The 56,481-nt window shown below is 71.3% G+C and carries 50 protein-coding genes, 2 tRNA genes and 3 pseudogenes; 28 read left to right on the top strand and 27 right to left on the bottom strand.

Annotated features, from left to right (window positions below):
* The 7 genes from Asi02nite_RS03730 to Asi02nite_RS03700 form a co-directional block, all read right to left on the bottom strand.
* On the bottom strand, positions 1-819 hold an 819-nt coding region (locus Asi02nite_RS03730; RefSeq protein ID WP_203710681.1), incomplete at its 3' end, for a chaplin family protein.
* Between the two features lie 303 nt (positions 820-1,122).
* Positions 1,123-2,262: a hypothetical protein gene (locus Asi02nite_RS03725; RefSeq protein ID WP_203710680.1), complete on the bottom strand. Its 1,140-nt coding sequence runs from the start codon at positions 2,260-2,262 to the stop codon at positions 1,123-1,125.
* A 130-nt stretch (positions 2,263-2,392) separates the two neighbouring features.
* A complete protein-coding gene (locus Asi02nite_RS03720; RefSeq protein ID WP_203710679.1) occupies positions 2,393-3,730 on the bottom strand; it encodes an acetyl-CoA carboxylase biotin carboxylase subunit in 1,338 nt (445 codons plus the stop codon).
* Positions 3,731-3,794: 64 nt separating this feature from the next.
* A complete protein-coding gene (locus Asi02nite_RS03715) occupies positions 3,795-4,424 on the bottom strand; it encodes a TetR/AcrR family transcriptional regulator (protein ID WP_203710678.1) in 630 nt (209 codons plus the stop codon).
* 111 nt (positions 4,425-4,535) lie between these two features.
* Positions 4,536-5,444 (bottom strand): sulfurtransferase, encoded by a 909-nt coding sequence (locus tag Asi02nite_RS03710; RefSeq protein WP_203710677.1) that lies wholly within the window; start codon positions 5,442-5,444, stop codon positions 4,536-4,538.
* 25 nt (positions 5,445-5,469) lie between these two features.
* A complete protein-coding gene (locus Asi02nite_RS03705; RefSeq protein WP_203710676.1) occupies positions 5,470-6,741 on the bottom strand; it encodes an aminotransferase class V-fold PLP-dependent enzyme in 1,272 nt (423 codons plus the stop codon).
* Between the two features lie 35 nt (positions 6,742-6,776).
* Positions 6,777-7,562, bottom strand: a complete 786-nt coding sequence (locus tag Asi02nite_RS03700) for an SGNH/GDSL hydrolase family protein (RefSeq protein WP_203710675.1) — start codon at positions 7,560-7,562, stop codon at positions 6,777-6,779.
* Positions 7,563-7,625: 63 nt separating this feature from the next.
* Here Asi02nite_RS03700 and Asi02nite_RS03695 point away from each other — a divergent pair, with 63 nt between their 5' ends.
* Genes Asi02nite_RS03695 through Asi02nite_RS03680 form a run of 4 tightly spaced genes read left to right on the top strand, consistent with a single transcriptional unit; the run spans position 7,626 to position 10,916 of the window.
* Positions 7,626-9,392 (top strand): proline--tRNA ligase, encoded by a 1,767-nt coding sequence (locus Asi02nite_RS03695; RefSeq protein WP_203710674.1) that lies wholly within the window; start codon positions 7,626-7,628, stop codon positions 9,390-9,392.
* 34 nt (positions 9,393-9,426) lie between these two features.
* Positions 9,427-9,831: a CBS domain-containing protein gene (locus Asi02nite_RS03690; RefSeq protein ID WP_203710673.1), complete on the top strand. Its 405-nt coding sequence runs from the start codon at positions 9,427-9,429 to the stop codon at positions 9,829-9,831.
* Between the two features lie 10 nt (positions 9,832-9,841).
* Positions 9,842-10,261: a SufE family protein gene (locus Asi02nite_RS03685; protein WP_203710672.1), complete on the top strand. Its 420-nt coding sequence runs from the start codon at positions 9,842-9,844 to the stop codon at positions 10,259-10,261.
* Between the two features lie 19 nt (positions 10,262-10,280).
* Positions 10,281-10,916: a DsbA family oxidoreductase gene (locus tag Asi02nite_RS03680; RefSeq protein WP_203710671.1), complete on the top strand. Its 636-nt coding sequence runs from the start codon at positions 10,281-10,283 to the stop codon at positions 10,914-10,916.
* Between the two features lie 22 nt (positions 10,917-10,938).
* On the opposite strand, the gene Asi02nite_RS03675 is transcribed toward Asi02nite_RS03680, so the two are convergent.
* Positions 10,939-11,481 (bottom strand): YbaK/EbsC family protein, encoded by a 543-nt coding sequence (locus tag Asi02nite_RS03675; RefSeq protein ID WP_203710700.1) that lies wholly within the window; start codon positions 11,479-11,481, stop codon positions 10,939-10,941.
* Positions 11,482-12,267: 786 nt separating this feature from the next.
* On the opposite strand from Asi02nite_RS03675, the gene Asi02nite_RS03670 reads away from it, so the two are divergent.
* A complete protein-coding gene (locus tag Asi02nite_RS03670; protein WP_203710670.1) occupies positions 12,268-12,435 on the top strand; it encodes a hypothetical protein in 168 nt (55 codons plus the stop codon).
* Positions 12,436-12,768: 333 nt separating this feature from the next.
* Here Asi02nite_RS03670 and Asi02nite_RS03665 read toward each other — a convergent pair whose 3' ends face one another.
* Positions 12,769-13,617, bottom strand: coding sequence for an SDR family NAD(P)-dependent oxidoreductase (locus Asi02nite_RS03665; RefSeq protein WP_239126439.1), 849 nt, complete (start codon positions 13,615-13,617; stop codon positions 12,769-12,771).
* Positions 13,614-13,940, bottom strand: coding sequence for a nuclear transport factor 2 family protein (locus Asi02nite_RS03660; protein WP_203710669.1), 327 nt, complete (start codon positions 13,938-13,940; stop codon positions 13,614-13,616). The genes Asi02nite_RS03665 and Asi02nite_RS03660 overlap by 4 nt, the downstream gene beginning before the upstream one ends.
* 48 nt (positions 13,941-13,988) lie before the next feature.
* Between Asi02nite_RS03660 and Asi02nite_RS03655 the strand changes: the two genes are divergently transcribed.
* Positions 13,989-14,795: a MerR family transcriptional regulator gene (locus Asi02nite_RS03655; RefSeq protein ID WP_203710668.1), complete on the top strand. Its 807-nt coding sequence runs from the start codon at positions 13,989-13,991 to the stop codon at positions 14,793-14,795.
* Here the strand turns inward: Asi02nite_RS03655 and Asi02nite_RS03650 are convergent.
* Positions 14,782-16,032 (bottom strand): sensor histidine kinase, encoded by a 1,251-nt coding sequence (locus tag Asi02nite_RS03650; protein ID WP_203710667.1) that lies wholly within the window; start codon positions 16,030-16,032, stop codon positions 14,782-14,784. The two genes, Asi02nite_RS03655 and Asi02nite_RS03650, sit on opposite strands and share 14 nt — an antisense overlap.
* Complete coding sequence (locus Asi02nite_RS03645; RefSeq protein WP_203710666.1) at positions 16,029-16,685, bottom strand: response regulator transcription factor; 657 nt, start codon at positions 16,683-16,685, stop codon at positions 16,029-16,031. Before Asi02nite_RS03645 ends, Asi02nite_RS03650 begins: the two co-directional genes overlap by 4 nt.
* 115 nt (positions 16,686-16,800) lie before the next feature.
* Here Asi02nite_RS03645 and Asi02nite_RS03640 point away from each other — a divergent pair, with 115 nt between their 5' ends.
* From Asi02nite_RS03640 to Asi02nite_RS03595, 10 genes are all read left to right on the top strand, one after another.
* Positions 16,801-17,331 carry a hypothetical protein gene (locus tag Asi02nite_RS03640; protein WP_203710665.1) on the top strand — a complete coding sequence of 177 codons (531 nt, stop codon included), beginning with the start codon at positions 16,801-16,803 and terminating at the stop codon, positions 17,329-17,331.
* A complete protein-coding gene (locus Asi02nite_RS03635) occupies positions 17,328-18,356 on the top strand; it encodes a peptidoglycan-binding domain-containing protein (protein WP_239126438.1) in 1,029 nt (342 codons plus the stop codon). The genes Asi02nite_RS03640 and Asi02nite_RS03635 overlap by 4 nt, the downstream gene beginning before the upstream one ends.
* Positions 18,357-18,358: 2 nt before the next feature.
* Entirely contained in the window at positions 18,359-19,021 is a 663-nt protein-coding gene (locus Asi02nite_RS03630; protein WP_203710698.1) for an ABC transporter ATP-binding protein, read from the top strand.
* On the top strand, positions 19,018-20,217 hold the full coding sequence (locus tag Asi02nite_RS03625; protein ID WP_239126437.1) for an ABC transporter permease: 1,200 nt from the start codon (positions 19,018-19,020) through the stop codon (positions 20,215-20,217). The genes Asi02nite_RS03630 and Asi02nite_RS03625 overlap by 4 nt, the downstream gene beginning before the upstream one ends.
* 45 nt (positions 20,218-20,262) lie before the next feature.
* The gene (locus Asi02nite_RS03620; RefSeq protein ID WP_203710663.1) at positions 20,263-20,601 is read left to right on the top strand and encodes a PadR family transcriptional regulator; all 339 of its coding nucleotides are present in this window, start codon (positions 20,263-20,265) and stop codon (positions 20,599-20,601) included.
* The gene (locus Asi02nite_RS03615) at positions 20,598-21,422 is read left to right on the top strand and encodes an ATP-binding cassette domain-containing protein (protein ID WP_203710662.1); all 825 of its coding nucleotides are present in this window, start codon (positions 20,598-20,600) and stop codon (positions 21,420-21,422) included. Before Asi02nite_RS03620 ends, Asi02nite_RS03615 begins: the two co-directional genes overlap by 4 nt.
* Positions 21,419-22,114, top strand: a complete 696-nt coding sequence (locus Asi02nite_RS03610; RefSeq protein ID WP_203710661.1) for an ABC transporter permease — start codon at positions 21,419-21,421, stop codon at positions 22,112-22,114. The genes Asi02nite_RS03615 and Asi02nite_RS03610 overlap by 4 nt, the downstream gene beginning before the upstream one ends.
* A gap of 11 nt (positions 22,115-22,125) precedes the next feature.
* Positions 22,126-22,833: an alpha/beta fold hydrolase gene (locus Asi02nite_RS03605; RefSeq protein ID WP_203710660.1), complete on the top strand. Its 708-nt coding sequence runs from the start codon at positions 22,126-22,128 to the stop codon at positions 22,831-22,833.
* 65 nt (positions 22,834-22,898) lie between these two features.
* Positions 22,899-23,768, top strand: a complete 870-nt coding sequence (locus tag Asi02nite_RS03600; RefSeq protein ID WP_203710659.1) for a mechanosensitive ion channel family protein — start codon at positions 22,899-22,901, stop codon at positions 23,766-23,768.
* Positions 23,765-24,130 (top strand): Rv3103c transmembrane domain-containing protein, encoded by a 366-nt coding sequence (locus tag Asi02nite_RS03595; RefSeq protein WP_203710658.1) that lies wholly within the window; start codon positions 23,765-23,767, stop codon positions 24,128-24,130. The genes Asi02nite_RS03600 and Asi02nite_RS03595 overlap by 4 nt, the downstream gene beginning before the upstream one ends.
* A 455-nt stretch (positions 24,131-24,585) precedes the next feature.
* On the opposite strand, the gene Asi02nite_RS03590 is transcribed toward Asi02nite_RS03595, so the two are convergent.
* Positions 24,586-25,029, bottom strand: coding sequence for a hypothetical protein (locus Asi02nite_RS03590; protein WP_203710657.1), 444 nt, complete (start codon positions 25,027-25,029; stop codon positions 24,586-24,588).
* 64 nt (positions 25,030-25,093) lie between these two features.
* On the opposite strand from Asi02nite_RS03590, the gene Asi02nite_RS03585 reads away from it, so the two are divergent.
* Entirely contained in the window at positions 25,094-25,786 is a 693-nt protein-coding gene (locus tag Asi02nite_RS03585; RefSeq protein ID WP_203710656.1) for an ArsR/SmtB family transcription factor, read from the top strand.
* Positions 25,787-25,792: 6 nt separating this feature from the next.
* Here Asi02nite_RS03585 and Asi02nite_RS03580 read toward each other — a convergent pair whose 3' ends face one another.
* Positions 25,793-26,233 carry a hypothetical protein gene (locus tag Asi02nite_RS03580; RefSeq protein WP_203710655.1) on the bottom strand — a complete coding sequence of 147 codons (441 nt, stop codon included), beginning with the start codon at positions 26,231-26,233 and terminating at the stop codon, positions 25,793-25,795.
* A gap of 34 nt (positions 26,234-26,267) precedes the next feature.
* On the opposite strand from Asi02nite_RS03580, the gene Asi02nite_RS03575 reads away from it, so the two are divergent.
* Complete coding sequence (locus Asi02nite_RS03575) at positions 26,268-26,765, top strand: hypothetical protein (protein ID WP_203710654.1); 498 nt, start codon at positions 26,268-26,270, stop codon at positions 26,763-26,765.
* Here the strand turns inward: Asi02nite_RS03575 and Asi02nite_RS03570 are convergent.
* The 6 genes from Asi02nite_RS03570 to gyrB all read right to left on the bottom strand — a co-directional run bounded on the left by Asi02nite_RS03570 (position 26,744) and on the right by gyrB (position 32,799).
* A tRNA-Ala gene (locus Asi02nite_RS03570) sits at positions 26,744-26,819 on the bottom strand. The genes Asi02nite_RS03575 and Asi02nite_RS03570 overlap by 22 nt on opposite strands.
* A 33-nt stretch (positions 26,820-26,852) precedes the next feature.
* Positions 26,853-26,981 (bottom strand): DLW-39 family protein, encoded by a 129-nt coding sequence (locus tag Asi02nite_RS41395; RefSeq protein ID WP_211333954.1) that lies wholly within the window; start codon positions 26,979-26,981, stop codon positions 26,853-26,855.
* A gap of 46 nt (positions 26,982-27,027) precedes the next feature.
* Positions 27,028-27,101 (bottom strand) — tRNA-Ile (locus Asi02nite_RS03565).
* Between the two features lie 149 nt (positions 27,102-27,250).
* Complete coding sequence (locus Asi02nite_RS03560; protein WP_203710653.1) at positions 27,251-28,186, bottom strand: DUF3566 domain-containing protein; 936 nt, start codon at positions 28,184-28,186, stop codon at positions 27,251-27,253.
* 3 nt (positions 28,187-28,189) lie between these two features.
* Entirely contained in the window at positions 28,190-30,712 is a 2,523-nt protein-coding gene (gyrA, locus tag Asi02nite_RS03555; protein WP_203710652.1) for a DNA gyrase subunit A, read from the bottom strand.
* 140 nt (positions 30,713-30,852) lie between these two features.
* Complete coding sequence (gene gyrB, locus Asi02nite_RS03550; RefSeq protein WP_203710651.1) at positions 30,853-32,799, bottom strand: DNA topoisomerase (ATP-hydrolyzing) subunit B; 1,947 nt, start codon at positions 32,797-32,799, stop codon at positions 30,853-30,855.
* A 605-nt stretch (positions 32,800-33,404) separates the two neighbouring features.
* Here gyrB and Asi02nite_RS03545 point away from each other — a divergent pair.
* The gene (locus Asi02nite_RS03545; protein ID WP_203710650.1) at positions 33,405-33,959 is read left to right on the top strand and encodes a hypothetical protein; all 555 of its coding nucleotides are present in this window, start codon (positions 33,405-33,407) and stop codon (positions 33,957-33,959) included.
* Between the two features lie 867 nt (positions 33,960-34,826).
* Here the strand turns inward: Asi02nite_RS03545 and Asi02nite_RS03540 are convergent.
* From Asi02nite_RS03540 to Asi02nite_RS43055, 6 genes and pseudogenes are all read right to left on the bottom strand, one after another.
* A complete protein-coding gene (locus Asi02nite_RS03540; RefSeq protein WP_203710649.1) occupies positions 34,827-35,351 on the bottom strand; it encodes a DciA family protein in 525 nt (174 codons plus the stop codon).
* A gap of 313 nt (positions 35,352-35,664) precedes the next feature.
* Positions 35,665-36,792 (bottom strand): DNA replication/repair protein RecF, encoded by a 1,128-nt coding sequence (gene recF / locus Asi02nite_RS03535; RefSeq protein WP_203710648.1) that lies wholly within the window; start codon positions 36,790-36,792, stop codon positions 35,665-35,667.
* A 3-nt stretch (positions 36,793-36,795) separates the two neighbouring features.
* A complete protein-coding gene (gene gnd, locus Asi02nite_RS03530) occupies positions 36,796-37,668 on the bottom strand; it encodes a phosphogluconate dehydrogenase (NAD(+)-dependent, decarboxylating) (protein WP_203710647.1) in 873 nt (290 codons plus the stop codon).
* 55 nt (positions 37,669-37,723) lie between these two features.
* The gene (gene dnaN, locus Asi02nite_RS03525; protein WP_203710646.1) at positions 37,724-38,857 is read right to left on the bottom strand and encodes a DNA polymerase III subunit beta; all 1,134 of its coding nucleotides are present in this window, start codon (positions 38,855-38,857) and stop codon (positions 37,724-37,726) included.
* An 845-nt stretch (positions 38,858-39,702) separates the two neighbouring features.
* Positions 39,703-41,118 (bottom strand): annotated as a pseudogene (gene dnaA, locus Asi02nite_RS03520) (chromosomal replication initiator protein DnaA); the annotation flags it as partial.
* Positions 41,119-41,514: 396 nt separating this feature from the next.
* Positions 41,515-41,799 (bottom strand): annotated as a pseudogene (locus tag Asi02nite_RS43055) (chromosomal replication initiator protein DnaA); the annotation flags it as partial.
* A gap of 638 nt (positions 41,800-42,437) precedes the next feature.
* On the opposite strand from Asi02nite_RS43055, the gene rpmH reads away from it, so the two are divergent.
* From rpmH to Asi02nite_RS03475, 9 genes are all read left to right on the top strand, one after another.
* Entirely contained in the window at positions 42,438-42,575 is a 138-nt protein-coding gene (rpmH, locus tag Asi02nite_RS03515; RefSeq protein WP_203702036.1) for a 50S ribosomal protein L34, read from the top strand.
* Between the two features lie 35 nt (positions 42,576-42,610).
* Positions 42,611-43,012 carry a ribonuclease P protein component gene (rnpA, locus tag Asi02nite_RS03510; protein WP_203710644.1) on the top strand — a complete coding sequence of 134 codons (402 nt, stop codon included), beginning with the start codon at positions 42,611-42,613 and terminating at the stop codon, positions 43,010-43,012.
* On the top strand, positions 43,012-43,320 hold the full coding sequence (gene yidD, locus Asi02nite_RS03505; RefSeq protein WP_203710643.1) for a membrane protein insertion efficiency factor YidD: 309 nt from the start codon (positions 43,012-43,014) through the stop codon (positions 43,318-43,320). The genes rnpA and yidD overlap by 1 nt, the downstream gene beginning before the upstream one ends.
* 18 nt (positions 43,321-43,338) lie before the next feature.
* Positions 43,339-44,493 carry a membrane protein insertase YidC gene (yidC, locus tag Asi02nite_RS03500; protein ID WP_239126448.1) on the top strand — a complete coding sequence of 385 codons (1,155 nt, stop codon included), beginning with the start codon at positions 43,339-43,341 and terminating at the stop codon, positions 44,491-44,493.
* A 134-nt stretch (positions 44,494-44,627) separates the two neighbouring features.
* Positions 44,628-45,266 (top strand): Jag family protein, encoded by a 639-nt coding sequence (locus Asi02nite_RS03495; RefSeq protein ID WP_203710642.1) that lies wholly within the window; start codon positions 44,628-44,630, stop codon positions 45,264-45,266.
* 80 nt (positions 45,267-45,346) lie between these two features.
* Positions 45,347-46,060: a 16S rRNA (guanine(527)-N(7))-methyltransferase RsmG gene (gene rsmG, locus Asi02nite_RS03490; protein ID WP_373312128.1), complete on the top strand. Its 714-nt coding sequence runs from the start codon at positions 45,347-45,349 to the stop codon at positions 46,058-46,060.
* Between the two features lie 2,841 nt (positions 46,061-48,901).
* Positions 48,902-50,212, top strand: a complete 1,311-nt coding sequence (locus tag Asi02nite_RS03485) for a ParA family protein (RefSeq protein ID WP_373312136.1) — start codon at positions 48,902-48,904, stop codon at positions 50,210-50,212.
* The gene (locus Asi02nite_RS03480) at positions 50,209-51,315 is read left to right on the top strand and encodes a ParB/RepB/Spo0J family partition protein (protein ID WP_203710640.1); all 1,107 of its coding nucleotides are present in this window, start codon (positions 50,209-50,211) and stop codon (positions 51,313-51,315) included. The genes Asi02nite_RS03485 and Asi02nite_RS03480 overlap by 4 nt, the downstream gene beginning before the upstream one ends.
* 237 nt (positions 51,316-51,552) lie before the next feature.
* The gene (locus tag Asi02nite_RS03475) at positions 51,553-52,512 is read left to right on the top strand and encodes a hypothetical protein (RefSeq protein ID WP_203710639.1); all 960 of its coding nucleotides are present in this window, start codon (positions 51,553-51,555) and stop codon (positions 52,510-52,512) included.
* Between the two features lie 1,739 nt (positions 52,513-54,251).
* Here Asi02nite_RS03475 and Asi02nite_RS41390 read toward each other — a convergent pair.
* Positions 54,252-54,323: pseudogene (locus tag Asi02nite_RS41390) on the bottom strand (50S ribosomal protein L34); the annotation flags it as partial.
* Positions 54,324-56,481 lie beyond the last annotated feature (2,158 nt).

The raw sequence follows: 56,481 nt of genomic DNA, 5'->3' as shown, positions 1-56,481 counted from the left end.
GCCGCCGCCGCAGGAGGCGAACGCCCCACCGATCAGAGCGATCGCGTTGCCGCAAACGTTGATCGGGATCTGGATCGGGGCGTACAGCTGGGTGCCGTTGAGGGCACCGAAGTTGTTGGTGCTGATGAGGTTGGCTTCCTCGCGGGCGCTCTCGTTGACGGCGACCGCGCCGCCGCCGCAGGAGGCGAACGCCCCACCGATCAGAGCGATCGCGTTGCCGCAAACGTTGATCGGGACCTGGATCGGCGCGTACACCTGGGTGCCGTTGAGGGCACCGAAGTTGTTGGCGCTGATCAGGTTGGCCTCGGTCTGCCGACCGCGGCTGTCGTAGCCCTCGGCCCGCGCGCTCTCGTTGACCGCGACGGCGCCGCCGGTCGCCTGGGCGAACGCCCCGCCGATGACACCGATCGCGTTGCCGGCCACGTTGATCGGGACCTGGATCGGAACGACGACCTGGGTGCCGTTGAGCAGCCCGTAGTTGCCCGAGGAGACGATGTTCGAGCCGCCGCCGAGCGCGTCCTTGCCGTGCTTCTTGCCGGCCTTGTACTTGCCCTCGGCCTTGGCGAACTCGTCGTCGTGGTGCTTGCGGTAGCCGTTGTCCTGCGGGGCCTCCTGGCCGCCACCGCCGTTGACCGCGACAGCGCCACCGTCACACGAGGCGAACGCCCCGCCGATCAGGGCGATGCTGTTGCCGCACAGGTTGATGGGAGCCTGGATCGGCACCACGACCTGCGTGCCGTTGGCCAGGCCGTAGTTGCCGGTGGTGACGATGTCGGCCTGCGCCGCCGCCTGCGTCGCGAGCAGACCACCAGCCGCCATGACGCCGACGCTGATGGACTTACGAACCCAAGTCTTCATTGGGTGAAGTGACCTTTCAAGAAATGTCAGTAAGAGGGTGTTGCGGGTATTGCCGTGTGTCGCTGTCCGGGCGCGACGGTGCCGTGTGCCTGACTCCGCCTGTCGACTTGCGCCCAGGTGTGGTTCGTGATGTCCGGCCAGGGTCTCGCCGCTAGTCAGAGCGGTCGCTGTGATTCCCTGGCTGTGCCGCGCAACCGCGGGCCGGAGGGCCCGGGTGGGGCTGGTCGGCTCCTGCCCGTCCGGGACGGTGCAGGTCCTGCATCACTAGTCAGGTGAGACGGTCGGTTCCTTGGCGTCGTGCCGCGGCACCGCGACGTCGGCCGGCTTGGGCAGGAGCTGGAAGGCCACCATGCTGTCCGCGACCGACGAGGGAACGGTGGCGAACGCCCCACCGCCCACCGGGGCTCCCGACGCGCTGGCCGGGACACCCGACGCGCTGCCCTCACCCCGTGCTGGCACGGAGTACGGCAGGCGTGGCTCCTCGCCGGAGTTCCGGGACGTCGCGACCGCAGCCACGGGTTCCGGCCGGCCGGCAGGGTGCCGGGTGGTTCTCGTCTCGGAGTGAGCGGCCCGAAGTGCGGCGGTCCCCGCCGCACCGGGAGCGGTCGTGCCGGATGCGGTGCGTCCGTGCACGCCGACGTTGCCGACGGGCGTGACAGCCGAGGTTGGCCGGCCACGTGGGCCGGGCAGGTTGCCGGTCACCACCTTGGTCACCACGCCGACCGCGCCGGACACCGGTGCCACGAGGAACCGCAGCATCGAGGTCATCGGACGGAGGAGCGTGGAGACCGGTGTGATCACCGGCAGGGCGACCTGAGCCACCGGGGTAAGCAGGGCGCCCGGGACGGTCAGCGCACGGGTGACCCCGAGCGGAGCGACCAGTCCTGCAGTGCCGGCCAACCCGCGCAGGCGGGCCGCGGGCCGGTCAACCGAACGGCGCGGCGTCCCCGTGGGGGCGTCGACGCGGTCGGCCGTACGGGCGGCGGTGGTGCCCGGCTGGTGCGCCGGGGCCGCGCCCGCGATGGTGATCGAGCGTTTTGCCGTCGCGCTCGGCACGACGACGGCGGCGGGATCCGAAATCGTCCCCCGCATGGAGGTCCGGCCGGTCGGCACCGGTCGCTCGACCGCGTCGCGCGCCGTCGCCGGCGTCAACGCTTCGCCGAGCAGGCCGGTCGCCGTGCTCAACACCGGCTTCGCTGCGCCCGAGACTGGCTCAGCGACCACGCCGGCCAGCGGGGCGAGGACGGGCCCCGCTCCCTGGTCGGCGATCGACTCCGCCGCAGCGTGTGCTGCGGCCGCGGAGAGCAGGCACGCCGCTCCCGCGAGACCACCGACGACGAGCGTGCGCACCAGGATCCGTCGAGAAGCCTGGCGCGTGTTGCGCGCGACTCCCGACCGATTCATGGCCCGCCTTCCCGCTCGCCGGTTCGTTAGCGGTGGCGGTCCGGCCTGATTTGACCGGTTATGACCGCCACTGCCTTAGGTAACGAACTGGCCTGAACGGGGTCACGCGGATGAATGGGAAAAATGGTGCCTATCGCATGCGGGCCACGATGCCCGTGTCGTAGTCGCCGGAGATGAACTCGGCGTTGTCCAGGAGCTCCGCGAAGAACGGCAGGTTCTGCTTGGGTCCGACGATCTCGAAGCCCGCGACCGCCGTCCGGGCCCGGTCGAGCGCCTGCGCGCGGTCGTCGCCATGGACAACGAGCTTGGCGAGCAGGGAGTCGTAGAAAGGCGTCACTGTCGTCCCCGCGGCGTACCCCGCGTCGACCCGCACCCCGTCGCCGGCCGGCTCGACCCAGGTCGTGACCGCGCCCGGCCCGGGCAGGAACCGCTTCGGGTCCTCGGCGTTGACGCGCAGCTCGATCGCGTGCCCGCGGGCCGTCAGGGCCGCCGGGTCGAACACCGGCGGCAGGCCGCTGGCCACCCGCAGCTGCTCCTCGACCAGGTCGACGCCGTAGACCAGCTCGGTGACCGGGTGTTCGACCTGCAGCCGGGTGTTCATCTCCAGGAAGAAGAACTCGCCGGTCGCCGGCTCCAGCAGGCACTCGACGGTGCCGGCGTTGCGGTAGCCGACTGCCTCGCCGGCCCGCACCGCCGCGGCCAGCAGCCGCTCCCGCAGCTCGGGCGTGACCGCGGGCGACGGCGATTCCTCCGCGAGCTTCTGGTTGCGCCGCTGCACCGAGCACTCCCGCTCGCCGAGCGCGACGACGGTGCCGTCGGCCAGGCCCAGGATCTGCACCTCGACATGGCGTACGCGGGGGAAGAACCGCTCGATCAGCACGGCGCCGTCGCCGAACATCCGCTCGGCGAACGCACGGACCTTCGCGTACTCGGTGCGCAGCGTGTCCTCGTCGGCCGCCACCGCCATGCCCATCCCGCCGCCGCCGGCCGCGGCCTTGACCATCACCGGGAAGCCGATCGCGGTGGCCGCCTCGAGCGCGGCCTCCACCGACTCCGCGGGGTCCGTAGTGCCCGGCGCGACCGGGACGCCCGCCGCGGCCATCAGGTTGCGCGCGTTGATCTTGTCGCCCATCGCGGCGATCGCCTCGGGGCTCGGGCCGACCCAGATCAGCCCGGCGCTCTCGACGGCCCGCGCGAACTCGGCGTTCTCGGAGAGGAACCCATAACCAGGGTGTACGGCCTGTGCGCCGGTGCTCTTCGCGGCCTGCAGGATCGCCTCGGCGTTCCGGTAGCTCTGCGCGACGTTGGCCGGGCCGATCAGCACCGCCTCGTCGGCCTCGGCCACGAACGGAAGGTCCGCGTCGGCCTCCGAGTAGACGGCGATCGTCCGTACGCCGAGCCGGCGCGCGGTGCGGATCACCCGGCGGGCGATCTCCCCGCGGTTGGCGACCAGCAGAGACTCGATCATCAGGACTCCCCTCTCGGCGGGCAGCACTGCCCGTCTCGGAGGATATGTGTCCTGACCGGCCGGATCAGGCCGCGGGACCCGCCGGTGTGGGACGCAACGCCGCCATCGTCGCCGCGCGCAGCAACTCGGCGAGCCGGTCGCGGTTGACCTCGCCGCCCAGGAACGGCGTGGAGTTCATCAGGCCGAACGCGGCGTGGGCGAGCGCGCGGGCCTCGGGCGCGGTCAGCTCGGGGCGGATCCGCAGCAGGACCTTGACCCACTCCTCGACGTAGAGGCGCTGGAGCCGGCGGATCTGGCGCCGGGGCTCTTCCGGCAGCCGGTCGAGCTCGTGCAGGTGCAGCGCGATCACCGCGGGGTTGGCCAGCGCGAAGTCGACGTGGAACTCCACCAGCTCCGCCAGGGCGGCCTCGCCCGGGTGCTGTGCGACCCGCTCCCGGCCGCCGACCAGCAGCCCCTCGCTGACCGGGATCAGCGCGGCCACCAGCATCGCCTCCTTGCCGGCGAAGTGGTGGTAGAGCGCGGGGCCGGTGACCCCGGCCGCCGACCCGATGTCGTCCATCGAGACGCCGTGGTAGCCGCGGGCGGCGAACAGGCCGACCGCGATCTCCAGGATCTCGTCGCGCCTCGAGCGGCGCTTGGGCGGTGTGGACGCGGCGCTCGGGGTGGCGGGGTCCGCTTGTTGTTCCAGCGTCACGTGGTCAGCCTAGCCAGGTGTCAAGACCATCAAGATGTCGCGATCTTGAATTTCCCCTGGTATTTCGTGGGCTTGTATGGTGATTTGTCCGGCAGCACGGCGTGCCGCATGTCACTTTCCGCGCTTCAGCACGCCCGGTTCCGCGCCCCGGGCGATCGGCGAGCGGACGAGGTTGCCCCACTCGGTCCAGGACCCGTCGTAGTTGCGCACGTGGGTGAAGCCGAGCAGGTGCGACAGCACGAACCAGGTGTGGCTGGACCGCTCCCCGATCCGGCAGTACGCGATGACGTCGTCGCCCTCGGACAGGCCGAGCTGGTCCTCGTAGATGACCCGCAGCTCGTCGGCCGACTTGAAGGTGCCGTCCTCGTTGGCCGCCGACTTCCACGGCTTGCTCACCGCGCCCGGGATGTGCCCGCCGCGCAGCGCGCCCTCCTGCGGGTAGTCGGGCATGGACAGCAGCTTGCCGGTGTATTCGTCGGGCGAGCGCACGTCGACCAGCGGACGCCCGGCCTGCACGTGGGCCAGCACCTGCTCGCGGAACGCCCGGATGCGGGCGTCGTCGCGGCGCGGCACCGGGTAGGGCGTCGGCGGCCGCTGGGTCCGGTCGCGGGTCAGCTCGCGCCCCTCGGCGACCCACTTCTGCCGGCCGCCGTCGAGCAGCCGCACGTCCGGGTGGCCGAACAACGAGAAGACCCAGAGGGCGTACGCCGCCCACCAGTTGAAGTTGTCGCCGTAGAAGACGATCGTGTCGTCCCGGCTGATGCCCTTGGCGGCGCAGAGCGCGGCGAAGCTCTCCGGGTCGACGTAGTCGCGGGTCACCTCGTCGTTCAGCTCGGTGTGCCAGTCGACCTTGACGGCGCCGGGGATGTGGCCGGACTCGTAGAGCAGCACGTCCTCGTCGGACTCGACGACCACCAGGCCGTCGCGGCCCAGGTGCTCCGCCAGCCACTCCGTGGTGACCAGTGACTGCGGATCGGCGTACGCCTGCAGGCGTGGATCCGGGTCGTTGGAAACGGGCATGAGAACAAAGCTATACCCGTAACGGTCAGACCAGCTCCCGAACGGCGCGCACCGCCGCGTCGACGTGCTCCTCGCTGTTGGCGATGCCCGGACCGAAGCGGAGGTACGTGGTGCGGTAAGGCGTCGCGGTGGCCACCACCTTGGCCGCGGCGAGCCGGCCGACCGCCTCGTCGACCTGCAGGTTGGCGACCGCGCAGCAGACCACGCCCGCCGACAGCTCCGGGTCGCGGGGCGTCACGAGCGTGATCCCGCCGACGCCGGCGAGGCCCTCCTTGAGCCGCGTCGCCAACTCGCGGACCCGGGCGGCCACCCGGTCACGGCCGATGCTGTCGTGCAGGTGGAAGGCCTCGGCGAGGGCCCAGCGGTGCTCGAAGCTGTGGTAGCCGCCGGGTGTCGCGGCGGGGCCCGGCGGGGTGGTCACCCGGCCGGCGGTCAGCCACGCGCCGATGCTGCGCCCGTCGAACGACGCCACGCTCGGGGTGAAGCGTGCCCAGCCCCGGTCGGAGCCCCAGACGAGGCCGGTGCCGCGCGGGCCGTGGAGCCACTTGTGGCAGCCGCTGACCAGGAAGTCGCAGCCCAGTGCCTCCGGGGTGGCGTCGACCGCGCCGAACCCGTGCACACCGTCGACGCAGAGCAGCACGTCGCGGCCGGCGAGGGCGTCGGCGATGGCCCGGACCGGCAGCCGCACGCCGGTGCTGGAGTGCACCCAGGTCACCGCGACGACCCGGGTACGCGGGCCGACCGCCGCGGTGAGCTTGCCGACGATCTCGTCGACGGTCGCCGTGGCCGGGTCGCGGTAGAGCTCGACCTGGCGCACCGCGACGCCGTCGCGCTCCGTGCGCAGGCGCAGCGCCTCGTGCGTCGCGTAGAAGTCGTGCGTCGTGGTCAGCACCTCGTCGCCCGGCGCGAGCCGTAGCCCGCCGTAGAGCAGGCCGAGCCCGAGGGTGGTCGAGTCGGTGAACGCGACCCGGTCGGCGCCGGTGCCGAAGTAGCGCATCACCGCGCCCTGCACCCGGCGCTCCGCCGTGACCTCCTGCGCGTGGAGGTAGCCGATCGGGTCGCGGTCGAACCCGGCGCGGTGCTGCTCGATGGCCGCCCGGACCTGCGCCGGGTGGGGCGCGAAGACGTAGGTGGACAGGTGCGCGACGGCCGGGTCGAGGTCGAACTGGGCGCGCACGCTGGCCCAGTCGCGCGGGTCGAAGGGCTTCGCGGCGGTCTCGCCCTCACATGCCGCGAGGCCCAGGACGCCGACGGCGGCGGTAGCACCGAGCAGACCGCGGCGGCTCAGCTGTGCCATGGGACACAGTGAACACCGTCGAGGTCACACGCCGGTCACTCGGCGGTGGTCTCCGCCGCGAGCCACGGGGCCAGGTCCGGGCGCTTCGCGGTGACCAGGTCGCCGGACGAGCGGCCGGTCAGCCTGCGCTTGATCCAGGGCGCCAGGTGCCGGCCGGCCCAGCGGGCGTCGGCGGCGCGGGCCGCGAGCCAGCGGGCCGAGGGCAGCCAGGCCTGCGGGATCATCCACTCCGGATCCGACTGGACGCCCAGCACCGTGAGCACGTGGCCGGCGACCCGCTGGTGGCCGCGCGCCGACAGGTGCAGGCGGTCCGGGCCCCACATGACGGGGTTGCGGAACTCGTCGTCGGCGAACAGGTCCACCATGTGCGCACCGTGCCGCCGCGCGGTCTCGCCGACCGCGACGTTGAGCATCGCCGCCCGCGGGCCGATGAAACGCTGGCCGGGCAGCCGCGAGGTGACGTCGGCGAACCGGAACACCACGACGTCGGCGCCGGTCGACCGGAGTTGCCCGATCACCTCGTCGAAGCGGGCCATCAGCGTGGCCGGGTCGAACGACCGGCGCAGCACGTCGTTGCCGCCGGCGGCGAAGCTGATCAGGTCGGGCCGCATGGCGACGGCCGGCGGCACCTGCTCGGCGACGACGTTGGGGAAGAGCCGGCCGCGGATCGCCAGGTTGGCGTAGCGGAAGTCGGGGCGGTCGACCGCCAGCCGGGCGGCGACCAGGTCGGCCCAGCCGCGATAGCTGCGGCCGTCCGGGTACGGGTCGTCCATTCCCTCGGTGAAACTGTCCCCGACCGCGACATAGCTACCCCAACGCACGTGCCGCATTCTGGCACGAGAACTCGGTCGACTCGCCGTCGACGGCGGGCCTACGCTGCGCTGATGCTGCTCCGCATGTCCACGCTGTTCCTGCGCACGCTGCGCGAGGATCCGGCCGACGCCGAGGTTGCCAGCCATCGCCTGCTGCTGCGGGCCGGTTACATCCGGCGGGCCGCGCCGGGCGGGTTCACCTGGCTGCCGCTGGGCAAGCTGATGCTCGACCGGGTCACCGAGGTGGTCCGCGCCGAGATGGCGGCGGTCGGTGCGCAGGAGGTGCAGTTCCCGGCGTTGCTGCCGCGGGAGCCCTACGAGACGAGCGGGCGCTGGGCCGAATACGGCGACGGCATCTTCACGCTGGCCGATCGGCGCGGTGCCGAGTTCCTGCTCGCGCCGACGCACGAGGAGATGTTCGCGCTGCTGGTGCGCGACCTGTTCAGCTCCTACCGGGACTATCCGGTGCTGCTCTACCAGGTGCAGACCAAGTTCCGGGACGAGGCGCGGCCGCGGGCCGGGTTGCTGCGCGGGCGCGAGTTCCTGATGAAGGACGCCTACTCGTTCGACCTGTCCGATGCCGGGCTGGAGGCTTCCTACGCGCGGCTGCGCTCCGCGTACCAGCGGGTCTTCGATCGGTTCGGTCTGGATTACAGGATCGTGCGGGCGTCCTCGGGGTTGATGGGCGGGTCGGCGTCCGAGGAGTTCCTGGCCACGACCGAGATCGGCGAAGACACCTATGTGGCCTGCGACGCGTGCGACTACGCCGCCAACACCGAGGCCGTGGTGACGCCACCCGGTGTGGCGACCGACCCGGCTGCGCGTCCGGCCGCCACGACGCACGACACTCCGGACACGCCGACGATCGAGTCGCTGGTGGCGCTGGCCAACGCGCGCCGGTTGGGCGGGCGGTCCGACTGGAGCGCGGGCGACACGCTCAAGAACGTGGTCGTCACGGTGACACCGCCGGGTGGGAAGGCCGCGCCGCTGGTGATCGGCGTGCCCGGTGATCGTGAGGTCGACCTCAAGCGGCTGGCCGCCGCGGTCGAGCCGGCCACTGTCGCGCTGTTCGACGACTGGGCGGCCGAGCCGTCGCTGGTGCGCGGCTACATCGGGCCGCAGGTGCTGGCCGGGCTCGGCATCCGCTACCTCGTCGACCCCCGGGTCGCCGTCGGGACAGCCTGGCTGACCGGCGCCAACGCGCCGGGCCGGCACGCGATCGACGTGACGCACGGGCGCGACTTCGTGGCCGACGGGACGATCGAGGCGGCCTCGGTGCACGTCGGCGATCCGTGTCCGGCGTGCGGTGCGGGGTCGCTGACGATGCGGCGGGGCATCGAGATCGGCCACATCTTCCAGCTCGGGCGGCGGTTCACCGACGCGTTCCAGGTCGACGCGCTGGACGCGGCCGGGCGGCCGGTGCGCCCGACGATGGGGTCCTACGGGATCGGCATCTCGCGGGCGGTCGCCGCGATCGCGGAGCAGCACCACGACGCGCGCGGCCTCGTCTGGCCCGCGGCGGTGGCGCCTTGTGACGTGCACGTGGTCGCCGCGGGCAAGGGTGAGCAGGTGGCCGGGGCCCTGGATCTCGGCGCGCAGCTCGAACGGTTGGGCCTGCGGGTGCTCGTCGACGACCGGGCCGGCGTGTCGGCGGGGGTCAAGTTCACCGACGCGGAGCTGATCGGCGTGCCGACGGTCGTGGTGGTGGGGCGGCGGTTCGCCGAGGGTTTCGTGGAGGTGCGGGACCGGGCGAGCGGCGCGCGGGCCGACCTCACCGTGGCGGAGGTTGCTGACGCGATTGCGACTCGGACGAGGGTTTCCGGCGTACCGTCGGCTTAGCTGTTTCGGGGCTCGGTGACCGGCGGGAGGGGTCGTGGCCACTGTGCGTGTCGCGGATGTGATGACCAAGCGGATCGTCTACCTCGCGGCCGAGACGGCGCTCGACGAGGCGGCGCGGGCGATGGCCGAAGCCGACATCGGGGACGTGGTGGTCACCGACGGCGCCAACCTGGCGGGGATGGTCACCGACCGGGACATCGTGGTGCGGTCCGTGGCCACCAACCGCAAGCCGTCGTCCGTGACGCTGGGCGAGGTCGCGGTGCGGGAGATCGTGATCATCGAGCAGTCGGCGACGCTCAAGGAGGCGGCCGAGCTCATGCGGCGGCGGTCGGTGCGGCGGGTCCTGGTCGCCGACGCCGAGCGGCAACTCGTCGGCATCATCGCGCTGGGTGACCTGGCCCTCATCCACGAGACGGCAGTCACCGTGCAGGGGAACTAACGTAGGGACTATGCCGCCGAAGCTGGCCGAGATCGTCGACGAGTTCCGCTCCGCACCGCGTGACGTGGTGCTCGAGATGCTGCTCGAATACTCGGACGAGGTGCCGCCGCTGCCCGCGTCGATGGCCGGGCACGCGGGGATGGAGTCCGTACCCGAATGCCAGACGCCCTTCTTCCTGAAGGCTTCGGTGTCGGCGGACAAGACCGTCACGACGTGGTTCGACTGCCCGCCGGAGGCGCCGACGACCCGGGCTTTCGCGGGGATCCTGGCGTCGGGCCTGTCGGGGGCGTCGGCCGACGAGGTGCTCTCGGTGCCCGACGACCTCTACCAGCAGATGGGTCTGGCGCAGGCGATCAGCCCGTTGCGGGTACGCGGTGGCAGCGCGATCCTGGCTCGGCTCAAGCGGCAGGTGCGGGAACAGATCTCCTGAGCCGCGGGTTGCCGTGGGCGTGGACATCGAAATCTACGCCGATGTGGTCTGCCCCTGGTGCTACATCGGCAAGCGCCGGCTCGAGAAGGCGCTCGCGTCGTACCCCCATGACGTGACGATCCGGTACAGCCCGTTCCAGCTTGATCCTTCCCCCGTGCCGCGGCCGGAGCCGACCATCGAGGCGCTGGCGCGCAAGTTCGGCGGGCCGGAGCGGGCGCGGCAGATCACGGAGCACACGGCCCAGACGGCGGCGCGCGACGGTCTGGAGATCGACTTCGCGAAGTCGCTGACGGCGAACACGTTCGACGCGCATCGGCTGGTCCGGCTGGCTGACCGGGACGGCAAGTCGGGTGAGATGGTTTCGGCGCTGTACGAGGCGCACTTCGCCGACGGGGTGGACGTGGGGTCGCACGCGGAGTTGGCCCGGCTGGCGGGGTCGATCGGGCTCGACTCGTCGGCGGCGGCGGCTTATCTGGCGTCGGGCGAGGGCACGGCGGAGGTACGGGCGGCGCTGGCGGAGGCCCGCACGCTCGGCATCACGGCGGTGCCGATGTTCATCTTCGCGGGCAAGTACGGCGTGAGCGGCGCCCAGGAACCGGCCACACTGCTGGAGGTCCTGGCGGAGGTGGAAAAGCGCGAGGCCGCCGTTAGTTGATCTTCATGTTCCACGTGGAACATCAGCGGGCCAGATCTTCAACGACCTTGGCGTTGGGCAGTAACGGCAACGCGGCCCCCGGCAGCTCGATCTTGCTGTGCCGCACCCCAGACCCGATGATCACCCGCGCCGTGCCGGCGACGCGGGCATCCACCAGGATGGGCCACTCCGCGGGCAACCCGATCGGCGTGATGCCGCCGTACTCCATCCCGGTGAGCGTCACCGCCTCGTCCATGGGGGCGAAGCTGGCCTTCCGCGCGTCGAGCATCTTCCGCACGACTCCGTTGACGTCGGCCCTGGTGGTGGCCAGCACGAGACAGGCGGCGTAGCGGACGTCGCCGCCCCGCTTGCCGGCGACGATCACGCAGTTGGCGGAGACGTCGAGGCCGACGTCGTAGGCCTCACAGAAGGCGGCGGTGTCGGCGAGGTCAGCGTCGATGGGCGCGACGAGGATGTCGTCGACCGGGACGGCGGCGTCTCCGGGCCAGCGGCGCAGCGCCTCGGCCACGGGCGTCGCCAGCAGGTCAGCCCGCCCCAGAGCCGGCTCAGTCTTCAGGTTTCCCAACACACCGCCGATCCTGCCACGCGCCGGCGTGATGACCGGTCCCCGACAGGGGGTGGACAACGGTCGTTGGGGTCGGCTTTGCTCTGCACCCATATCCGCACCACCCACTCTGACCTGCGGTGCGTATATGGGTGCAGAGCAAAGCGTCCCGAACAACGCCCGGAAGCAGACGCCTGATCCAGGCCGGACGGGCGGGCGAATAGTCGGACCGGTCACCCGTAGGCGAGCGCTTTCGTTGTGGGCCGACGGGCCAAGGAGTCCCGGGATCACGAACGGGCAGGACACGGCGGCGGTGAGCGTCGCCCTCCGGCCCTCGGTCGAGACCGCAAGTGAACCGCGTTGTCCCGGCTGTCGGCCGAGCAGTTGGCCCGGGGCATCGCGGCCGCGCGCCCGGTTGGCGGTGCTGGCCAACCTGGCCAGTGCGGCCGGGGTCGGCTGGCGGATGCGGGGACGAGCCCCCATCTGCACCGTGAACCTCGTCCTTTGCCCATCCCGCAAGGTTCGCGCGGTGCGCCCACACCAGCGGCGCGCGCCAGGACGGCCGGGCCGCGAAGGCCCATGCTCGCCTGCCCATACCGCGCACCGTCGCGCCCGCATCGCGTCCCGGCACCGTCCGGGCCATTCGCCCACGCGCCGTCCACGGGCAACGATGCGTCGGCGCCCCACACCTTGCACCCGCGCCGCCTCGCGGCACCGCCTGCTGGCACCGCCCGGGCCGCTCGCCCATCCGTCCACCTGGACGCTCTCCCGACGCGCGCTTGCGGCGCCGGCACGTTGCGACCGAAAGTGCCCACGACGTCTCCGGGCGCCGCGCGGCGTGAGCGGGCGCCCGACCACTCGCCCACCGACACCCGTGGCCCGCGGCCCGCGGGCCGTCCGGCCGGCACCGTCACCTCGCCAAGGCTGTCGCTGCGCCAGCCCGCCCACGACGTCTACCGGCACCGCGCGGCGTAGGCGGTCGCCCGACCACTCGCCGCCTTTGCCGTGACCAGCAGGCCGTCGGTCCCGCACCGTCACCTCACCCGGCCCCTCTTGCTGCGCCAGCCACCCCCAACGCCTGCCGGCCCGTCCGCGCGGCATCCCCGGGCGGCCAACCGCTCGCCCACCGACACCTTTCGCCTGTGACCCGCGGGCCGCCCTGCCCGCACGGTCACGGTGGCCGGCCGCGCTCGCGCGTGTGCCGGCACCGTCCGCCCGGCATGGGCGGGGGCCCGTTGGCGGTCCCCCCGCCGTCACCTCGCTCGGCCGCTTAGACGCCGGCACGCGGCGAGGCGTCGGTGGCCGCCGTTACGGCGCCGGTGGGAAGTCCGCGCTGCGGGAGAGTCGCTCCGATGCTCTGACGTCCGCCAGCGCGTCCTCCAGCGTCCTGACCACCGTGTCGTAGGCGTCGTTGCCCAGGATCAGGCGGTGGGGTGGTGGGTCCTGGGACATCGCCGCCAGGACCGCGGCCGCGCCGCGGTGCGGGTCGCCCGGCTGGCTGCCGTGTTGGTCGATCATCGAGGTGCGGATGTCGAACAGCAGCGCGTGATAGTCAGGGATCCCCTCCTCGACAGGCTCCGACGCGAAACCCGCGTACGCCCCCGTCCGGAACGCGCCCGGTTCCACCGCCAGCACCTTGATGCCCAGCGGCGCCACCTCCGTCCGGAGCACCGACGTGATCGCCTCCAGGGCGTGCTTCGCCGCCGAGTAGTAGCCGAAGCCTGGCACCCCGCGCAGGCCCGCCACCGACGACATGTTGATGATCCAGCCGCTGCCGCGCGCTCGCATGCCCGGGAGCACCGCCCGCAGGACCGTCAGCACCGCGAAGAAGTTCAGGTCCAACTGCTTCCGGACCGCCTCGTCGGAGGAGCCCTCCACCGAGCCGTACCAACCGCGGCCCGCGTTGTTGACCAGCACGTCGATCCCGCCGAAGCGGTCCTCGGCAGCGCGCACCGCGGCCTCGACCGCGGGCGGCGAGGTGACGTCCAGCGGCAGCACCAGCACCCGGCCCTCGTGCGCGCGCGACCACGACAGCTCGGCCGCCGCGCGCCGCGCCGTCAGGACCACCTGGTCACCGGCCGCCAGCGCCTCCTCCGCGTACGCCATCCCGAAGCCCCCGGGTGTCCCGCCCGTGATGAACCACGTCCGCGCCGTCACGGTTCGATCACCAGCCGGGTGATCATGCCGTCTACCAGCGTGAACCGGTAGTACAGATCCACCACCCCGCCCGGGAAGTCGCCCTCCAGGTGCTGCAGCAGGTCATACCGCCCCGCCGAGGGGCTGGTGATGGCCGTGGGCACCACGGTGTAGCTGTACTCACGCGCAGCCCCCGCCAGCCACGCACCGATCGACGACACACCCCGATAGACCGCACCGTCGTCGACCACCTCCGCGGAAGCGCTGTAGAAGGCCATCGCCCGCGAGACGTCCCGGGACTCGTGCGCCGCGAGATAGTCCTTGATCACCGTTGGAATGTTCATGCGTCCAACCGTGGCGTCTCCCCCCGGGAGAGGGTCAAAACTGGGTCCATGCGGCCCGGACTGACCATCGGCGAGTTCGCCGCCCTCACCCATCTGAGCGTGCGCACCCTCCGCCGCTACCACGAGGCCGGCCTGCTCGAGCCCGCCAGCGTCGACCGGTTCACCGGCTACCGCTACTACACCGCCGAGCAGATCCCGCCCGCCCAGGTCATCCACCGCCTGCGCGAGCTCGACGTGCCCCTCGCCGAGGTCAAGTCGATCCTCGCCACCGACGACCCGCGGCGCCGCACCGAGCTGATCGCCGGCCACCTGCAACGCCTGGAGGACGAGCTCGCCCGCACCCGGGCCGCGGTCGTCGCGCTGCGTCACCTCCTTCAACCCGGCCAGCAGGAGGTCGAACTGCGGTCGGTGCCGGCCCGCACGGTCGCCGCCATCACCGACCGGGTCACCCTCCCCGAAGCCGTCACCTGGTACGCGGACGCCATGGCCGAGCTCGACGCCGCCTATCCCGCGCACGAACGGACCGGCCCACCCGGCGGCCGCTACGCCAACGAGCTCTTCACCGAGGGCGACGGCCTGATGACCGTCTTCCACCCGGTCCGACACCCGAAGAAGCACGGCCGGATCACGGCCCTCGACCTGCCACCCGCCGACCTGGCGATCACCGTCCACCGCGGCCCCCACGACGACATCGACGTCACCTACGGCCGCCTCGGTGCCTGGGTCGTCGAGCACGCCCTGACCGTCGACGGCCCGATCCACGAGACCTACCTGGTCGGCCCGCGCGACACCGACAAATCCGACCAATGGCGTACGGAGATCGGCTGGCCGGTCTTCCGCCTCACCCCGAACTGACGGCGAGCGCGAGCGGCAGCGCCACCGACACCACCAGCCCACCACCGGGCCGCGGCCGCGCGGTGACCTCCCCGCCGTGCGCCCGGGCCACCGACCGCACGATCGACAACCCCAGCCCGGTGCCGTGCGCCGACCCCACCCGGTCGGTCAGCCGCCGGAAGGGCTCGAACAGCGCCGGCACCTCGTACGCCGGGATCGAAGGTCCGGTGTTGGCGACCGTCAACACCGCCTGCCCCGCGGACACGCCGGTCGTCACGGTCACCGCGCCGGCCGCCGCGACGTTGTGCCGGATCGCGTTCTCCACCAGGTTCTGGGCGAGCCGTTCGAGCAGCACCGGATCGCCGGTGGTCGGCGCCGTCGACCCCGACCGGTCGAACGACAGCGCCGCCCCGAGCGCCTCACCGGCGAACTGCTCGTGCACCCGCGCCGCCACCTCGGCGAGGTCCACCGGCATCGGCGCCGCGACCGCCTGCTCCGAGCGGGCCAGCACCAGCAGCCCGTCGATCAGCCGCTCGTGCCGGCCGTTCACCTCGAGCAGCGTCGTACCCAACGAGACCAGTTCCGGCGGCGCGTCCGGCCGGCCCATCGCCACCTCGAGCAGGGTCCGGTTGATGGCCAGCGGCGTCCGCAACTCGTGCGACGCGTTCGCGACGAACCTGCGCTGGCTGTCGAACGACGCGTCGAGCCGGGCCAGCATGTCGTCGAACGTGTCGGCCAACTCGCGCAACTCGTCGCGCGGGCCGGACAGGCCGATCCGCTCGTGCAGGTTGCGGTCGGCGACCCGGCGGGCGGTCGCGGTGATCTGCGTCAGCGGGCGCAGCGTGCGGCCGGCCATCAGCGACCCCAGCCAGAGCCCGACCACGGTGACGATCCCGACCGCGACGCCGCCCCGGGTCAGCAGCGAGTTCAGCGTGCGCTGGTTGAGGTCGTCCTGCACCCGCTCGGCCAGTTCCAGGCTCTGCCTGATCTGGTCACGCTGTGCCGACGTCAGCGGCCGGGCGTTCAGCGCCTTGTTGATCACTTCCTTGTCGATCGCGAGGCCGGTGAGGATCTCCTTGGCGCTCGCCGGAAGCTGCCCGGCGCCCCGCCCGTCGAAGACCGCCGACGCGCTGATCTTCTGGCGGTCCAGGGTCGCGTCCATCAGCACATAGGTCACCGCGAGCAGCGCCAACCCGCCGATCAGGAACACCAGCCCGTACGTGATGGTCAGCTTCGCCCGTACCGTCAGCCTGCTCATCGGATCTGGTACCCCACTCCCGGCACGGTCAGCACGACCTGCGGTTCGCCGAGCTTGCGCCGCAGCGTCATGACGGTCACCCGCAGCACGTTGGTGAACGGGTCGATGTGCTCGTCCCAGGCCCGTTCCAGCAGTTGCTCGGCGCTGACCACCGCCCCGTCGGCCCGCAGCAACTCCTCGAGCACCGCGAACTCCTTGCGGGACAGCGCCACCGACCGGCCGTCGCGGGTGACGTCTCGGCGGCCCGGATCGAGCACGAGGCCGGCGCGGGACAGCAGCGGCGGCGCGGCCGGGCGGGCCCGCCGGCCCAGGGCGCGGACCCGGGCGACCAACTCGGCAAACGCGAACGGCTTCGGCAGGTAGTCGTCGGCGCCCAGGCCCAGCCCGGCCACCCGGTCCGCGACGTCGACCGCGGCGGTGAGCATCAGCACCCGGGTGTCCGCGCCGGACGCGACCACCGCCCGGCACACGTCGTCGCCGTGCACGACCGGAAGGTCGCGGTCGAGCACCAGCACGTCGTAGTCGTTGACGCCCAACCGTTCCAGCGCCGCGTCGCCGTCGTAGACGACGTCCACCGCGAGCGCCTCGCGGCGCAGCCCTTCGCCGACCGCGTCGGCCAGCAACCGCTCGTCCTCCACCACCAGTACGCGCACCCCGCCATGGTCGCCGACCAGCGGATAAAGCCGCCATAAGCGTGCGCCCGCCACTGACGCGGGCCTTATGCGCCGGCCGGTGCACTGCAACAACGGTTTGGAAGGGAGACATTCGATGAGACGTTCGCTGGCCGTACCCCTGATCGCGTTGGCCCTTGGTCTGGCCGCCTGTGGCAGTGCCGGCCCGCCGCCCGGTGTGGCGACCGCGGGTGGTGGCACGCCGACCGCCGACGCCAGCGCGGCGGCCGCCGACGACGGTGAGCAGGGTCGGGCGTTCGCGGCCTGCATGCGGGAGAACGGCATCGACATGCCCGACCCGCAGCCCGGCGCCGAAGGTGGGCTCGGCGTCGCGCTGGACAAGCTCGACAAGACCAAGGTGCTCGACGCCGTCGACGCGTGCCGCGACCTGATGCCGGGCGGTGGCAAGGACGTCAAGCTCGGGCCGGAACAGATCGAGCGGCAGCGGGTGCTGGCGGAGTGCATGCGGGCCAACGGCGTGCCCGACTTCCCTGACCCGGATCCGGACGGTGGCGCCGCGGTGCGCGAGTACATCCTCGACAAGCACGACGACGACGTGCTCGCCGCGCTCGAGAAATGCCGCGACGTCCTGCCGACGCCGAGCGGCCGGCCGGGGGTCCGCAAGTGAGGCGAACGCTGATAGCGGCCGGCATCGCGGTGGTCGCGGCCGGTGCCGCGGTCACCGCGGCGGTCGGTTTCGGGAGCGACGGCGACGGGGCTACGGCGCACGCCGGCGACCGGCCGCCGAAGACGGCGACGGTGACCCGGCAGACGCTGGTCGACACCGACGAGGTCGACGGGCACCTCGGGTACGGGGATCCGGTGGCCCTGCGCGGCGCCGGCGGGATGGTCACCTGGCTGGCGGCCGAAGGAGCGGTGGTGAGCCGGGGCAAGCCGGTCTATCGCGTCGACGGTCACCCGGTGGTGCTGCTCTACGGACCGCTGCCGGTCTACCGCACGCTCGGCCCGGGTGTCTCCGGCGCCGACGTCAAGCAGTTCGAGCAGAACCTGGCCGCGCTCGGCTACGACGGTTTCACCGTGGACGCCGACTACACGGGCGCGACCGCGGATGCCGTGCGGGAGTGGCAGGAGGACCTCGGCGTCGACGAGACGGGCCGGGTCGGCTCGGGGCTCGTGGCCTACGCGCCCGGACCGGTCCGGATCACGGAGCACGCCGCCCAGGTCGGTGCTCCGGCCGCCGGCACCGTGCTCAGCTACACCGGCACCAGCCGGCTCGTCACGATCGACCTGCCCGTCGGCGACCGGGACCTGGCGGTGCCGGGAGCCGAGGCGACGATCTCACTGCCGGACGGGGGTACGGCGCGCGGCACGGTCGCCACGGTCGGTGCGGTGGCGACGGCCGCCCAGGGCGACGGCGAGCCGACCGTCGAGGTGACCGTCACGGTCGCCGACCAGAAGACGCTCGGCGACCTGCGGGAGGCGCCGGTCGACGTCGCGCTGACCGCCGGGAGCCGGGCGGAGGTGCTGACCGTGCCGGTGGCGGCGCTGGTCGCGCTGGCCGAGGGCGGCTACGGCGTGCAGGTGGCGGACGGCGGGTTCCTCGCGGTCGAGACCGGCCTGTTCGCCGGCGGGCGGGTCGAGGTCAGCGGCGCCGGCCTGGCCGAGGGCATGACCGTGGGGATGCCGTCATGACCCTGGTCGCGCTGCGCGACGTGCGCAACGTCTATCCCGGCGGGGTGGTCGCCGTCGACGGCGTCTCGCTGCGGGTCGAGGAGGGCGAGTTGGTCGCGGTCGTCGGGCCGTCCGGGTCCGGGAAGTCGACCGTGCTGCACCTGGTCGGCACGCTCGACCGGCCGACGTCGGGTGCCGTGGAGATCGCCGGCCACGACGTCGCGACGCTCTCGGACCGCCGGCTCTCGGCGCTGCGGGCCGGCCACATCGGCTTCGTCTTCCAGCAGTTCCACCTGGCACCGGGAGTGTCGGCGCTGGAAGCGGTGGCCGACGGGCTGCTCTACGCGGGCGTACGTCGGTCGGTCCGGTTGGATCGGGCCCGGGCCGCGCTGACCACGGTCGGGCTGGCGCACCGGATGGGGCACCGGCCGCACGAGCTGTCCGGTGGTGAGCGGCAGCGGGTCGCGATCGCCCGGGCGGTGGTCGGTAAGCCGGCGTTGCTGCTGGCCGACGAGCCGACCGGCAACCTCGACTCGGCGTCCGGAGCGGCGGTGCTGGACCTGCTGCGCGGGCTGCACGCGGCCGGGACCACGGTCATCGTGATCACGCACGACCGGGAGATCGCGGCCCGGTTGCCGCGGCGGGTGGAGATCCGCGACGGCCGCCTGACGGAGGTGCCGGCGTGACCTCGTCGACCGCGTTGACCAGCGCCCGGCTGCGCCTCGCCGACGTCGCCCGGCTCGGTGCCGCCGGCCTGCGGTCCCGGCCACTGCGGGCCGTGCTCGCCGCGCTCGGCATCGCCATCGGCATCGCGGCGATGACCGCGGTCGTCGGGGTGTCCGCGTCGAGCCGGGCGGAGTTGCAGCGCACGCTCGACCGGCTCGGCACCAACCTGCTCACCGTCGGCCCGGGCACCAAGCTGTTCGCCGACGAGCCGGCGACGCTGCCGCCCGAGGCGGTCTCGATGGTCGGCCGGATCGGCCCGGTGACCTCGGTCAGCGCGATCGGCCGCGTCGACGCGAAGGTCTACCGCACCGACCGGATCCCCGCCGCGGAGAGCGGCAGCATCGCGGTGGTCGCCAGCTATCTCGACCTGCCGGGGACGGTGGGCGCCACGGTCGCCCGCGGGGCCTGGCTCAACTCCGCGACCGCGGCGTATCCGGCGGTCGTGCTCGGTGGCGTGGCCGCCGAGCGGTTGGGCGCGTCGACCGGCCAGCCGGTGTGGCTGGGTGAGGAGTGGTTCACGGTGGTCGGCGTGCTGGCTCCGGTGCCGTTGGCGCCCGAGTTGGACACGGCGGCACTGGTCGGGTGGTCGGCGGCGGCGTCCTATCTGGGCTTCGACGGGCATCCGACGACCATCTACACGCGGGCCGACGAGGCCGCGGTCGAGGCGGTCGCGGCGGTTCTCGCCAACACCGCCAACCCGGAGGCGCCGGCGGAGGTCCAGGTGTCCCGGCCGTCGGACGCGCTGGAGGCCGGTCGGGCCGCCGACGACGCGTTCACCGGGCTGCTGCTCGGGCTCGGGGCGGTGGCGCTGCTGGTCGGCGGCGTCGGCGTGGCCAACACGATGGTCATCTCGGTGCTGGAACGCCGGGGCGAGATCGGGCTGCGGCGCTCGCTCGGCGCGACCCGCGGCCAGATCCGGACGCAGTTCCTCGCGGAGTCCCTGCTGCTGTGCGTGCTCGGCGGGTTCGGCGGTGTGCTGCTCGGCATCGGGGTGACCACGGCGTACGCGCTGACCCAGGGTTGGCCCGCCGTCGTGCCGGCCTGGGCGTCGCTGGGCGCGGTGGCGGCGACGCTGGTCATCGGCGCGATCGCGGGGCTCTATCCGGCCGTCCGGGCCGCCCGCCTCGCACCGACGGAGGCGTTGGCCGCGCCGTAACTAGATGGTTCCGCTATCTAGATAGCCGTGCTAGCGTGCTCGACCGTGGATGTGGATCGCCGGGCGCAGTGGCTGCGGGGTGTGCTCGACCTGTGCGTGCTCGGGCTGCTCGCGCGCGGCGATTCCTACGGTTACGAGTTGGCCCAGTCGCTGCAGGCCACCGGCCTCGGCGCGATCCAGGGCGGCACCCTCTATCCCGTGCTGCTGCGGTTGCAGCGCTCCGGTCTGGTGACCGTCTACTGGCGCGAGGGCGGTGGCGGCCCGGCCCGCAAGTACTACCGGATCAGCCCCGCGGGCGTCGGGGTGCTGCGCGAGGCATCGGGGCAGTGGGCGGCATTCGCCGGCGGGGTCGGCGCGATTCTCTCCGAAAGGACGGCGCGGTGAGACACGAGATCTGGCTGGCCGCACTCACCGACGAGCTCCGGCGGCACGGCGTCGGGCCGGACCTGGCCGGGCACGTCGTGGCCGAGGCCGCTGGGCACCTGCGGGACAGTGGGGAGGCGCCGCTGCGGGCGTTCGGACCACCCGACACGTACGCGGCCGCGGTCGCCGACAGCGTCGGCGGGCCTGCCCTCGCGCGTTCTGTGCCGGCGGGTCCCGTGCGGTTGCGGGCGGTCGACATCACCAAGCGGTACGGGCGGCGGACGGTGCTCTCCGGCGTCTCGCTGACGGTGCACGCGGGGCAGGTCGCGGCGGTGGTCGGTGCCAACGGCTCCGGCAAGTCCACGTTCTTGGGGATCTGCGCCGGGTTGGTGGGTGCCGATGCTGGTCGGGTCGAGCTGCACGGCACGGTGGGCTACTGCCCGCAGGCCGGCGGCACGGCCGACTTCCTGCAGGCAGGTGAGCACTTCGCGCTGATCGGCGCCGGCCGGGGTGTGCCGCGGGAGGCGGCGGTGCGCGACGGTGCCCGGCGCGCGGCGGCGCTCGATTGGGCGCCCGGCGACGCGCAGGCCCGGCACCTGTCGGGCGGCACGCGGCAGAAGCTCAACCTGGTGCTGGCCGGGCTCGGTGACCCCGACGTGTTGCTGCTCGACGAGCCGTACCAGGGCTTCGATCGCGGCACCTATCTGGACTTCTGGCACGAGGTGTGGCGCTGGCGCGACGCCGGACGGGCGGTCGTGGTGGTCACCCATCTGCTCAACCAACTCGACCGGGTCGACGTGGTCCTCGACCTGTCGGCCGGCTCGTCGGGGGTGGCGGCGTGAACCGCACCGCCATGGTCGCCGAGATGACGCTGCGGGAGACGGCGCGCCGGCGGGGCGTACTCGTGCTGCTCCTGGTGTTGCCTCTCGCGTTCTATCTGGCCCGGCGCGGCGACCACCTGGGGCAGTCGATCCGGTTCGTCTGCCTCGGGTTGAGCTGGGCGCTGGCGACGGCGGCGCTGTTCGTGGGCTCGGCGGCGCGGTCGCTGGAACCACGGTTGCGACTGTCGGGCTATCGGACGCACCAGCTCTTCCTCGGGCGGCTGCTGGCCCTGTGGGCGCTCGGCGTCGCGCTGTCGGCGCCTTATTTCGTGCTGATCCTGGTTGATCAACAGAATGTGCGGTACGCGGCGATCGCCGTGATCATGCTGCTCGGCGTGCTGGTGGCGCCGCTGTTCGGGCTCGCGGTCAGCGCGCTGCTGCCGCGCGACCTGGAGGGCATGCTCGTGCTGCTGATGGTGGTCGGGCTGCAGATGATCCTCGACCCGGCGGGCAGCGCGTCCCGGTTCCTGCCGTTCTGGTACAGCCGGGAGATCGGCACCTACGCGATCGACCACACGTCGGCCGACTACTTCGATCGTGGCCTGCTGCACGGGGCGGTGACGGCGGTGCTGCTGCTGGCGGTGGTCGCGGTGGCGTTCGGCATCCGGCTGCGGCGGCGGCCGCACGTCAGAATTGTCGGAGGCCTGTCCTAGCCTTCCCACTCATGGACATCGTTCTGATCCCGGGTCTGTGGCTCGACGGTTCGTCGTGGGACGCGGTCGTGCCGGTGCTCGAGGAGGCGGGGCATCGCGCGCACGCGTTGACGCTGCCCGGCATGGTCGCGGGCGCCGACCGGTCGTTCGTCACCATCGGTGACCACATCGGCGCCGTCGGTGCGGTGGTCGACTCCCTATCGCCGTCGTCCGACGGGATCGTGCTGGTGGGGCATTCGGGCGGCGGGGCGATCGCGCACGCGGTGGTCGACGCGCGGCCGACGCTGGTGTCCCACGTCGTCTACGTCGACGCGGTGCCGGCTCCGTCCGGGGCCTGCATCAACGACGGCCTGCCCGTCGTCGACGGCGAGGTGCCCCTGCCCGACTGGTCGGTGTTCGACGACGAGACCCTGGTCGACCTCGACGACGGGTTGCGGGAGTCGTTCCGGGCGCGGGCCATCCCGGCTCCCGTCGGCGTCTGCGCGGGGGCGATCCCGCTGTCCGACCCGCGGCGCTATGACGTGCCGGCGACCGTGATCGCGTGTGAGCTACCGAGCGCGACGCTGCGGTCGCTCATCGCCGACGGCTCGCCCTACACCGCGGAGCTCGCGCTGCTGCGTGACGTCTCTTACATCGACCTGCCGACAGGGCACTGGCCGCAGTTCACCCGCCCGACCGAGCTCGGGGAGGTGATTCTTACCGCTGTCCCACAGGGCTGAGAGGGCCGGTCGGCTGGTGCGGTCGCTTCGGGCCCGTGTCAGGATGGGTTGCCATGGTGGTGGCGATGGCACGTGTCGACGATCTGACCGACTGGCTGCGGGGCAGCGCTCTCGAGATCGTCCTCTTCGTCACCGGAGCGATCCTGCTGTCCCGGTTGGCCCGGTGGATCAGCGGCCGCATCTACCAACGCATCGACGCCCGCCCGGCGGGCACGGAGCAGATCGCCGACGAGGCGGCCAAGCACCGGCACGTCGTGACGCAGGGCCTGACCTGGGTCGTGATCGTCCTGATCTACTCGGTCGCGGCCGTGCTGGTGGTGTCGCGGCTGGGCATTCCGATCACGGGCCTGGTCGCGCCGGCGGCGGTGCTCGGTGTGGCGCTGGGCTTCGGCGCGCAGCGGATCGTGCAGGACATCCTGGCGGGCACGTTCATCATCTTCGAGCGGCAGTACGGCTTCGGTGACGTGATCCGGATCGGCACCCTGGGCTCGGAGGCGGGCGTCACGGGCACGGTCGAGGAGGTCACGCTGCGCATCACCCGGCTGCGGACACTGCAGGGCGAGGTCGTGATCGTGCCGAACGGCCAGATCGTCCAGGTCATCAACATGTCCCGCGACTGGGCCCGCGCGGTGGTCGACGTGCCGGTCCCGGCCACGGTCGACCTCACCCACGCCCGCGAGATCCTCACGGAGGTCACGGCGGCGGCGGTCGAGGACCCGGACCTGGGCCAGATGCTGCTGGACGCGCCGACGGTGCTCGGCGTGCAGAGCCTGGAGGTCGACTCGGTGCACCTACGCATCGTCGCCCGCACGCTGCCGGGCAAACAGTTCGACGTGGGCCGCGAACTCCGCTCCCGAGTAGCGATCGCCTTCCAACACGAGGGCATCCGCGTCCCGGCCACGGTCGACACGGCCGAACCGATGGCGGCCTCATGAGCCGCTTCCGGCTGGGCAAGGTCCGGCTGTCCACCGTCGTACTGGCCCTGGTCTTCGTCGTCGCCTTCGCCGCCTACCTCCTGGTCCGCCCGGGCCCGGCGGACTCGGCGGAGCGCCCGAAGCCAAACTCGCGGACAGAGCAGACGACGGACACACCGGAGCCGGGGCGCTCGCACTCGCCGTCGCCGACCCCGCACCGCACCTCGGAACGCCCAACCCCGACGCCGACGTCGTCTTCGCCGACGCCGCGCCCGACAACACCGACGCCACCACCGGAAGAAACCCCGGACCCACCGTCATCGACGCCACCGCCACCCCCGTCCCCGACGGCGGACGCCCCGTCGGACGCCCCGAGCGACTAGCCACACACCGACGACCTCACCGCGACGGCTGAGGCCTGGGCGGGGCGGCCGGTCACGACCAGGCCCACTCCCAGGGCGCTGCAGCACCTTGATGGCCCGGCGGCCCGCCTGCGTCGGGTGCTGCGGTCCGACGCACGCTCGGGTTGGCGGGCGTCGCGGCCCTTTGCGGTTGCTCAGGCTGGAGACGGCCGAGCTTGGGTCCGACCATTGCGGTTCGCTGGTCCGACTCGTTGCCAACGCGTCGGCGAGGCGAGCGCAGGCCAGGTCGGCAGCGTTGCCGTCTGGGTCGGGATCGGCCTGCTCTTTTCGGAGGCCATCGAGACGCCGCGGGCGCCTGCCGTCACACCTCCTGGAATTCTCGGCGCCGGGGGCCGGCTCGCGCCGCGGCCGCCGTCGGGGCGCTGTCGTAGACGGCGGCCAGAGGTCCGGGCGTCGCGGGCTGGTGGCGTCGAGGACTAGGCCGGTTCGGCCGGGTCGAGCATGCGGGCGTAATAGGTGATGTTCGCGACGTGTTCCACCACCTCCCGGATCGACCAGGCGTCCGCCGGCTTCTCGTCCAGCGTCGCCGCGTCGAGGGGCTGGAGTCGTGCCCGGTAGCAGCCCGCCAGGCGGGTCAGGCGGCTGCGTGCCTCGTCCAGGTCGACCTCCGTGAAGCGCGCGAAGTCCGCGTCGGTCGTGACCGCCCGGCCGTGCCACTCGTCGGGGATCGTCGGGAGGCCCGCGAGGCGGCAGTCGATCTCGGCCAGGTGGTCGATCAGGTGGTCCGTGACCCGGCGGATGGCCTTGTGCGGCGTCCAGGCGTTCCCGTCGCGGCAGACCGGGCGGCCGTCCCAACCCAGCCAACCGGCCGCCCGGCCCAGCACCTCGTCCACGCTCTGTTGAATCAGCTCAGTGATCATGAAGCGAACGTAGGTGTGGGAAAGTTCGGTCGGCACCGAAAGGTCGTGGGCCTACCGTGGGGCGATGACCACCGACGTCGACCTCGCAGCGGTTGCCCGGCTGATCGCTGAACCCGCCCGGGCGGCGATGCTCGACGCGCTGCTGTCCGGCGAGGCCCTGGCGGCCGGCGAACTCGCCCGCGCCGGGCAGGTCCGGCCCTCCACCGCCAGTGGCCACCTCGCCCAACTCGTCGCCGGTGGTCTGGTCGAGGTCGCGCACAGTGGGCGGCACCGCTACTTCCGGCTCGCCTCGCCCGACGTCGCCCACGCCCTGGAGGCGTTGGGGGCGATCAGCCCGCCGCGACCGGTCCGCTCGCTGCGGCAGTCCCGCACGGACGAGGCGATGACGCTGGCCCGCACCTGCTACGACCACCTGGCCGGGGTCGTCGCGGTCGCCCTGGTCGACGCGTTCGTGGCCCGGTCGCTGCTCACCGCCGGCGGCGACGGCTTCACCCTGACCCCTGCCGGCGCGGAAGCGCTCGCCGACGCCGGGATCGACATCGCCGACGCTCGCGCGAGCCGGCGGGCGTTCGCCCGCTCGTGCCTGGACTTCACCGAACGCCGCCCGCACCTGGCCGGTGCGTTGGGTGCGGCGGTCTGCGCGCACGTCCTGGCCGAGGGCTGGTTCGTCCGCCGGGCACCGGGGCACCGCGCCCTGCGCATCACCGACGAGGGCCGCCGCCAACTCGCCAAGCGCTGGGACATCACCACGCCGTAAACCGGGTCAGGTGCCCGGCAGGCGGATCACCATCTCGAGCGAGACGCCGCCCAGGTCGAGGTTGGCGGCCGCCTCGCGGATGGGCTGGCCGGCCTGAGTGTCGTAGCCCTCCAGGCCCGTCTCCTCCTCGACCACCTGGCCCAGCAGGAACATCGTCCGCAGGACCGCGGTCGCGCCGTGGCCGGCGACGCCGTCGGGGACCGTCATCTCCGCCGAGTCCGCGTAGAGCGCGAGCGCGATGCCCGTGCCCGCGTGGCTGATCTCGCCGCTCGCGTCGGTCAGGCTCGCCGTGACGTCGCCGAGCAGCAGCTTCGCGCGGCCCAGGACCCGCAGCCAGACCCGTTCGTCCGGGCCCGCGCCGAAGTCCCTGTAGTCCTCGGCCGCGTCCAGTGCCTCGTCCCAGGTCTGCCCGGGCTGCCGCCGCATGAACATGAGGTCGTAGCTCACGCGCGCAGCGTACCGGCGAAAGGTCGAGACATGGATGACCGTGAAGTCCGATCCGCACTCGGCTGTTCGCCGCCGCCCACCGGGCAACCGGGTTGTCGCGGCGCGGTCGATCGTCGCAACCGGGCGCCGCGTCGCGGTGCGAGGTGCCCTCGTCGGCCTACCGGTGTTCGGCGCGCTCCTGGTCGCACAGTGGCAGGCCGGGTCCGCGGTCGGAAGCGACTCACGGCTCGACAACGGTACGAACATCCTGGCGGCGACGGCGGTCGTCTTCCTGATCTACGCGGTGCCGGGCGCGCTCGTGCTCGGCTGGATCGGTGCCTGGGTCGCCCGCCTGCGCCACCCGTGGGCGGTCGCGCTGGTGGGCGCGCACATCGCCGGCGCGCTGCTGCTGTGTTACGGACCCGCACCGGTCATCCCCGCGTGGCCGAGCGCGGCCATCGAAGTGGTCGTGGCCTACGCGGTCGCGGCGCTGCTCGTGACCCGGTTCGCCTGGCCGGCACGCGAGATTGCTGGTGGAGCCGAGGGGACTTGAACCCCTAACCCCTGCCTTGCAAAGGCAGTGCTCTGCCAGTTGAGCTACGGCCCCGACGGCGGGTGGAACCGCCGGTGTCGGAAGGATTTATCGCAGGTCGGGCGCGGTGGTCGCCTCGTGCCAGAGAGCCCGCTCGTCGCTGGACTCCTTGACCTTCTTCACCACCAGGGCGGCGACACCCACGACTCCGACGATGATCAGGAGCTTCTTCAACATTTGGGGTCGACCCCTCACGCGTCGAGAAATGCCGGACCGTCTGAAGTGGGGCTAGCTGGAATCGAACCAGCGACCTCAGAGTTATCAGCTCTGCGCTCTAACCGACTGAGCTATAGCCCCGTGCGACCGGGCAAGGTTACCGTACCCGCTCCCCTTCCCCCAACTTGGATACCGGCATGCCGCACCGCGGCGTCATCCTCAGAGTCCTCAGGAGGCGTGACGCTCCGCGTCACGCCTCCTTCCGGTCACCCGGTATCACCACGAAGGGGTCAGTCGCGCTCGGCGAGGGTGAGCTCGACGCCGCCGACCAGGTCGGCGCAGACGTTGTAGATGAACGCGCCCAAGGTCGCGAGCGCGGTGAACAGGACCACGTTGACCACGCCGATCAGGGCCGACGTGCCGATCACGCCCTTGGCTGTGATCTTGAACGTGCTGCCCTCGCTGCCGCCGCTCGCGCTGATCAGGTCGCCCAGGCTCGTGTTGACCTTCTCGAACACGCCCATCGCGTCGAGCGCCAGGTAGAGCACCGACGTCGCGACGATGACCACGATGAAGAGCACCAGGGACACGGCGAACGCGAACTTGAACACCGACCACGGGTCGATCCGCTTGACGTTGAGCCGCGCCCGACGCGGGCCGCGCGCGGCACCGCCCGCGACCGTCGAACGCGCCGTGCGGACAGCCTCGGTCACCCGGGCCGCACCCACCGCCGAAGCGCCGCCGGCGCCCGCCGCGGCAGACTGACCAGCGGCCGGGCCGCCGGCACCGGGCCGGCCGGCACCCGCCGCGCCCGGACGCGTGATCGTCGGCGGCACGCCCGACCCGCCGGCGGGCGAGCCCGCAGCCTTGGTGCCGGACGACAGGCCGCCCAGCGTGGACGACACGGAGACCGGCGACTTGCCGCCGGAGCCGGAGCCGGAGCCCGAACCCGAGCCCCCCGCCGCGGCCGCGGCGGAGGAGGACGAGGAACCAGCAGCCGACTCGGAACCACCCTCATCGGACGAGTTGTCGTTCTCACCAGGCTTGTCCGGCGGCGGTGGCATGCCCGGAGCTCGGGTGAACTTGGGCGACGGTGCGTCTGCGGGGACTACCGCCCGGCCTACCGCCGCACGGCCGGTCGCGGACCCACCACCGGCGTCGGCGGCGTTCGCGTCCGGGGTGGTCGAGGCCCCCGCAGCCCCCGACTTCGCCTGTGTCTCCGTCATCAACTAGTCCTGTTCGTCGGGCTCGTCGGCATTGCGAGCGATGGCCACGATGGTTACGCCGTCCGGAAGGTCCATGAGCTTGACCCCCATTGTGTTCCGATCGCGCGTTCGGCGTACAGGCTTCACCGGAGTCCGGATAACACCACCATTGCTCGTTATAGCAAACAGCTCATCGTCGGGACTGATCACCACTGCCCCTACGAGCCCGCCCCGACGCTCGGTGAGCTTAGCGGTCAACACACCCTTCCCGCCGCGCCCCTGCACCGGGTATTCCGCGATGGGCGTGCGCTTCGCGTAGCCGCCGTTCGTGGCGACCAGCACGTCCAGCTCCTCCATGCCCTCCCGGACGACCTCCATCGAGAGCAGCTCGTCGGCGCCGGTGAAGCGCATGCCGATCACGCCCGACGTGGCCCGGCCCATCGGCCGCAGCGCCTCGTCGGTCGCGTTGAACCGGATCGCCTGCGCCATCTTGGACACCAGCAGCAGGTCGTCGTCAGGGCCGGCGAGCGCGGCGCCGACCAGCTCGTCCTCGTCGCGCAGGTTGACGGCGATGATGCCGCCCGAGCGGTTGGAGTCGAACTCCTCGAGCTTGGTCTTCTTGACCAGGCCGTTGCGGGTCGCCAGCACGAGGTAGGGAGCCACGCCGTAGTTGGCGATCTCGATCACCTGTGCGATGTGCTCGTCGGGCTGGAAGGCCAGCAGGTTCGCCACGTGCTGGCCACGGGCGGTGCGGCTCGCCTCCGGCAGCTCGTACGCCTTGGCCCGGTAGACCCGGCCCTTGTTCGTGAAGAACAGGATCCAGTCGTGGGTGGAGCACACGAAGAAGTGGCTGACGATGTCGTCCTGCCGCAGGCCCGCCCCGCTGACGCCCTTGCCGCCCCGGCGCTGCGAGCGGTAGAGGTCGACCTTCGTACGCTTCGCGTACCCGGTGCGGGTGATCGTCACGACGACGTCCTCGCGCGCGATGAGGTCCTCCATGGAGACCTCGCCGTCGAACGGGATGATCTTCGTGCGGCGCTCGTCGCCCCACTTGGCCACGATCTCGCTGAGCTCGTCGGCGACGATCTTCCGCTGCCGCTCCGGCTTGGCGAGGATGTCCTTGAGGTCGGCGATGTCGATCTCGATCTTCGCCAGCTCGTCGATGATCTTCTGCCGCTCCAGGGCCGCCAGCCGGCGGAGCTGCATGTCCAGGATCGCGGTCGCCTGGATCTCGTCGATGTCCAGCAGCCGGATCAGGCCACCGCGGGCGTCCTCGACGGTGGGCGAGCGCCGGATCAGGGCGATGACCTCGTCGAGCGCGTCCAGCGCCTTGGCCAGACCGCGCAGGATGTGCGCGCGCTCCTCGGCCTTGCGCAGCCGGTACGCGGTGCGCCGCTGGATGACGTCGATCTGGTGCTCGACGTAGTAGCGGATGAACTGCGCCAGGTTGAGCGTGCGCGGCACGCCGTCGACCAGCGCCAGCATGTTGGCGCCGAACGTCTCCTGGAGCTGGGTGTGCTTGTAGAGGTTGTTCAGCACGACCTTGGCGACCGCGTCGCGACGGAGCACGATCACGATCCGCATACCCGTACGCCCGGACGACTCGTCCCGGATGTCGGCGATCCCGCCGATCTTGCCCTCGCGGATCAGCTCGGCGATCCGCTCGGCCAGGTTGTCGGGGTTGACCTGGTACGGAAGCTCGCTGACGACCAGGCAGGCCCGGCCCTTCTTGTCCTCCTCGACCTCGACCACCGCGCGCATCCGGATGGAGCCACGACCGGTGCGGTAGGCGTCCTGGATGGCCTGGGTGCCGACGATCAGGCCGTAGGTCGGGAAGTCAGGACCCTTGACGATGCCCAGCAGCGCCTCGAGCGTGCTCTCCTCGTCGGCGTCCGGGTGCTCCAGGCACCACCTGACCGCCTCGGCGACCTCGCGCAGGTTGTGCGGCGGGATCTTGGTGGCCATGCCGACCGCGATGCCCTCAGCGCCGTTGACCAGCAGGTTGGGGATCCGCGACGGCAGGATCACCGGCTCCTTGGCCCGGCCGTCGTAGTTGTCCTGGAAGTCGACGGTGTCCTCGTCGATGTCCCGGAGCATCTCCATGGCCAGCGGGTCGAGCTTGCACTCGGTGTAGCGCATGGCGGCGGCCGGGTCGTTGCCCGGCGAGCCGAAGTTGCCGTTGCCGTCGACCAGCGGGTAGCGCAGCGACCAGGTCTGCGCCATCCGGACCAGCGCGTCGTAGATCGCGGAGTCGCCGTGCGGGTGGAACTGACCCATCACGTCGCCGACGACACGGGAACACTTCACGTAGCCGCGGTCGGGCCGGTAGCCCGAGTCGTACATCGCGTAAAGGATCTTGCGGTGAACCGGCTTGAGACCGTCGCGGACGTCCGGCAGGGCGCGCCCGACGATCACGCTCATCGCGTAGTCGAGGTAGGAGCGCTGCATCTCGACCTCGAGCCCGACCGGCTCGATGCGGTCGCGACTGCCAACCGCGGCCGCCGCCGCCTCGAGATCCGGCTCGTTGGCCTCGGGGTTATCCGTCACAATTAATCCTTTTTCGCCCTAAATGCCGTTTTTGTCCTGTGGATAACGGCTGTGGAAACCGACCAGTCTGTGGATAACTTCTGCGCTCGCCTCCATCCGGGGCCGACTCCTAGACGCGAGCCGACCCCCGGATGGTTGCGTCAGATGTCCAGGAAGCGCACGTCTTTCGCGTTGCGCTGGATGAACGAGCGCCGGGCCTCGACATCTTCGCCCATGAGCACGCTGAACAACTCGTCGGCAGTGGCGGCGTCGTCGAGCGTCACCTGGCGCAGGGTGCGGGTCGCCGGGTTCATCGTGGTCTCCCACAGCTCCGGGTAGTTCATCTCGCCCAGACCCTTGAACCGCTGGATGTCGTCGGGCTTGGCGTTGGGCTTCTTCTCCTGGCGGAGGCGGATCAGCCCGTCACGCTCCCGGTCCGAGTACGCGTACTGCGCGTCGTCGCCCTTCTTGTTCCACTTGATCTTGTAGAGCGGTGGCGACGCCAGGTAGACGTGGCCGAGCTCGACCAGCGGCCGCATGAAGCGGAACAGGAGGGTGAGCAGCAGCGTCTGGATGTGCTGGCCGTCGACGTCGGCGTCGGCCATCAGCACGACCTTGTGGTAGCGCAGCTTCTCCATGTCGAAGTCGTCGTGGATGCCGGTGCCCAGCGCCGTGATCAGCGCCTGGACCTCGTTGTTCTTCAGCACCCGGTCGATCCGGGCCTTCTCCACGTTGAGGATCTTGCCGCGGATCGGCAGGATCGCCTGGACCCGCGGGTCGCGGCCCTGCTTGGCCGAGCCACCCGCCGAGTCGCCCTCGACGATGAACACCTCGGACTCGCGCGGGTCAGTCGACTGGCAGTCGGCCAGCTTGCCCGGCATCGAGCCCGACTCGAGCAGCGACTTGCGGCGGGCCAGCTTGCGGGCCTGCTGCGCGGCGATCCGGGCCCGGGAGGCCTGGGTCGCCTTGGTGATGATCGTCTTGGCCTCGCTGGGGTTGCGCTCCAGCCAGTCGTTGAGCCACTCGTTGCAGACGCGCTGCACGAAGCTCTTGACCGGGGTGTTGCCCAGCTTGGTCTTCGTCTGGCCCTCGAACTGCGGGTTGGCCAGCTTGACCGAGATGATCGCCGCGAGGCCTTCGCGGATGTCCTCACCGGTCAGCTTCTCGTCGCCCTTGAGGATCTTCTTCTCGGCGCCGTACTTGTTGATCACGCCGGTCAGCGCCGCGCGGAAGCCCTCCTCGTGGGTGCCGCCCTCGTGGGTGTTGATCGTGTTGGCGAACGTGTAGACCGACTCGCCGTACGACTCGTTCCACTGCATGGCGATCTCGACCGCCATGCCCTCCTCTTCGCCACCGAACTCGACCACCGACTTGTGGATCGGCGACTTGCTGTTGTTGAGGTGTCGCACGAAGTCGGCGATGCCGCCCTTGTAGAGGAAGGTGACCTCGCGGGCCTTGCCGTCCTCTTCGCTGTTCGGGCGCTCGTCGCGGAAGTGGATGGTCAGGCCGCGGTTGAGGAACGCGTACTCCTGGAGGCGCCGGTAGATCGTCTCGAAGGCGAACTCGGTCGTCTCGAAGATCTTCGCGTCGGGCCAGAAGGAGACCGAGGAGCCGGTCGTGTTGGTGGTCTCGCCCTTCTCCAGCGGCCCGGGCTTGGAGTTGACGTAGCTCTGCCGGTAGACGTTCCCGGACTTGTGGATCACGACCTCCATCCGGGTGGACAGGGCGTTGACCACGGAGACGCCGACGCCGTGCAGACCACCCGACACTGCGTAGGCTTTGCCGTCGAACTTGCCGCCGGCGTGCAGCACGGTCAGCGCGACCTCGACACCCGGCTTCTTCAGCTTCGGGTGGAGGTCGACGGGGAACCCACGGCCGTTGTCGACGACGCGCACGCCGCCGTCGGCGAGCAGCACGACGTCGATCGTGTCGCAGTAGCCCGCCAGTGCCTCGTCGACCGCGTTGTCGACGACCTCCCAGACCAGGTGATGCAGACCACGTTCACCGGTCGACCCGATGTACATGCCGGGGCGCTTGCGGACCGCCTCGAGGCCCTCGAGCACCTGGATCGACTCGGCGCCGTACTCCTGCTTTTTCTGCGTTGCCACCTTGGCCACTTTCTCGCGCCGGCCCGGCGTCCAGGTGGACGCTCGGGGCGCGGGTATGGCGGGACGGCCCTGTGCGGGCAGCGCGACCGGGGTGTGGGCGCGCCGCTCGCCGCGCCCTCCCGCGGTCACGATCGGCTGGACATGACACGCGGGCGGCCCCGGGCCGGGGAGGACCCGATGCGGTCGTCCGCGCGTCGTCCTTCGTCTGCTACCAATCTTACCGGGCCGGAGGCCCGAACACCCATCCGGCGCACCCCTAAAACCGCGCTAGAAGCTTCCTGGCGGCCCGAACGTCGGTATCCGCGACTCCCCCCACACGAATGGGCCTTCCACGCGAGCCAGCCCCCCGTCGGCGCCTTTTGCCCGCAGATCGTGAACCGCGTTCGGTGGCCGGTGGGGCCGGCGGGAGCGATGGTCCCGGCAAATCGGATATCGGGGCCATGATCGCCACCGCAATGGTGACCGTCCGGGGGTCGCGCGAACCCGCTAGTCTGCCGTAGTTTCTGCCCCGCGGTCCGATCGGTGCAAGCACCCGGCCGTGGGATACGCTCCGCGCACCTACCCACCGGTGTCGGGAAGCTGCTCAGCGGAGAAAGGGTGGCCCGATGGGGCTGGACAACGTCGCCGTCCAGTGGCCGCGCGCCGGTCGTTTCTACGACCCCGTGGCCCCGGCCGAGTTCGTCGACTTCGCCGACCTCGCGGACGCCCCCGATGTCGCCGCGCCGACCGCCGCGCTGGCGGGCCACATCGCCAAGACGGGCACGGTCCGCGCGACCGCGTACACCGAACTCGTCGATCTGCTGCTCGGCCTGCAGGGTGTGCTCTATGCCACAGAGGCCGCCGCGGAGGACGAGGACCCCGTGATCGACCCCGACGGCTGCGCGTGGATCGCGGGGGGCCTGGAGCGGTTCGTCGAGGGCCATCGGCCGCACGGCGAGTCGGTGACCTTCGAGTCGGTGGGCGCGGTGCTGCGGACCGCTCTGGCCGGGGGCCGCCTGGCCGACCAGCAGTTGCGCTGGCTCGACGGGCGCCTCGACTCGCTGCGCGACGAGTCGGGCGACGCGCCACAGTGGAGCTTCGCGCGCAGCGAGCTCCTGGTGTTGTCGCGCTTCTACCGCCGGTGCGCGGACCGCGGCTTCGCCGTATACGCGGACTACTGAGAGCGACCTGGCGATCGACGACCACTCGACGACCAAGAGCTGATCAACGGTCAATGGCGGTTTGCGCACGTCCATGATGGTGCGCACCGCGCGCTTCCGCACGCACCGGGCAGAAGCACGCGAAGCGGCCTCTGCCCTGTCGGGTCCGCGGCACACACCCACACCAAAACCCGACGCGGACGGCAACCGGATGACGGGGCCCCGGCCCTGTCTCGACGTGGCTGACCGGGCTGCGCCGGACTCGGGCGTCGCCTCGCTCCGGCCCCCTACTTCGAGAAGGCCCCCAAACCAGTGAGTCTGAATCTGAGTTCGTGATCGCAGCCGATCAGGGGGTTCGACCGCGGGGCGCGGCCGCGTCACGCACCGGTCCGCCGGGTCATCGAACAGCCGCCGCGACGGATCTTGGTAAACGGTTGCTGGCAGGGCAGCAACGGTTTGCCAAGATCCGTGCTGGGAATTACTCGTCCCGCCTGGGTCGGGTGGGCACCGGGCCGGAACCACGGCCATGGACGCGGATCAGCTACGAACACCCGTCGTGACCATCGCCCTCGGGCTAGTCGCCGCTGCTCTGTCGGTCGGTCCTGGTTCGCCGCGGTCGGCTTCGGCCGCCCTGGCTTGGTGCGGGGTCGTGCCGCTCGATAGCCGCGAACATCGTCGCGACCGCAGGCGTCCGGGCGGGTGGGCGCACGCAGCGCGGGGCGTGAACCTTGGCGCGGGTGGGTGAAACAGCGCGGCAGCCCCAGCCGTGACAGGGATCGGCCACAGACAATTCCGCGGACGCAAGCCAGAGGGGGCGGGCGGCCGGGAACGCGGCGTGGCCGCAGCTCTGGGTCGACAACGGCGCGGCGACCGTTGGGCTCGGGTGGATCAGCCGTAGGTGTCGCGCGGGCCGCGGCCCTGGACGCGGCGGGGACCGCGGGACCAGGACGGCGCGGCCGGGCCGTGGATGTGCAGCTTCTTGACCACGTTGTGGCCGACCTCGCCGGCGATCCGCTTGAGCAGGTTCGCGGCCAGCAGCCGGAGTTGGGTGGCCCAGGCCGTCGACTCGGCCTCGACGGTCAGCTCGCCGTCGGCCAGCTTGATCGGACGACAGTGCGCCGCGATGTCCGGGCCGACGACCTTCTCCCACGCGCCGAAGACCGTCGCCTCGGCGGCCGGCTTCTGCCAGCCGCGGGCCTTGACCAGCCGCTCCATGACGGCACCCAACAGTTGGGGGTCGCGCGGGTCCGGGCCGGGGCCCGAGTAGCCCCGCAACCGCCGCTGGCCGCCGCCACCACCGACCGCCGGCCGGCGCCGGGGTGCGGCCGTGTTCCGCTTGGCCAGCGCGGCGTCCAGGGCGGCCCGCGCCAGTTCCGGCCCAGCCAGCCCCGCATTGGCCGCGCCATCGGTCACGGCCGGCGACCCGTCCGGCTGGTTCGACGGGCCGGAAGCCGGCGGCCCACCGCCGGACTCGGACGCGCCGGACCCACGCGACCCCGAACCACGGCTTCCGCCGGCGGTGCGTCCGCCCCGACCGGTCCCGGCGTTGCCGGACCGCTCGGGTCCCGGATCCGCCGCCCCTTGCGGGGCGCGGCCGGGCCGGCTGGTCCCGGCACTGCCGGATCGCATAGGCCCGGGGCCGGGCGCCCCACTCTCGGCGGCCCGGTCGGTCCCGGCGTTGCCGGGCCGTTCGGGCCGGGAGTCGGGCGCCCCGCTGGTGGGTTTCTCAGTCGGCACGGCGGACCGTCCCTTCGGCGACGTCGAAGCGGGCCCCGCCCAGGGCCGCCGGCACGTCCTCGGCGACCGCGCAGGTCACCAGCAGCTGGCTCGCGCCGCCGACCAGCTCGGCCAGCCGTTCCCGGCGGCCCGCGTCCAGCTCGGCGAAGACGTCGTCCAGGGCCAGCACCGGCTCGATGCCGTCGGCGCGTAGCAAATCGTAGGAGGCCAGGCGCAGGGCCAGAGCGTACGACCAGGACTCGCCGTGGCTCGCGTAGCCCTTCGCCGGCAGCTCGCCGAGCGTCAGCACGAGGTCGTCGCGGTGCGGGCCCGTCAGGGTCACCCCGCGTTCCACTTCGGACGAACGGCTGGCCGCCAGGGCCTCCAACAGCGCCGACTCCAGGTGTGCGCGGTCCGGTGTCGAGACGTCGACCCCCGCGCGGTAGGCGATGCCCGCCGCGCCGCGGCCGGCCGCGACCGCGTCGTAGGCCTTGGCCACGAACGGGCCCAGCGCCGTCGTCAGCTCCAGCCGCCCCGCCAGCAGCTCGGCGCCGTGCCGGGCGAGGTGCGCGTCCCACACATCCAGTGTGGACAGATCGCCGCCGCGGGTGCCGCCGGTCTTGCGGGCCAGGTAGGACGTGCGGAGCAGCGCGTTGCGTTGCTTGACGACCCGGTCGTAGTCGGCGCGCACGCCCGCGTACCGCGGTTGCCGGGCCACCAGCAGGTCGTCGAGATAGCGCCGGCGTTCGGCCGGATCGCCGCGGACGAGTTCCAGGTCCTCCGGTGCGAACAGCACCATCCGCAGCGCGCCCAGCACGTCGCGGGCGCGCCGGACCGGGGACCGGCCCAGCCGCGCCCGGTTGGCCTTGCCCGGCACGATCTCGAGCTCGACCTGCAGCTCGCGTCCATCGTGGACGACCAGGCAGCGGACCACCGCCGCCGCGGCGCCGGCGCGGACGAGTGGGGCGTCCGTGGCGACCCGGTGACTGTCCAGGGTCGCCACGTAACCCAGCGCCTCGAGCAGGTTGGTCTTACCGACCCCGTTGGGGCCGACCAGCACGCTCGTCCCAGCGGAGAGGTCGATCGCCACCCGCTCGTAGGAGCGGAAGTCGACCAGCTCGAGCCGCTGGACGTACACGGATCAGCTCTTTTTGACGGGGTGCCCACCGAACTGGTTGCGCAGGGCGGCCACCGCCTTCATCGCCGGGGAGTCGTCCTCGCGGGACTCGAAGCGGGCGAACAGCGACGCGGCGATGACGTGCATCGGCACGGCGAGCCGGATCGCCTCCTCGACCGTCCAGCGGCCCTCGCCGGTGTCGTCGGCGTACCCCTTGATCGCGTCGAGGCCCGGGTCCTCCTCGAGCGCGCGGTCGAGCAGGTCGAGCAGCCACGACTTGATCACGGTGCCCTCGCGCCACGACTTGATCACGCCGGGCACGTTGGTCACCATCTCGGAGGCGCCCAACAGCTCGTAGCCCTCGGCGTACGCGTGCATCAGACCGTATTCGATGCCGTTGTGGACCATCTTGGCGTAGTGACCGGCACCGACCGGGCCGGCGTGCACGAAGCCGAACTCGCCGGCGGGCTTGAGCGCCTCGAAGATCGGCATGAGCCGGCCGATGTGCTCCTCCGAGCCGCCGGCCATCAGCGCGTAGCCGTACTCCCGGCCCCAGACACCGCCCGAGACACCGACGTCGACGTAGCCGAGGCCCTTCGCGTGCAGCCGCTCCGCGCGCGGGGCGTCAGAGCTGAACCGCGAGTTGCCGCCGTCGATGATGATGTCACCGTCGCCCAGGACCTCGGCCAGCTCGTCGATCGTGCTGTCGGTGACTCCGGCCGGGACCATCACCCAGACCGCACGGGGAGCGGTCAGCTTGGCGGCCAGCTCCGACAAACTCTTGGCGTCGGAGATCTCTAGGTTGTGGTCGAATCCGACGACCTCGTGACCGGCGGCGCGCAGACGTTCGCGCATGTTGCCGCCCATCCGGCCCAGGCCGATGAGCCCCAGCTGCATAGCGGGTTCCCCTCCCGTGGTGACGTGCCTTTGTGCTCCCTGCGTTACCCGCGGGTCAGCGGGTAACCCGGATCGGCATGATCAGGTAGCGGTATCCGGAGACGATCTCGCCGTCGTCAGCGGCGGGCGAGATCACTGCGGGCTTGAAGGCGTCGACGAAGGAGAGGACGGCCGTCGGCGCGAGAAGGTTCTGCAGCCCGTCGATCAGGTACTGCGGGTTGAAGCCGATGGTCAGCGGCTCGCCGCTGAACGTGGCCTCCATCGCCTCGCTGGCCCGGGCCTCCTCGCTGCCGCCCGCCTCGACGACCAGGCCGTCGGGGCCGAAGCTGAGCAGCACCGGGGTGGTCCGCTCGGCGACGAGGGCGACGCGGCGGACGACCTCGACCAGCGCGGGCACCGAGACGCGGGCCTCGGCGTTGTGGCTGGCGGGGAAGAGCGAGCGCACCGGGGGGTAGTTGGCGCCGTCGAGCAGGCGGCTGGTGGTGCGGCGGGTGCCGGCGGAGAAGCCGATCATGCCCTCGCCGGCGCCGCCGTGCGCCAGGGCCATCGTGACGTCGCCACCGAGCGGGCCGAGGGTCTTGGCCGTGTCGTTGAGCGTGCGGGCCGGCACCAGCGCGTTGAGGCTGATCTCCGGGTCCTCGGGGCGCCACTCCAGCTCGCGCATGGCCAGCCGGTAGCGGTCGGTGGCGAGCAGGGCGATGTTGCTGCCGGACAGCTCGACGCGGACACCGGTCATCATCGGCAGCGTCTCGTCGCGGCCCGCGGCGATGGCGACCTGGGCGACCGCCGTCGCGAAGGCGGCGGCGTCGATCGTGCCGGCGCTGGCGGGCATCGCCGGCAGGCTCGGGTAGTCCTCGACGGGCATGGTCGGCAGGGTGAACCGGGCGCTGCCGCAGACGAGCTCGAGGTGGGCGCCGACGGCCGCGATGTCGACCGGCTTGCCGGGCAGGGCCTTGGTGATCTCGGCGAGCAGCCGGCCGGAGACCAGTGCGGCGCCGTCGGCGTCACCCTGGATCTCGACGGTCACCTGGCTGGAGACCTCGTAGTCGAAACCGGAGACCTCGAGGCTGCCGTCGGACACGCGCAGCATGACGCCCGCGAGGACCGGCACCGACGGCCGGCTGGGCAGGCTCTTCGCCGTCCACGCCACGGCGTCGGCGAGCGCGTCGCGCTCCACGCGGAACTTCATGCGATGCCTCCGGGTCGGGTCCGATACGTAGTGCCCCACCGAACCTTAAGACGCGCCCTGCCTCGACGTGCGCCCGACCCCGGTGTTTTCCGAGACGGTTCGAGCGCCATGCACAAATCCCCAGACGTGATGATTGGTTTTCTTCTCTCTAAAGAGATAAGTAGTCGTCTTCATCGGTGCTGTGCAAACTGTGGATCGTCGCCGTTTTGGCTGGTCAGACACGTTATCCACCGGTGGCGAACATGTGGAGGAACCTGCGTGTAACTCGGCCGCCGATCCACAGGCGATCGTCCGCACACAGCGACGCCGAGTTGTCCACCGGTTGTCCACCGGGTTTACCCACGGTTTCTCCACACCCCTTGGAGATCATCTTCTGAGTTTCCCCAGAACCTTCAACACGCTCCGCACACGGTGTCCACCGCTGTGGATGCAGGAGCCCGCGTCCACAGCACTGTCCCCAGCCTTCGTCCACAGCCTGTGTGGATATCGACGGGCACGACCGCGACGCCGTCCACGACGGTGGACAGCGGCTGTGGATTCGATGTGGGAACTGTGGATAGACGCGAGTCACCTGTGTGTTCTGCGGATAACCGCTCCTTACCTGTGAAGAAACCTGGGGACGCAGACTGATCCAGACTAATCCTAGTAAACAACCTAATCCGGACAATACTGGAAACGCGGGCAGCGACGGTTTTTCCATGTGTGGACACAGCTGTTGGTGAACCTGTGGAGAAGACGTGGAAAAGCCCGGCACCCTGTGGATCGATGCCGGGCTGTGGAAAACGTGCCGAGGTTGTGGAGAACTGAGTGGTCTCAGGCGGTGTGCCTGAACCAACCGGTTGAGATCAGGAGGTCTGCTTGATCCGGTTCGTCAGCTCGGCGATCTGGTTGTAGAGCGAGCGCCGCTCCGCCATCTGCTGGCGGATCTTCCGGTCGGCGTGCATGACCGTGGTGTGGTCGCGGCCGCCGAACGCCTGCCCGATCCGGGGCAGCGAGAGGTCGGTCAGCTCGCGACAGAGATACATGGCCACCTGGCGGGCGTTGACGAGCACCCGCGAGCGGGAGTGGCCGCGCAGGTCCTCGAGCGAGACGCCGAAGTAGTCCGCGGTCGACACCATGATCTGGTCGGCGGTGATCTCGGGGCCGGAGCCGTCCGGGATGAAGTCGCGGAGCACCTCTTCGGCGATCGCGAGCTCGACCGGCGAGCGGGTCAGCGAGGCGAACGCGGTCACCCGGATGAGCGCGCCCTCGAGCTCGCGGATCGAGTTGGCGATCCGGGAGGCGATGAACTCGAGGACGTCCGGCGGCGCGTACAACCGTTCCTGCGCCGCCTTCTTCTGCAGGATCGCGATCCGCGTCTCGAGGTCCGGCGGCTGGATGTCGGCCAGCAGCCCCCACTCGAACCGGGTGCGCAGCCGATCCTCCAATGTGGCCAGCTGCTTCGGCGACCGGTCCGAGGTGATGACGATCTGCTTGTTGGCGTTGTGCAACGTATTGAAGGTGTGGAAGAACTCTTCCTGCGTACGCTCGCGGTTCTCCAGGAACTGGATGTCGTCGATCAGCAGGATGTCGACGTCGCGGTAGCGGCGCTGGAACGCGCTGGTCTTGTCGTCGCGCAGCGAGTTGATGAAGTCGTTGGTGAACTCTTCGGTCGAGACGTAGCGCACCGACCGCGCGTTGCCCAGCGTCGTGGCGTAGTGGCCGATCGCGTGCAGCAGGTGCGTCTTGCCGAGCCCGGAACTGCCATAGATGAACAGCGGGTTGTACGCCTTGGCCGGCGACTCGGCCACCGCGACCGACGCGGCGTGCGCGAACCGGTTGGACGAGCCGATGACGAACGTCTCGAACATGTACTTCGGGTTGAGCCGGTTGGCACTCGCCTCTGTGCCCGGGCGCCGGTCGTCGCGGCGGGGGTCGCCGGAGCGGCCGGGCCCGGAGTCGCCGCCCTCGCGCCGCATCGGCTGCGTCGGGGGCTCGTCGTAGCGGTTGTCGCGCCGGTCCGGCTGGGCGGGCGGTCGCGCTTCCTCCCGCGGCTGGTACGGGGTGCCGTAGGTCGTGCCGCCCGTCGAGTAGCCGGGGACGGCCTGCGGCGGGGTCGGCGCCGGCGGCGGTGCGTACGGGCTGCTGAACAGCGCGTCCTGCCGGTCGCGCTCGGCGTCGCGCGGTGTCGGGTTCGCGGCGGGGACCGGCGGGCGGGCCGTGCCGACGGCGCCGGTGCCCGCGGGGCGGGGGGACGGGCCGGGCGCGGCGGGGCTGGTCGGCGTCGGGTCCAGCGGGGGGTTGGGCTTGGGCTGGATGACGCTGTGCAGCGCGGTCGGCGCGTTGAGGGCGGTGAGGGGGTCGGACTTGGCGGGGGCGCTGCTCGGGCTGGTCGGGCCGGTGGTCGGGCGCGGGTCGGCCGGCGCGGGCTTCGGGGCCGGGGTCTGGGCCTGGGCCTGGGCCGCTGACGCGGGGCGCGCGGTGGGCTGCGGTGGCGTGCCGGGCTGGCGGGGAGCGGGCGGCACCGGGGGCGCGGACTGGGCCGGCGGCGCGCTTGCCTGCTGGTGTGGTTCGCCACCCCCGGACCCGCCCGCGGTGTCCGGCGGCGTGCTGCGCTGGTGGGGTGGGAAGGAGTTGGCGGCGTAGCCACCGCCTTCCTCGGGCGGGGCGATGGTGAAGCCGGTCGGCCGGGGCTGGCCGTCTTCGGGCGGGCGGACGGTCACCGCGACCTGGATCGCGCGGCCGAGCCGGCGCGAGAGGGCCTCGGTGATCGCCGGGCGCAGCCGGGACTCGATGACGTCGCGGGTGAAGGCGTCGGGCACCGAGAGCAGTGCGGTGTCCTCGACGATGGCGCGGAGCCGGGTCAGCCGGAGGTAGGCGCGCTGCTGGGCGGAGACGATCTCGTCAGCCAGTTCATCGGTCGCCGCCAGCCAGACCCCGGCGAGATCGATCGTCTCGGACACCCTGTCGCCACCCCCCTCGCTCCATGTGCTCGGCCGCGACGGGCCTGCTCAGACCCGCCGCGCCTGGGCACAGTCCCCCGCGTACGGGCGGCTGGCCTGACCGCTTGTCCACAAGTTATCCACAGCCTGTGTGCTGGCCGATCGTGGCGCCTGTCCCATACGAACCGTCGAGCCCGGACTCAGCCGTTTCGGCATCGGCATGGCTACACCGTGCCGAACGATTGACCACCTCGCCCGGTTTTGCCCCGTATGGCAGCCGTGAGCCCCCCAGATCGCCGACCGGCAACCCGGCACGCTAACAGCGTTGTCCACACCCCTACAACCGTTGTACAGAGAACTGCCTTCTCGGTATACGCAAAAGGGGGCAGGTTCCGGGTGCGCCGTACCGGCCGCGGCCTGCGACGACGCGCCGTTTGCCGGTGTTTGACGCTCAAGGTCGGCGTGCGTAGGCTTGAGCGGCCGCTCCGTCGCCCTCTGGTAGGGTGGCGAATGCTTGCTGCGTAGGTGCCCCGTGCGGCGCCCCACGCGTGACGAGCACGCCGGCCGACGCGCCGAGGCACCCCTCGTGCGGCGCGCCTGTTTCGAACCAAAGACCCGGCCCTGCCTGTGCGGGACCGCCCGACGACGGAGAGCCTGACGTGAGCAAGCGCACCTTCCAGCCGAACAACCGCCGGCGTGCCAAGACCCACGGCTTCCGGCTGCGCATGCGCACCCGCGCCGGCCGCGCGATCCTCTCCGCCCGCCGGGCGAAGGGTCGCAAGGAGCTGTCGGCCTGACCTCAGTCCGGCACCGGGATGGAAGTAGGGCAGCGATGCTGGCCGCCGCGCAACGCCTACGGCGCCGCGACGAGTTCACCGCCGCCGTTCGCAACGGCCGCACCGAAGGCCGCGGCGGGGTGGTCGTCCACCTGACGCTTTCGTCCCCGCATGACCTCGACCAGCCGGCGTCCGCCCCTGGTGCGGCATCCGCCACACCACCGGCGCGCGCCGGCTTCGTCGTGTCCAAGAAGGTCGGCGGCGCCGTCGTCCGCAACCGGGTCAAGCGCCGGTTGCGACACCTGGCCCGGGCCCGGCTCGACGCGTTGCCGGCCGGGTCGACGCTGGTGGTGCGCGCGACGCCACGCGCCGCCGAACGGTCGTACGAGCGGCTCGGTATGGATCTTGATCGAGCGATAGCCGCCGCGAGTGTCCGTCGCAAGGGTCGGGGGGCGTGATGAGTTCTCAGGAAACCATCAGCAACACGACACCCGGGAAACCCAGCCTCCCCGCCCGCGTACTGGCTTTTTGCATCATCGCGTACCGTCGTTGGATAAGCCCGGCACTGCCGGCCCGTTGTCGGTTCTATCCGTCGTGCAGCGCGTACGGCCTCGAGGCCGTGTCGCGGCATGGTGCGATCCGCGGAACCGGTCTGACGGTCTGGCGGCTGCTGCGCTGCCACCCCTTCCACCCCGGTGGCTACGACCCGGTGCCGGAACCGCGTCGTCGTCGCCCCGCCGGCACGGCGGAACCCCTGGCCGAGTGACGGGAGCCCTTGGTGCACATCAGTCTCGACTGGATCTACTACGCGATTTCGTGGATCCTGCTGCGCTGGCACGGGGTGTGGGACGCCATCGGCGTGCCCGATCGGCCGGTGTTGGGCACCACCTGGTCCTGGATCCTGGCGATCTTCTTCCTCGTCGTCACGGTCCGGGTCATCCTCTTCCCGATCTTCGTCAAACAGATCAAGTCGCAACGTGCGATGCAGGCCCTGCAACCCAAGGTCAAGGAGCTGCAGGAGAAACACAAGGGTGACCGGGAAACGCTCCAGAAAGAGATCATGGAGCTGTACCGGACGGAGAAGGCCAACCCGCTCATGGGCTGTCTGCCCATGTTCCTGCAGATTCCGGTCTTCCTCGGCCTGTTCCACGTGCTCAAACGCCTCAACCCGAACAACCAGGCGAAGGAGCTGTACGGCTGGACCGCCGCGCAGTTCGACAGCGCGTCCCACGCGACCCTGTTCACGGCCCCGATCTCCGGCCGGTTCGGTTCGAGCGCCGCGGAGCTCGCCCCGCTCGACGCGAGCGTCATCACCGTCAAGATAATCGCGGCCATCCTGGTCGTCATCATGATCACGACGACCTACCTGACCAGCCGCCAGATGATCCTGAAGACCGGTTGGGCCGAGGACCCGCAGCAGCGGATGCTTCAGCGGATCATGCTCTACGGCATCCCGGCGTCGCTGCTGATCTCCGGTGCGATCTTCCCGATCGGTGTGATCATCTACTGGGTCACGAACAACCTCTTCACCCTCGGCCAGCAGCAATGGGTGTTGCGGAAGTTCCCGCCGCCGGCGGTGAGCACGGCCAACACGGTCAACCGCTACTCGGAAGCCGGCGAGAAGGCTCGGGCGGCCCAGGCCGCGCGCGAGGCACAGGCGCAGCAGAAGTCGTCAGGTGGCTTCCTCAGCCGCATCACCGAGGCGGCCCGGTCCGCCGCCGCTCCGCAGCCCGGCGCCGCCCCCAAGGCGGTCGGCAAGGGCGCGGCTGGTGGCAAGGCGGTGGCTGCTGGTGGCAAGGCGGCCGGCGGCAAGGCCAACGGCAAGCAGCCGGACGCGGCGAAACCCGCGGTCGACGGGAAGGCGCTGGCGCCCAAGCCCGGCGCGAAACCGGTCAACCCGAAGAAGGCCGGCGGCCGCCGCCCGGCGAAACGCAAATGAGCGCGGCGGCCGGCGTCTCCTCCGCCGGCCGCGCCTCCTGCGACCACAGACGTGCCCGGCCCGGTGACCTGCTCACCCGGGCGGGCTGACCAGCGGACCTCACGGTCCGGCGAGAGACATACGGAGATGACACCGTGACCGACACCAGCATCCCCCGCACCGAAGAGCCGTTCGACGAGGAGAAGGACGAGGCTGCTGCGCGTGCGGACGAGGCCGCTGAGCTGGCCGAAGACGCGGATGAGGCGGATGAGGCCGACTCGGCCGAGGAGGGCTCCGAGAAGGCCGAGGGTGCCGAGGCGAAGGAGACCAGCGACAGCGACCTGTTCCGACAGAGCGAGATCGCCGCGGACTACGTCGAGGGCCTGCTCGACATCCTGGACTACGACGGCGACATCGACGAGCTCGTCTCCGGTGGGCGGCCGATGGTCGAGGTCGTCGGCGGGCGGCTGCAGCCGCTGGTCGGCCAGCGCGGCGCCACGCTGGAGGCGCTGCAGGAGCTGACCCGGCTCGCGGTGTTCCGGGAGACCGGCTCGCCGAGCCGGCTGCTGCTCGACGTGGGTGGCTACCGGGCCAACCGCCGCAAGGAGCTCGCCGCGGTGGCCAAGAACGCGGTCGAGAAGGTCAAGGAGTACGGCGAGTCCGTGCGCCTGGAGCCGATGTCGGCGTTCGAGCGCAAGTGCGTACACGATGTCGTCAACGCCCTCGCCGGCGTGGAGAGCGAGTCCGAGGGCGTCGAGCCGCACCGCCGGATCGTCGTACGCCCGGCTCCCTGATGTCTTTCACCGCGCCCTCGTGCGCGGCGGTTCCGGCCCGGGCGGTCACTCGCCCGGGCCGTTCCATGTCTGGAGTGTTCTTGCCTGTGACTGACGAGTTGCCGCCGCCCCCGCCGGTGGCCGTTGATCTTTTCGGCGACCGCCTGCCGCTGGCCGTCGCGTACGCCGAGCTGCTGGCGACCGACGGCGTCGTGCGCGGCTTGATCGGCCCGCGCGAGGCACCGCGGATCTGGGACCGCCACCTGCTCAACTGCGCGACGATGACCGAATTGATCCCGTACGGCGCTTCGGTGATTGACGTGGGGTCTGGGGCGGGTTTGCCCGGTATCGTGCTTTCGGTGGCGCGGCCGGACCTCTCCGTGGTCCTGGTCGAACCACTGGCACGACGGACCGCCTTCCTGGCGGAAGTGGTGACCCAACTCGGCCTCGACGACGCGGTTTCGGTCGTCCGTGGCCGGGCTGAGGAGGTCCGGGGCGAGCTTGCCCCGGCCGACGTGGTCACCGCTCGGGCGGTCGCGCCGCTCGACCGGCTCGCCGGCTGGTGTCTCCCCCTCACCGCACCCGGCGGACGGCTGCTCGCCCTCAAGGGCGCGTCGGCGTCCGACGAGATCGCGGAACACCAGACCGCGATCGGTCGACTGGGTGGTGCCACGGCGGTCGTACGGCAATGCGGGGTCGGCCTGGTCGACCCACCGACGACGGTCGTGGAAATCATCCGGGAACGCGTGGTCGAGCCGGCACAACCTCGGACCGCGAGCCGAGGTCGAGGTCGAGGGAGAACGCGGAGGGGTTAGATGGGTCGGCGGGGACCAGCGTCAGGTTTCGATTCCTCTTCCCCGCCGCCTGACGCGGCCCCGGTGCGAGGGCGTCGTTCCGACCCGCCGGACGCCGCGGCGTCCGGTTCGTCGGGTGCGCAACGCGGACGCCGTGCGTCGGGTTCGCCTGACTCGTCGGGCTCGAAGTCGGGACAGCACGCCGTGACCGTTGAGGCGTCCTCGTCCGCACCGAAGCCGCGAAAGCGCCCAGGCACCGCGGTGGGTTCCTCTTCGTCCTCGAGTGTCCGGTCGCGGGCCGACGGGTCGTCCGCGTCGGCGTCGGGTAGGCAAGCAGCCGGTGGCCGCGGGGGGGCCGTTGCCGGCCATGCCCCGGCGGAGGCTTCTGTTGGGGCTGAGCGTGGATCCGCCGAAGCGCCGACGGTGCGCAAACGAGCCCCGGGGGCAGATGAGCGGACCCGACGAACGGCATCCGCGGCGGTAGGCCCGGATCACGCCGCAGGCAGTTCCCCCGCCCAGCAGGCAGGTCGTGGTCGGCAGCGGCGCAAAGCGGTGAATGACGCTGCCGATGTGGGTCTTGCCGTCGACAAGGCGGCTGGGGTGACCAAAGCGCGGCGGTCAACCGCTGAGGCTTCTCCAGAATCGCCGCCTCGGTCGGCGCGTAAGCCTCGTGGTGCCGCGTCTGCTGCGGCGGCGGCTCGAGTCGTTGACGCGGCGGGCTCGGCGAGCAAGGCCGCGCCATTGAAAGCGAGCGCCACGCTTGTGCCGGAAGCCCCTGCGCGGCGGGCGTCGGTAACCACTAAGGCCGGTGATGTTGTTCCGGTCGACCCTCCATCTGGCCCGCGGCGGCGGCGCGGCACCGACCAGGTCGTCGGGACGGCGGCGCCTGCGGGCAAGTCGCGGCTGTCGAGGGTGGCGGCTGACTCGGCGCCGGAGGCTTCTTCGCGGCCGGTGCGGGCCGTGGCTCGAGCAGACGACACTGCGCCGGTGGAGCCCGCGCCTGGTGGCCGGCGGCGGCGCGGCACCGACCAGGTCGTCGGGACGGCGGCGCCTGCGAGCAAGTCCGCGCCGTTGCCGCTGACGCCTGACTCGGCATTGAAGGCTTCCTCTCGCCAGGCACGGGCCGCGGCTCGAAGGCACGACGCTGCCCCCGTGGAGCCTGCGCTTGGTGGCCGGCGGCGGCGCGGTTCTGCGGCCGCGGTGAGTCAGGTTGTCGAGCCCGCGGGCGTAGCCAAGCAGGCGGCGCGCGGGAAAACGAAGGGCACGTCGGCGCCGGCAACCCGTCCGGCGCCCACAACCGCTCAAGGCGGCGACGCTCCCCCGGTCCAGCGCGGGACCAGTGGTCGACGGGGACGCAGCTTCGCGGCAGACGTCGAGGGGTCGACGTCCGGGTCCCCGGAGCAGGATCACGCCGACCAGTTGCTGGTGACCGACAAGCCGCAAAAGCGGCCGTCTCGCCACGCGATCGGGCCCGCGGACTCGGATGCGCCCGCTGCCGTTGGCACCCGAACCGGTGGGGCTGCCGCGGACGGTGCGGCACGCCGTGCCGGCGGAGTCGGCGCCCCGCGCGGCGCGGTTGTGGCCGATGGCGCGGCAGCCCGTGCGAGGGCTGCTGGTACGCCGGGTGGCGCGGTTGCGGCGGACGGTGCGGCACGCCGCGCGACCGGAGTTGGCACCCCGCGCGGAGCGATCGCCGCGGACGGCGGAGCACCCCGCGCGAGGGGAGTTGGCACGCCCCTTGGCGCGGTTGCGGCGGACGGCGCGGTACCCGGCACGAGCGGAGTTGAGCGCTCCCCGCGGCGTGCGGGCGCGACCCCGACCACCCGACGTCCTGCGGCAGGCTCCCCTCCTGGCGGGCAGCCTGACCGCGATGCAACTGACCTGGTGCCCAATGTCGATGCGCGGGCGACGTCTCGTTCCAGCGACAGGGCGACCAAGGCCAGTAGGGCGACCAAGGCCAGCGCGACCAAGGCCGGTAGGGACAGATCCGGTCCGCAGCAGGGCGAAGGGGCGGTCCCGGCGCCGGACCAGAGCCGGCAAGCCAGGGCGGATGGCGGTCGGGGCGCAACGCGGCAGCGGCGGGCAGGTGCCGCGGAGGGCGCGGCGCCCGCCGTGGGTGAGCTGGGTGGATCAAGTAAGGGCAGAGGGTCGCGCGATTCGAGTCGAGGTTCTGCGGTGTCTGGTTCGGTTATGCGGGGCGGTGAGCCGGGCGGGTCCGACCGTCGGCACACATCGGGCGGGGCCGGTCGTAAGGCGGCTAACTACGTGGAACGGACTGACGACGGTCAGCAAGAGGAGAAGCTGGCGCGCCGGCCCGGTGTGGCGCGGTCAGCGCCGGGACAACAGCGCGGTGGCCGGTCGGGTTCGCCTGACATGCGGCAAAAGGGCGGTAATGAGGGTCCTGGCGAGGCTGGCGTCCGGCCGCCGCGACCCAGCAACAAGGCGCCCCGACCCACGCAGAGCGCCGACGATGGGGTCGCGGACGAGGGTACGAAGGCCGGCAACCGCCGCGGGGCCGTGTCGGGTTCCCGTCGGGTTCCGGTTGGGGGTACCGGCTGGCCGCCGGTGGCGACGCCGCGGCGGGGTGGCTACCTGCGGCTCGTTGACGGCTTCCTGGTGTTTGTCCCTCCAAACTCGGGTATCGAAAGCACCGACGAGCCGAACAGCCGTGGCCTTGAACGGAGTTCGGCCGTAGGCTGGCCGCGCGGCAATAGTGCGGAACGCGAGGCGGAAAGCCTCTCCCCTGCGCCGGCCGACCAGAAGCGGACTGCATCGGCTAGGCCGGCCGGAGCGATGTCGCCGCCGGATGCGATCACCTCGAGCGGCGAAGCCGATACACCCCGAGCGGACAGGGACGACACCGTGCATGACAACGGCAACCTCGACCCCGGCGCGACTGCGCCTCATGTTTCACGTGAAACCGGGCCCGATGGTTGGGCGGTCGGTAAGCGGGTGCCGGCGCCTGACTCCGGACTGCCTCATCCGCGAGTCGCGAGTGGACAGTCCGAGTCGGTAGACACCGCATCCGCCGAGCCCGGGACAGCGCCCCGCGTACCCCTCGCCGTACCATTCTCTAGCCCGGAGAGCGCTGGCGGCGTCGCATATCCGGGTCGGCCCGATGTGGCCGAGCGCCCCCCGGCTCCGTCCCCACGCCCGCAACCAGCCCCCGGCTCGGATCGGGTCGACGTCGCCCCGCCCCGGCCCGCACCACCTCGGCCTGCCACGCCCACCGTGGCGCCCGAGGCGATCCCGGAGGAAGCGGTGACCGACGCGTACGTTTCACGTGAAACCCCTACACGTGACGAGGACGACCCGCCGTTGGCCATGGAGGCCCTACGCGCCGTGCAGATCCTGAATCCGAGCGGCGACATCACCATGCCGCGTCCGGACCACACCCGGATCATGTGCGTCGCTAACCAGAAGGGCGGCGTGGGCAAGACCACCACGACCGTCAACCTGGCCGTCGCGCTGGCCCTGCACGGCAACCGCGTCCTGGTGGTCGACCTCGACCCGCAGGGCAACGCGTCGACCGGCCTGAACGTGCCCCATCACGCCGGCATTCCGGACGTGTACGACTGCCTGATCGACAACGTGCCCCTCTCCGACGTCGCCCAGGCCGTCGAGGGCATCCCGAACCTGTGGTGCGTACCCGCAACGATTGATCTTGCTGGTGCGGAGATCGAACTCGTCTCCGTCGTCGCGCGTGAGTCCCGCCTGTCCCGGGCCATCGCCGCGCACCCGGCCACCTTCGACTACGTCTTCATCGACTGCCCGCCGTCGCTCGGTCTGCTGACGGTCAACGCGCTCGTCGCCGCGCAGGAGGTGCTGATCCCGATCCAGTGCGAGTACTACGCGCTGGAAGGGCTCAACCAGCTGATCAACAACATCAATCTGGTACGCCAGCACCTCAACCCGACGCTCGACGTCTCCACGATCTTGCTGACCATGTACGACCGCCGTACCCGCTTGGCCGATGCCGTGGAGCAGGACGTGCGCAACCACTTCGGCGACAAGGTGCTGCGCGCGGTCATTCCCCGCAACGTGCGGGTCTCCGAGGCGCCTAGCTATGGCCAGTCGGTCATGACCTACGATCCAGGGTCGCGTGGCGCCACCAGCTACTTCGAGGCGGCCCAGGAGATCGCTGAGCGTGGCGTCAAGGGAGGCAAGGCATGAAGAACCGTCCTAGGGGCGGTCTCGGGCGCGGGCTGGGGGCGTTGATCCCCACTGCTCCGGCACCGGCGTCGTCTGTGGCGGTCGCTCCGCCGCCGGACGAGACCGAGGTCGAGGCGCCGCCCGTCGCCAGTGCTCCGCCGGCGCCCGCGCAGGTGTCCGCTCCCCCGGCCGAGGCGCCTGCGCCGCCGCCTCCGCCCGTACCCGCGGAGGTGGCGCCCGAGCCCGCCGCGGAGGTCGCGCCGGCCCCGGTGAGTGATCCGGGTCCGGACCTGGCGCCGGTTCCTGGCGCGCGTTTCGCGGAGTTGCCCGTCGACGCGATCGTCCCCAACGCGCGGCAGCCGCGGTCGGTTTTCGACGACGAGGCGCTCGACGAGCTGAAGGTCTCGATCCAGGAGGTCGGCTTCCTGCAGCCGATCGTGGTACGCGAGACCGAGGAGCCCGGGCGCTATGAGCTCGTCATGGGCGAGCGGCGTTGGCGGGCGGCTCAGGCGGTCGGGCGTTCGACCATCCCGGCGATCGTCCGTGACACGCGCGACGATGCGATGCTGCGCGACGCTCTCCTGGAGAACATCCACCGGGCCAATCTGAACCCGTTGGAAGAGGCGGCCGCGTACCAGCAGCTGCTCGACGAGTTCGGCGCCACCCATGAGGAGCTGGCCCGGCGGATCGGGCGGAGTCGGCCGCAGATCTCGAACACGATCCGGCTGCTCAACCTGCCGGCGGTCGTACAGCGTCGGGTCGCGGCTGGTGTGTTGTCGGCGGGGCACGCGCGTGCGCTGCTCGGTCTGGACGACGCCCAGACGCAGGAGGAGCTCGCACACCGGGTCGTGGCGGAGGGTCTGTCGGTACGGGCGACCGAGGAGTTGGTGACGCTCGCGCTGGCTGACGGTCCGGCGAAGCAGACTCCGGCGAAGCGGCGGGTCAAGGCGGTGGCGCCGGCGCTCACGGATCTGGCTGACCGGCTGTCGGACCGCTTCGACACGCGGGTCAAGGTGGAGCTCGGCCGGAACAAGGGCAAGATCTCAATCGAGTTCGCGACGGTCGACGACCTGGAGCGGATCGTGGGGATCATCGGGATGGACGGGGAGCCGCCCGCGGAGTGAGCCCGTTTGTCGTCGACGGCCGCGAACCCCTCTCGGGTTCGCGGCCGTTTCACGTGAAACGCGGATCCACCGGGGGCTCGAAGTTTTACACAGGCGTTGTCCACAGGCACCCCTTCAAAAGAGCAAAATCCCGTGTCGGAGGCGTTATTGGCCTGTGGATGAACAAGTGGAGAGGACCCCTCCACCGCCCGAAATGGGGAAGGACGAGGGCCCGCATCCTCCGATAGGGTCACCCTCGTGCCTCACTCCGCCGACTCGGTCCCCGCATACACCAAGTGGCCTTCGTTCCCGTTCGAGGGCGATCTGCGCGTCAAGAAGCTCGCCGACCCCGTCGACGCCGAACCCCGGCGAAAGGGCGAGGACGCGGCCGACTGCGTTGCCTGCAACACCCCGGACGACGCGTACATCTGGGTGAGCGAACGGTGGCGCGTCCGCGCGATGGAACGCCCGACGGGCCTGCCGATGGTGCTCATCCTCGAGGCCCGGTCGCACTTGGATCTGGGCGACCTGCCCAACCTCCTGGCCGCCGAACTCGGCGTGATGACGGTCCGGCTCGAGCGCGCTGTCCGCTCCCTTGACGGGGTGGCCCGGGTGCACGTCAACCGGTGGGGTGACAGCTCGGCACACCTGCACATGTGGTTCCTGGCGCGGCCGTACGGGCAGCTTCAGCTCCGCGGCACGTTCCTGTCGCTGTGGGACGACATCCTGCCGCCGATCGCCGAGTCGGTGTGGCGGGAGAACCTGGCGTTGGTGGCGGCGTGGCTCGCGGAGTTCGGCGGCACGCCGCTCGCGGAGCCGCCGCACATCCAGTGGCAGGCGCCGTCGAGCCTGACACCGCAGTCGACGCCGGCCGCAGTGAGCGCGGCGGCCGAGGTGGGGGCGGAGCCGCTGTCGGTGGCTATCGCCGAGGCACCGGAGGGGGTGCCGGATTCTGACGGGGCGGCGGCTGATAGCTCGGGCGCGGGCGATGCGGAGGTGGCGGTCGGGGTAGCTGCTCCGGTCGCGGTCGGGGTGGCGCCGGTCGAGAGCCCCGCGGGTGGCGGGAAGTCGGCGGGCGGCGAGCGTCCTGAGGCGCCGGGTGCTGGTGCTCGGGAGGCGGGGTCGGGGGCTGGGGTCGCTGTGATCAAGGCGCCGGCGTCGGAGGGTGGTCCGGCTCCTGTGGTCGTTGCGGGTTCTACGCAGCCGGTGAAGCCGTAGGTTCTCAGCTTTCTCGGGAGCGCACCGGGCCCTCGGGCCTGGTGCGCTCTTTGGTTTCCCGTGAAACGTCGTCGGCGGCGGCGGACCTCCCGGGACAGTGTGGACCAGCTCGCGGGTGGCGGTGTGCCTCGGGCTGCTGCGGTGGTGGACGGTCGTGGGTTCTCTTCGGCGACGGTCGCCGTGGCAAAGGCCGGGCGACGTGGTCGGTGCGCTTGAGGTGGTGAACCGTTGGTCGTCGCGTGCCGCGGCCGCGTGTCTGTCGACCGACGGCGAGGCCGAGGCCGTGATGACGGCTCCGGTCCGTGCTGGGATGACGGGCGAAGCCAGCCCTAGAACACGCCCGCCCGGACGAGCCGGATGGCCGCCGCGGGCGGTGTGCAGCCAGCGGCAGATGCTCAGTGCTCGTGCCATTGCCTTCAAGGTCGTTCGGTGTCGTTGTGGACTCACGTTTCCCGTGAAACCCTCCGCCGTGCTGGTGGGTGGTGCTCGGCTTCTCTGATGGCGGGAGTGGCTGTAGCGAGGGTGGTCGGCGCGGTGCGGGTGCTTGAGGCGGTGGCCGTTGGTCGATCCGTTTCACCGGGCAATGAGGTACGTCTCGGTGCCGGAGTGCTCGAGGGTGTTCGGTGTCGGTGCGGTCTCACGTTTCCCGTGAAACCCCCCATCCCCCGGCCTGCGGTGGCGGCGGGTCGTGCCTGACCTCTGTGAAGGCGAGAGTTGCTGCGACAAGGGCAACGGCAATGCGGCACGGTCGCTCGCGGAGCCGTGTTGGCCCACGCTATTCGGGATCACCGCGCCCGGCGGAGAATCTGGTTCCGCGAAGCGCCGGTCTCGGACGGCGGGATGCTTGGTCATGTCATCGCACAGCGGGCTCCCGTGCCAAGGCTCTCATCGAGAGCGCCTGGTCCTCAGTCCTCGGGTTGACCGGCGACCGCCGTGGCGTCTTAACCGGTGCCGCCCCTCGCGGCGATCCCAGAAAGGCGGCCTAAGCGAGACCTCGCAAGTACATGGTCATCGCCGGTGCGCGTCGGTACGGTCGGTGCCCGCGTCGGTCGTAGCCGGCTTCGTTCATCCCCCGCCCAGCGGCCCGAAGCGGCCTGCGGCGAAGGTGCCAGGTCGTCGAGACAGCGACAGCAGCGCAGTCCTGGCGGTCGAACTTCGAGTAGACCGCTCGGCAATTGGCCGCAGCCTCGTCGATCCAGCGTCGACGGCGGTCGTGGAACTACGAGACCGGGTCGAAACGGGTGATCCGTTGGTTCCCCGTGAAACAGCCCCATCCCGGGCCGCTTTGAGCCTTGGCGCTTCGGGCATGCGTGGCCCGGTGCAGCCGGGATGACGGCCGACGCCTGCGGTTGGGCGCCGCCAGCCCGCTATGTTCGGCGACCTCGTCGAACCACACGGCTGCATTGGCGTATAGCTACACCAAGGCGTCGCCACCACTTTCAGGTTCAGGCGTCGCCTCTGCGCTGGCGGCGATCGGAGCGTGCGTCGAGCGAAGACCGGACGTTCTGGCAAGAGCTCGTGTGCTCTGAACGCGTTGCTCTTGTTACCTGGGCAAGGGCTGCTTCTGCAGCTGTCCCCGCACAGCCCGAGCGCTTGTGCTGGGCTGTTGGCAAACTGGGCGTGTCGTCAGGGCGTCTTCGTTTCACGTGAAACATCGGCTTCGAAGCCGGCTCGATAGCGAGGCGGGAGGTTCAGCCCAGCGACTGCGGCGCCACTGGCGCCGACGCATGCTCGGGGGGGGAGAGGATCGCGCGGCCGGCGCGGGTGCGCATGCGCACCCGGAAGTTGTGGGTCTTGGCATGCCGGCGAATGCCCGGCGAGTCAGATCGGCTCTGCGGGGAGCTGGACGAGCACGCTGGCTTCGAGTCGGCGACGCCTGGGTGCGAACCGCAGCGGTTGGAGTGGCGGAGACGGTCGGACGGCCTCGCGCAATCAAAGCGCTTCAGTGGCAACCTCAAACGGCCAGTGCCGTACTTAGGCTCGCCGCCCTCGTCGTGGAACGGCCTGGGTAGGCCCCCGGGTTTCGGGCGGCAGTGTTCGAGGCCCGCTCGTACGGTTGGGTGGCGAGGGCTGTTGTCCGCGGAGACGAGCGCGGCGGCTCTGGCGTGGATGTGCGGTGCAGAGGCGAAGGGGCCTCGGGCGCGCACAGCCACGGGTCAGGGAGCCGACCGGCATTGTCGTTTCACGTGAAACATCGGTTCGGCGAAGGGATGTCTTCCTGCTCGCCTCCCGCAAGACGAGGTTCGCGCGCAACGCTCCGCAGGCCGAGCCGGCTCAGCCCGACGGGCGAAGCTGCGGCCGTATTCGAATGCCGCCCTCGACGAACGTCCGGTGCGGCAATCACTGGGTCGTCGCTCAGTCCGTCTCGCCGCCAAGTCAGGGCGCCTCGCAAGTCGAGCGAATCCAGCGCGCCGGGCCGCCGGCAAATCTGAGAGCCCGGTATCCCGGCCTTCGCCAAGTCCGGGTCAAGTGTGCCTGGAGCCGTGCGTCGGGCCTGTGCCGAGTCGGGGTCAAGCGCGAGTCTGAGGTCCGGCAATCCCGCGGCATCGCGACGTCGACGGACGCCCGGCACCTGGCTGCCCCCGCTCCATCTGCCACACCCAAATTGAGGGCGTAACTCGACACTACGAATTCGAATGCCAACCGACACGCGAGCCCGTCCTCTCCGCCGCGTACAGCCCAACGGGCCGCTGCGCCGGCCGTGGCTTCGGCCGGCCAATAGCCAAGCCCGTCTGTGCCGATCCGAAGCGCCAAGCGTCCTCCGCGCGGTCCGGCGCCTCTTTCGGCACCGGCCGAGCCCGCAAACCAGGGACTCCTCGCCGAGCTCGGGCCATAACCCTGGAAGCCTGGCCATCGCCAGGCGTCGGCTCCGGTCAAGACGCGACTCTTGCCCGTCGCCAGGGACTCGTCCGCAGCGCCCTGGACACGGCATCCCCCGGGATGCACGGCGCGCCCCTGCTGCCGAGGCCCTCCGCCAGGAGCCTCGGGACCCCGACGCGTTAGGCGCCCGGTGACAAGACTCGGCCCTCGCGAGCTCGGTCGTCACGAGCACCGGGCCCGGCGACAGACGCTGCGGAGACGGTGCCATTGCCGAGGTCGCGCAGCGACCCCTACCGGGTCGTAGCACATGGGCAGTTTGAACATCCGGCCTAGCCACCGGTCGGGAATCACTGTCAAGACGGCCCCGTCGACCACGGAAACGACCACGACAGCCGCCAGCGCAACATCCACGAGATTCGCCCCGGCACGGCACAGGCACGAACCAGACCCCCGTTCCGCCAGCGATGCATTCGCCGATGCGCTCAAGGATCAACCTCGCACGCGAGCATCGAGCGTCGGCCAATCTGGAGCCCCAAGGTAATCCCGAAGGTTCGGCATCCCGCCGCAGCCTTGCCGGCCTAACGGGTCATGACCGGACGAGACGAAGCGAAGCCCATCCCGGATCGATCCATCGCTCATCGATCGTCGCGGCCTAGGACTCGTCGTCGTGCCCACCGCGCCCCACACGTCGAACCGCGCCGGGACGAGCCGGACAGTGGCCCGTCGGGCACGACGCCTCGGCCGAGCGGAGACCGCGCTGCACCCTTCTAACGTGGTCGCCGCTCGAGCGCACGAGAAGGGCGGGATGGTGCTGCGGCGCGGCCCAGATGCGCCGTGCGCGCGTGCCGCTGGCAATGCGAGTGCTGCGCTTGGCGTACGCCGGCTTGGGCGAACAACGCCAGACCCGGTGGCGTGCAGTCGCTGCGCTTCCATCGCTCCTCGCTGGATCGCCGGGTCGCGCCGGCTCGTCGTGTTGTCCTGGGGGGTGTGGCGCCGACGGCGCTATGGGCGCCCTCGATTGGTCGCCGATCCATTTGCCTCCGGCCAATGCCAGCGTCGGAGAGGCCTCAACGTGGAGGCACACCGTGGGCGTCAGCCGAACTCGGTTTACCTTGTCGCGTCGATAGACGAAGCGCCTCCGCAGCCTCG

The organism is Asanoa siamensis (genome assembly GCF_016862555.1).
Taxonomy (GTDB): Bacteria; Actinomycetota; Actinomycetes; order Mycobacteriales; family Micromonosporaceae; genus Asanoa; species Asanoa siamensis.
This window is presented reverse-complemented; position numbering and strand designations above follow the sequence as displayed.

Coding starts and splice junctions, on each gene's coding strand:
- Asi02nite_RS03545 (WP_203710650.1), top strand. CDS start 33,405: ATGGGGCTGGACAACGTCGCCGTCCAGTGGCCGCGCGCCGGTCGTTTC.
- Asi02nite_RS03650 (WP_203710667.1), bottom strand. CDS start 16,032: ATGAGCAGGCTGACGGTACGGGCGAAGCTGACCATCACGTACGGGCTG.
- Asi02nite_RS03660 (WP_203710669.1), bottom strand. CDS start 13,940: ATGAACATTCCAACGGTGATCAAGGACTATCTCGCGGCGCACGAGTCC.
- Asi02nite_RS03605 (WP_203710660.1), top strand. CDS start 22,126: ATGGACATCGTTCTGATCCCGGGTCTGTGGCTCGACGGTTCGTCGTGG.
- Asi02nite_RS03710 (WP_203710677.1), bottom strand. CDS start 5,444: ATGCCCGTTTCCAACGACCCGGATCCACGCCTGCAGGCGTACGCCGAT.
- Asi02nite_RS03575 (WP_203710654.1), top strand. CDS start 26,268: ATGACCGTGAAGTCCGATCCGCACTCGGCTGTTCGCCGCCGCCCACCG.
- yidD (WP_203710643.1), top strand. CDS start 43,012: ATGAGTTCTCAGGAAACCATCAGCAACACGACACCCGGGAAACCCAGC.
- Asi02nite_RS03685 (WP_203710672.1), top strand. CDS start 9,842: ATGCCGCCGAAGCTGGCCGAGATCGTCGACGAGTTCCGCTCCGCACCG.
- dnaN (WP_203710646.1), bottom strand. CDS start 38,857: ATGAAGTTCCGCGTGGAGCGCGACGCGCTCGCCGACGCCGTGGCGTGG.
- Asi02nite_RS03600 (WP_203710659.1), top strand. CDS start 22,899: ATGGCACGTGTCGACGATCTGACCGACTGGCTGCGGGGCAGCGCTCTC.
- Asi02nite_RS03585 (WP_203710656.1), top strand. CDS start 25,094: ATGACCACCGACGTCGACCTCGCAGCGGTTGCCCGGCTGATCGCTGAA.
- Asi02nite_RS03590 (WP_203710657.1), bottom strand. CDS start 25,029: ATGATCACTGAGCTGATTCAACAGAGCGTGGACGAGGTGCTGGGCCGG.
- Asi02nite_RS03595 (WP_203710658.1), top strand. CDS start 23,765: ATGAGCCGCTTCCGGCTGGGCAAGGTCCGGCTGTCCACCGTCGTACTG.
- rnpA (WP_203710644.1), top strand. CDS start 42,611: ATGCTGGCCGCCGCGCAACGCCTACGGCGCCGCGACGAGTTCACCGCC.
- Asi02nite_RS03725 (WP_203710680.1), bottom strand. CDS start 2,262: ATGAATCGGTCGGGAGTCGCGCGCAACACGCGCCAGGCTTCTCGACGG.
- Asi02nite_RS03705 (WP_203710676.1), bottom strand. CDS start 6,741: ATGGCACAGCTGAGCCGCCGCGGTCTGCTCGGTGCTACCGCCGCCGTC.
- Asi02nite_RS03720 (WP_203710679.1), bottom strand. CDS start 3,730: ATGATCGAGTCTCTGCTGGTCGCCAACCGCGGGGAGATCGCCCGCCGG.
- Asi02nite_RS03560 (WP_203710653.1), bottom strand. CDS start 28,186: ATGACGGAGACACAGGCGAAGTCGGGGGCTGCGGGGGCCTCGACCACC.
- Asi02nite_RS41395 (WP_211333954.1), bottom strand. CDS start 26,981: ATGTTGAAGAAGCTCCTGATCATCGTCGGAGTCGTGGGTGTCGCCGCC.
- Asi02nite_RS03695 (WP_203710674.1), top strand. CDS start 7,626: ATGCTGCTCCGCATGTCCACGCTGTTCCTGCGCACGCTGCGCGAGGAT.
- Asi02nite_RS03480 (WP_203710640.1), top strand. CDS start 50,209: ATGAAGAACCGTCCTAGGGGCGGTCTCGGGCGCGGGCTGGGGGCGTTG.
- Asi02nite_RS03640 (WP_203710665.1), top strand. CDS start 16,801: ATGAGACGTTCGCTGGCCGTACCCCTGATCGCGTTGGCCCTTGGTCTG.
- Asi02nite_RS03655 (WP_203710668.1), top strand. CDS start 13,989: ATGCGGCCCGGACTGACCATCGGCGAGTTCGCCGCCCTCACCCATCTG.
- gnd (WP_203710647.1), bottom strand. CDS start 37,668: ATGCAGCTGGGGCTCATCGGCCTGGGCCGGATGGGCGGCAACATGCGC.